General features: G+C 63.5%; 50 protein-coding genes, 3 tRNA genes and 2 pseudogenes (1 of these 55 only partly in view). 28 read left to right on the forward strand and 27 right to left on the reverse strand.

Going from position 1 to position 57,468, the window contains the following annotated elements:
- Positions 1-189 (reverse strand): transposase (locus CKO35_RS12070; RefSeq protein ID WP_200173378.1); only part of this gene is annotated, 189 nt, incomplete at its 3' end.
- A gap of 63 nt (positions 190-252) precedes the next feature.
- Between CKO35_RS12070 and CKO35_RS12075 the strand changes: the two genes are divergently transcribed.
- The 4 genes from CKO35_RS12075 to CKO35_RS12090 are packed head-to-tail and all read left to right on the forward strand — an operon-like array spanning position 253 to position 2,506.
- Positions 253-456 carry a hypothetical protein gene (locus tag CKO35_RS12075; RefSeq protein WP_200176405.1) on the forward strand — a complete coding sequence of 68 codons (204 nt, stop codon included), beginning with the start codon at positions 253-255 and terminating at the stop codon, positions 454-456.
- A gap of 26 nt (positions 457-482) precedes the next feature.
- Complete coding sequence (locus tag CKO35_RS12080) at positions 483-2,024, forward strand: PepSY-associated TM helix domain-containing protein (RefSeq protein WP_200176406.1); 1,542 nt, start codon at positions 483-485, stop codon at positions 2,022-2,024.
- The gene (locus CKO35_RS12085) at positions 1,969-2,199 is read left to right on the forward strand and encodes a hypothetical protein (protein ID WP_200176407.1); all 231 of its coding nucleotides are present in this window, start codon (positions 1,969-1,971) and stop codon (positions 2,197-2,199) included. The genes CKO35_RS12080 and CKO35_RS12085 overlap by 56 nt, the downstream gene beginning before the upstream one ends.
- Entirely contained in the window at positions 2,192-2,506 is a 315-nt protein-coding gene (locus CKO35_RS12090) for a DUF3325 domain-containing protein (RefSeq protein ID WP_200176408.1), read from the forward strand. Before CKO35_RS12085 ends, CKO35_RS12090 begins: the two co-directional genes overlap by 8 nt.
- Here the strand turns inward: CKO35_RS12090 and CKO35_RS12095 are convergent.
- From CKO35_RS12095 to CKO35_RS12175, 16 genes and pseudogenes are all read right to left on the reverse strand, one after another.
- Complete coding sequence (locus CKO35_RS12095; protein ID WP_200176409.1) at positions 2,492-4,309, reverse strand: sensor domain-containing diguanylate cyclase; 1,818 nt, start codon at positions 4,307-4,309, stop codon at positions 2,492-2,494. The genes CKO35_RS12090 and CKO35_RS12095 overlap by 15 nt on opposite strands.
- Positions 4,310-4,377: 68 nt before the next feature.
- A complete protein-coding gene (locus tag CKO35_RS12100; protein WP_200176410.1) occupies positions 4,378-5,007 on the reverse strand; it encodes an anaerobic ribonucleoside-triphosphate reductase activating protein in 630 nt (209 codons plus the stop codon).
- A pseudogene (locus tag CKO35_RS12110) lies at positions 4,994-7,423 on the reverse strand (ribonucleoside triphosphate reductase). The gene CKO35_RS12100 and the pseudogene CKO35_RS12110 overlap by 14 nt, the downstream one beginning before the upstream one ends.
- Positions 7,424-7,595: 172 nt before the next feature.
- The gene (locus CKO35_RS12115; RefSeq protein ID WP_200176413.1) at positions 7,596-8,444 is read right to left on the reverse strand and encodes an HDOD domain-containing protein; all 849 of its coding nucleotides are present in this window, start codon (positions 8,442-8,444) and stop codon (positions 7,596-7,598) included.
- A 149-nt stretch (positions 8,445-8,593) separates the two neighbouring features.
- Positions 8,594-9,907: a radical SAM protein gene (locus tag CKO35_RS12120; RefSeq protein WP_200176414.1), complete on the reverse strand. Its 1,314-nt coding sequence runs from the start codon at positions 9,905-9,907 to the stop codon at positions 8,594-8,596.
- On the reverse strand, positions 9,904-10,731 hold the full coding sequence (locus CKO35_RS12125; protein ID WP_200176415.1) for a heme ABC transporter ATP-binding protein: 828 nt from the start codon (positions 10,729-10,731) through the stop codon (positions 9,904-9,906). The genes CKO35_RS12120 and CKO35_RS12125 overlap by 4 nt, the downstream gene beginning before the upstream one ends.
- Complete coding sequence (locus CKO35_RS12130) at positions 10,728-11,807, reverse strand: FecCD family ABC transporter permease (protein ID WP_200176416.1); 1,080 nt, start codon at positions 11,805-11,807, stop codon at positions 10,728-10,730. The genes CKO35_RS12125 and CKO35_RS12130 overlap by 4 nt, the downstream gene beginning before the upstream one ends.
- Positions 11,804-12,685, reverse strand: coding sequence for a heme/hemin ABC transporter substrate-binding protein (locus CKO35_RS12135; protein ID WP_200176417.1), 882 nt, complete (start codon positions 12,683-12,685; stop codon positions 11,804-11,806). Before CKO35_RS12135 ends, CKO35_RS12130 begins: the two co-directional genes overlap by 4 nt.
- Positions 12,686-12,740: 55 nt before the next feature.
- Positions 12,741-14,774: a TonB-dependent hemoglobin/transferrin/lactoferrin family receptor gene (locus CKO35_RS12140; protein ID WP_200176418.1), complete on the reverse strand. Its 2,034-nt coding sequence runs from the start codon at positions 14,772-14,774 to the stop codon at positions 12,741-12,743.
- A 182-nt stretch (positions 14,775-14,956) separates the two neighbouring features.
- Positions 14,957-15,622, reverse strand: coding sequence for an SDR family oxidoreductase (locus CKO35_RS12145; RefSeq protein ID WP_200176419.1), 666 nt, complete (start codon positions 15,620-15,622; stop codon positions 14,957-14,959).
- Positions 15,619-16,173 (reverse strand): heme utilization cystosolic carrier protein HutX, encoded by a 555-nt coding sequence (gene hutX / locus CKO35_RS12150; protein WP_200176420.1) that lies wholly within the window; start codon positions 16,171-16,173, stop codon positions 15,619-15,621. The genes CKO35_RS12145 and hutX overlap by 4 nt, the downstream gene beginning before the upstream one ends.
- A 59-nt stretch (positions 16,174-16,232) precedes the next feature.
- A complete protein-coding gene (locus CKO35_RS12155; RefSeq protein WP_242467172.1) occupies positions 16,233-16,553 on the reverse strand; it encodes a c-type cytochrome in 321 nt (106 codons plus the stop codon).
- 33 nt (positions 16,554-16,586) lie between these two features.
- A complete protein-coding gene (locus CKO35_RS12160) occupies positions 16,587-19,349 on the reverse strand; it encodes a prolyl oligopeptidase family serine peptidase (protein ID WP_200176421.1) in 2,763 nt (920 codons plus the stop codon).
- A 171-nt stretch (positions 19,350-19,520) separates the two neighbouring features.
- On the reverse strand, positions 19,521-20,702 hold the full coding sequence (prpF, locus tag CKO35_RS12165) for a 2-methylaconitate cis-trans isomerase PrpF (protein WP_200176422.1): 1,182 nt from the start codon (positions 20,700-20,702) through the stop codon (positions 19,521-19,523).
- 90 nt (positions 20,703-20,792) lie between these two features.
- Positions 20,793-23,390 carry a Fe/S-dependent 2-methylisocitrate dehydratase AcnD gene (acnD, locus tag CKO35_RS12170; RefSeq protein WP_200176423.1) on the reverse strand — a complete coding sequence of 866 codons (2,598 nt, stop codon included), beginning with the start codon at positions 23,388-23,390 and terminating at the stop codon, positions 20,793-20,795.
- A 306-nt stretch (positions 23,391-23,696) separates the two neighbouring features.
- Positions 23,697-24,131, reverse strand: coding sequence for a DsrE family protein (locus tag CKO35_RS12175; RefSeq protein WP_200176424.1), 435 nt, complete (start codon positions 24,129-24,131; stop codon positions 23,697-23,699).
- A 77-nt stretch (positions 24,132-24,208) separates the two neighbouring features.
- Here CKO35_RS12175 and CKO35_RS12180 point away from each other — a divergent pair, with 77 nt between their 5' ends.
- The 18 genes from CKO35_RS12180 (at position 24,209) to CKO35_RS12265 (ending at position 44,459) form a co-directional block, all read left to right on the forward strand.
- The gene (locus tag CKO35_RS12180; protein ID WP_200176425.1) at positions 24,209-24,409 is read left to right on the forward strand and encodes a hypothetical protein; all 201 of its coding nucleotides are present in this window, start codon (positions 24,209-24,211) and stop codon (positions 24,407-24,409) included.
- A gap of 171 nt (positions 24,410-24,580) precedes the next feature.
- Complete coding sequence (locus CKO35_RS12185; protein ID WP_200176426.1) at positions 24,581-27,433, forward strand: monovalent cation/H+ antiporter subunit A; 2,853 nt, start codon at positions 24,581-24,583, stop codon at positions 27,431-27,433.
- Positions 27,434-27,451: 18 nt separating this feature from the next.
- Entirely contained in the window at positions 27,452-27,805 is a 354-nt protein-coding gene (locus CKO35_RS12190) for a Na+/H+ antiporter subunit C (protein ID WP_200176427.1), read from the forward strand.
- Positions 27,802-29,310 carry a monovalent cation/H+ antiporter subunit D gene (locus tag CKO35_RS12195; RefSeq protein ID WP_200176428.1) on the forward strand — a complete coding sequence of 503 codons (1,509 nt, stop codon included), beginning with the start codon at positions 27,802-27,804 and terminating at the stop codon, positions 29,308-29,310. Before CKO35_RS12190 ends, CKO35_RS12195 begins: the two co-directional genes overlap by 4 nt.
- 53 nt (positions 29,311-29,363) lie before the next feature.
- On the forward strand, positions 29,364-29,882 hold the full coding sequence (locus CKO35_RS12200; RefSeq protein ID WP_200176429.1) for a Na+/H+ antiporter subunit E: 519 nt from the start codon (positions 29,364-29,366) through the stop codon (positions 29,880-29,882).
- Complete coding sequence (locus tag CKO35_RS12205) at positions 29,879-30,148, forward strand: K+/H+ antiporter subunit F (protein ID WP_008932162.1); 270 nt, start codon at positions 29,879-29,881, stop codon at positions 30,146-30,148. Before CKO35_RS12200 ends, CKO35_RS12205 begins: the two co-directional genes overlap by 4 nt.
- Positions 30,149-30,163: 15 nt before the next feature.
- A complete protein-coding gene (locus CKO35_RS12210) occupies positions 30,164-30,574 on the forward strand; it encodes a Na+/H+ antiporter subunit G (protein WP_242467173.1) in 411 nt (136 codons plus the stop codon).
- A 507-nt stretch (positions 30,575-31,081) separates the two neighbouring features.
- Positions 31,082-32,707, forward strand: coding sequence for a methyl-accepting chemotaxis protein (locus tag CKO35_RS12215; protein WP_200176431.1), 1,626 nt, complete (start codon positions 31,082-31,084; stop codon positions 32,705-32,707).
- A gap of 188 nt (positions 32,708-32,895) precedes the next feature.
- Positions 32,896-35,865 (forward strand): DUF4132 domain-containing protein, encoded by a 2,970-nt coding sequence (locus CKO35_RS12220; protein WP_200176432.1) that lies wholly within the window; start codon positions 32,896-32,898, stop codon positions 35,863-35,865.
- 11 nt (positions 35,866-35,876) lie between these two features.
- Complete coding sequence (locus tag CKO35_RS12225; protein ID WP_200176433.1) at positions 35,877-37,034, forward strand: ATP-binding protein; 1,158 nt, start codon at positions 35,877-35,879, stop codon at positions 37,032-37,034.
- A complete protein-coding gene (locus CKO35_RS12230; protein WP_200176434.1) occupies positions 37,015-39,447 on the forward strand; it encodes a DUF5682 family protein in 2,433 nt (810 codons plus the stop codon). The genes CKO35_RS12225 and CKO35_RS12230 overlap by 20 nt, the downstream gene beginning before the upstream one ends.
- On the forward strand, positions 39,444-40,646 hold the full coding sequence (locus CKO35_RS12235) for a VWA domain-containing protein (RefSeq protein ID WP_200176435.1): 1,203 nt from the start codon (positions 39,444-39,446) through the stop codon (positions 40,644-40,646). Before CKO35_RS12230 ends, CKO35_RS12235 begins: the two co-directional genes overlap by 4 nt.
- Positions 40,643-42,283 carry a hypothetical protein gene (locus CKO35_RS12240; protein ID WP_200176436.1) on the forward strand — a complete coding sequence of 547 codons (1,641 nt, stop codon included), beginning with the start codon at positions 40,643-40,645 and terminating at the stop codon, positions 42,281-42,283. Before CKO35_RS12235 ends, CKO35_RS12240 begins: the two co-directional genes overlap by 4 nt.
- Positions 42,280-42,642 carry a hypothetical protein gene (locus CKO35_RS12245; protein WP_200176437.1) on the forward strand — a complete coding sequence of 121 codons (363 nt, stop codon included), beginning with the start codon at positions 42,280-42,282 and terminating at the stop codon, positions 42,640-42,642. The genes CKO35_RS12240 and CKO35_RS12245 overlap by 4 nt, the downstream gene beginning before the upstream one ends.
- Positions 42,643-42,678: 36 nt before the next feature.
- A tRNA-Asp gene (locus CKO35_RS12250) sits at positions 42,679-42,755 on the forward strand.
- A 56-nt stretch (positions 42,756-42,811) separates the two neighbouring features.
- A tRNA-Thr gene (locus tag CKO35_RS12255) sits at positions 42,812-42,886 on the forward strand.
- A 166-nt stretch (positions 42,887-43,052) separates the two neighbouring features.
- On the forward strand, positions 43,053-43,847 hold the full coding sequence (locus CKO35_RS12260; RefSeq protein WP_200176438.1) for a response regulator: 795 nt from the start codon (positions 43,053-43,055) through the stop codon (positions 43,845-43,847).
- 63 nt (positions 43,848-43,910) lie between these two features.
- A complete protein-coding gene (locus tag CKO35_RS12265) occupies positions 43,911-44,459 on the forward strand; it encodes a hypothetical protein (protein WP_200176439.1) in 549 nt (182 codons plus the stop codon).
- A gap of 74 nt (positions 44,460-44,533) precedes the next feature.
- Here the strand turns inward: CKO35_RS12265 and CKO35_RS12270 are convergent.
- The 5 genes from CKO35_RS12270 to CKO35_RS12290 form a co-directional block, all read right to left on the reverse strand.
- Positions 44,534-44,610, reverse strand: a tRNA-Val gene (locus CKO35_RS12270).
- A gap of 233 nt (positions 44,611-44,843) precedes the next feature.
- On the reverse strand, positions 44,844-45,920 hold the full coding sequence (locus tag CKO35_RS12275) for a sulfate/molybdate ABC transporter ATP-binding protein (protein ID WP_200176440.1): 1,077 nt from the start codon (positions 45,918-45,920) through the stop codon (positions 44,844-44,846).
- A 47-nt stretch (positions 45,921-45,967) separates the two neighbouring features.
- Positions 45,968-46,855: a sulfate ABC transporter permease subunit CysW gene (gene cysW, locus CKO35_RS12280; protein WP_200176441.1), complete on the reverse strand. Its 888-nt coding sequence runs from the start codon at positions 46,853-46,855 to the stop codon at positions 45,968-45,970.
- A gap of 18 nt (positions 46,856-46,873) precedes the next feature.
- A complete protein-coding gene (gene cysT, locus CKO35_RS12285; protein WP_200176442.1) occupies positions 46,874-47,707 on the reverse strand; it encodes a sulfate ABC transporter permease subunit CysT in 834 nt (277 codons plus the stop codon).
- 93 nt (positions 47,708-47,800) lie between these two features.
- Positions 47,801-48,823: a sulfate ABC transporter substrate-binding protein gene (locus tag CKO35_RS12290; protein ID WP_200176443.1), complete on the reverse strand. Its 1,023-nt coding sequence runs from the start codon at positions 48,821-48,823 to the stop codon at positions 47,801-47,803.
- Positions 48,824-49,230: 407 nt separating this feature from the next.
- Here CKO35_RS12290 and CKO35_RS12295 point away from each other — a divergent pair, with 407 nt between their 5' ends.
- Complete coding sequence (locus CKO35_RS12295) at positions 49,231-50,781, forward strand: sigma-54 interaction domain-containing protein (protein ID WP_242467174.1); 1,551 nt, start codon at positions 49,231-49,233, stop codon at positions 50,779-50,781.
- Positions 50,782-50,862: 81 nt separating this feature from the next.
- On the opposite strand, the gene CKO35_RS12300 is transcribed toward CKO35_RS12295, so the two are convergent.
- On the reverse strand, positions 50,863-51,639 hold the full coding sequence (locus tag CKO35_RS12300) for a TVP38/TMEM64 family protein (protein WP_338031794.1): 777 nt from the start codon (positions 51,637-51,639) through the stop codon (positions 50,863-50,865).
- 188 nt (positions 51,640-51,827) lie between these two features.
- On the opposite strand from CKO35_RS12300, the gene CKO35_RS12305 reads away from it, so the two are divergent.
- Genes CKO35_RS12305 through CKO35_RS12320 form a run of 4 tightly spaced genes read left to right on the forward strand, consistent with a single transcriptional unit; the run spans position 51,828 to position 54,762 of the window.
- On the forward strand, positions 51,828-52,544 hold the full coding sequence (locus tag CKO35_RS12305) for a TIGR04283 family arsenosugar biosynthesis glycosyltransferase (RefSeq protein WP_338031795.1): 717 nt from the start codon (positions 51,828-51,830) through the stop codon (positions 52,542-52,544).
- On the forward strand, positions 52,534-53,154 hold the full coding sequence (locus tag CKO35_RS12310) for a TIGR04282 family arsenosugar biosynthesis glycosyltransferase (RefSeq protein ID WP_200176444.1): 621 nt from the start codon (positions 52,534-52,536) through the stop codon (positions 53,152-53,154). Before CKO35_RS12305 ends, CKO35_RS12310 begins: the two co-directional genes overlap by 11 nt.
- 31 nt (positions 53,155-53,185) lie before the next feature.
- Positions 53,186-54,145: an arsenosugar biosynthesis radical SAM (seleno)protein ArsS gene (gene arsS, locus CKO35_RS12315; RefSeq protein WP_200176445.1), complete on the forward strand. Its 960-nt coding sequence runs from the start codon at positions 53,186-53,188 to the stop codon at positions 54,143-54,145.
- A 47-nt stretch (positions 54,146-54,192) separates the two neighbouring features.
- Positions 54,193-54,762: a carboxymuconolactone decarboxylase family protein gene (locus CKO35_RS12320; protein WP_200176446.1), complete on the forward strand. Its 570-nt coding sequence runs from the start codon at positions 54,193-54,195 to the stop codon at positions 54,760-54,762.
- A 42-nt stretch (positions 54,763-54,804) separates the two neighbouring features.
- Here the strand turns inward: CKO35_RS12320 and CKO35_RS12325 are convergent, their stop codons facing one another.
- The 4 genes and pseudogenes from CKO35_RS12325 to CKO35_RS18250 form a co-directional block, all read right to left on the reverse strand.
- A complete protein-coding gene (locus CKO35_RS12325) occupies positions 54,805-56,034 on the reverse strand; it encodes an NnrS family protein (RefSeq protein ID WP_200176447.1) in 1,230 nt (409 codons plus the stop codon).
- Between the two features lie 31 nt (positions 56,035-56,065).
- Positions 56,066-56,440, reverse strand: a complete 375-nt coding sequence (locus CKO35_RS12330) for a SirB2 family protein (RefSeq protein WP_200176448.1) — start codon at positions 56,438-56,440, stop codon at positions 56,066-56,068.
- A gap of 166 nt (positions 56,441-56,606) precedes the next feature.
- Positions 56,607-56,702: pseudogene (locus CKO35_RS18365) on the reverse strand (hypothetical protein); the annotation flags it as partial.
- Positions 56,703-56,774: 72 nt separating this feature from the next.
- Positions 56,775-56,900: a hypothetical protein gene (locus CKO35_RS18250; RefSeq protein WP_274600843.1), complete on the reverse strand. Its 126-nt coding sequence runs from the start codon at positions 56,898-56,900 to the stop codon at positions 56,775-56,777.
- Positions 56,901-57,159: 259 nt separating this feature from the next.
- Here CKO35_RS18250 and CKO35_RS12340 point away from each other — a divergent pair, with 259 nt between their 5' ends.
- Positions 57,160-57,468: the 5' portion of an Rpn family recombination-promoting nuclease/putative transposase gene (locus tag CKO35_RS12340; RefSeq protein ID WP_200176449.1), read on the forward strand. The gene runs 693 nt beyond the window's last position; the window shows 309 of its 1,002 coding nt (coding positions 1-309); its start codon is at positions 57,160-57,162; its stop codon lies off the right edge, out of view.

The raw sequence follows: 57,468 nt of genomic DNA on the forward strand, positions 1-57,468 counted from the left end.
CTGGTCCTCCTGTTGGTCATGCTGGGGAGATTGCCGCTCACGTTCCTTGCGCAACCACCGATCCAACAGGCTGCGATTGATTCCCAGAGACCGGGCAGCTTCGGCCACCCCATACCCCTGGCGCTCAACCAACGCCACTGCCTCAGCCTTGAATTCCGCCGTGTATCGACGTCGTGCCTTCTTGCTCATGAACACCTCCGATGCATAGCCTACGAGGCTTAACGGGGTGTCCGCTACAATTGAACCACTTCATTGGGCATTACCGTCCTGGTAGCCCTGGGAGTGGATTTCCATGAAGCAGAGATGGGGATGCTGATGCTGGCCTTCATCCTGTTCCTGGGCCTGTTCCTGTGGGCCTTTTCGGCCGGCAGTCTGAAATGGGTGTGGGTCATGCTGGTGGGTGGGGCCGGACTCATGACCGGCATGGCCTGGCTGCTGCAGGGCGTCTTGATATGAGTGCCGGACGGTCGGAGGTTCCTTTGATGTTCAGCAGTTTCCGCCAAACCATGGCCTGGCTGCACACCTGGTTCGGTCTGATACTGGGGTTTGTGCTGATGGTTGCGTTCTTTTTCGGCACGTTGTCGGTGTTTGACCGGGAGATCGACCGCTGGGCGATTCCGGAAACCCGATTCGAGCCTCAGACCATGCCCTCCTTCGATCATATCCTGTTGCCTGTCCTGCGGCAGGTGGAGCCGGACCAGAAGGAGTACGAGAGACAAATGCCTTGGCTGCATGATTTCGGCCAGGGCCCGATGACCCCGCGCCTGGAACTTCCCGTGGACGAGTATTGGGCCTACACCACCCATCGGGATCCGGTGCTTGTCATGGGGGTGGGGTTTGGCGTGCCCCATCCCAGGGATCCGGCGGCCCACAATCATATTCACGGGGACGTAACCATTGATCCCCGCAGCGGCGTCCTGGTACCGGATGACGCACTCAAGATCGGCAGTCGCTGGTTTTACCCCATGCACTACAGCCTGAACTGGACATGGAAGTACCTGGGTTACTGGATCGTGGGTCTGGCCGGATTCTTCATGCTGGTGGCGCTGGTGACCGGTGTGATTATCCACCGCAAGCTCTTCCGGGAATTCTTCACCTTCCGTCCTGGCCACCAGATCCTGCGCAGTACCCTGGATCTTCACAATCTTACCGGCGTGGTGGCGCTGCCTTTTCACTTCTTCTTTGCCTTTACAGGACTGCTGATATTTGCCGGCTGGCTTTACTTTCCGGTCGGCAATACGCTGCTCAAGCCGCTGCATGATCTGGAGCATCAGCGGGAGGCGCTGGAAATCGGTTTGCCTTATGAACGGTCCGGGCATCCAGCGCCACTGGCCTCGGTGGATGCCATGATGGCCGAGGCCCAGCGGCGCTGGGATGCCCGTGGTATGCCAGGGGATGTGGGGTTTCTGGTGGTTCGCCATGTAGGGGATGTCAATGGCTATGTGAGCCTGTATCGTGCCGGCAGCGACCGCGTGGCCTTGGTGGGGGAGGGCATCCATTTCAAGGCCAGTACTGGGGAAGTGCTGCGGGAAGATCCACCACGGACCGTGGTTTCGGAGATCCACGATTTTCTTGTTGGCCTGCACCTGCAGCACTTTGAACACTGGTTCCTGCGCTGGTTATATGTGCTGGGAGGCTTGCTGGGGTGTACCTGTATTGCCACCGGCTTTGTCTTCTTCGTGGAAAAGCGCAAAAGGAAACACGCAGAAGCGGGAGGTCAGGGAAGTCGCCTGGTGGATGCCCTGGCAGTGACCACGGTGACGGGCATGGTGATTGCCGCCATCGGCATGCTGGTGGTGAATCGGATACTGCCTTCCGACCTGATTGGTAAGGGGGATTGGGAGAAGGGTCGCCTGGGTACTTACCCTGCTGCATGCCCTGTGGCGCAGTGCCCCGGTAACGGCGGCACGGATCAATCCTGCCTGGAGGGAACAGTGTCGGGTGATCGCGGTACTGGCGGTGGCTGCAGTGCTGCTGAACTGGGCTACCACCGGCGACCATCTGCTCAAGACCGCGCTCACTGACCGCTACTGGGCGGTGGCGGGGGTCGATGTGAGTCTGTTGGGGGTGGCATTGCTGGCCACGGGCGCGGCCCGATTGCTGTGGAAGCGGGAGTCCGCCCATAGCTTCCACGAGGCCAGTGCGGCAGCACCTGTTGGCAGGACCTTGAAGCGGGCGACGGGCAAACAACATGGTTGATGCGGCAGCGATTTATCTCATGGGGGCGACCCTGGCCGCGTTGCTGGGATTCGCCTGGCTGGCCCTGGCAATGGAGGTTCATTGGCGGCAGGTATTCGGGCGGGTCGGCCCCTCGCCGGGCACCCGCAGTGCCCTGAGACTGCTGGGAGGGGCATCATTGCTGGGTTCCCTGGGGTTGTGTCTGCTGGCCGATCATGCCTCCATGGCGGCACTGGTCTGGTTCATGCTGCTGGCCCTGGCCGGGGTATGTGTTGCGTTGCTGCTTGCCTGGCGGTCTGCCTGGCTTCGCCGGTTATGGCCCGGATGAGACCACCCGGTTGCGGCCGGAGGCCTTGGCGCGATAGAGGGCAAGATCTGCCGCCCTGATCAGTGCCTCGGGTGAGCATGCTTCCTGCCTCCCCAGCGTCGCTACCCCGATGCTCACGGTGATCACCTGCAAGGGGGAGTTTTCGTGGGGCAGTGCCTTGTGTTCCAGCATGTCGCGGATGTCTTCCGCCAGTCCCAGGGCTTCCGCATGGTCAAGGCCGCCGCAGATGATCGCGAATTCCTCGCCGCCGTAGCGGGCCGCCAGGTCGCTGGCCCGCTGGGTATGCTGCCGCAGCACATCGGCCAGCAGCTGCATGCAGCGGTCCCCGGCCACATGTCCATAATGATCGTTGTAGGCCTTGAACCAGTCGATATCCAGCATCAACAGGCTCAGTGGCTGGGCGAAACGACGGGTTCTGGCCCATTCCCTTGCCAGCACTTCGTCAAAGCAGCGTCGGTTGGCCAGACCCGTGAGGGCGTCGGTGCGGGACAGGCGGGACAATTCCCGGTTGGCCTGCTCCAGCTCCCGGGTGCGTGCGGCCACCTGCTGTTCCAGATCCTGGGTCTGCCGTGCCATGCGATAGGCCATCTGTCCCAATGCCTGTGACAACTGGCTGACTTCCATCACCGGGGTGCGGATGTCAGGCCGGTAAGTCCAGTCTCCCCGCCCGAGCCGGGTTGCCCAGCGGCTCAAGGCCACCAGGGGGCGTGTGACCCAGATGCTCACCAGGGTGATCAGCAGCATCCCCAGCAACAGTATCCCGGCGGCAACCAGCAACAGTTTCCGTATCAGGTCCAGCATCGGTGCCATGAACTGGGTCTGTGGGATCGCCTGTACGATTTGAAGGGTCGGGCCGTCCTGCAGCGAGTAGCTTACCCAGTCCACCAGGTAGCGTTCATCTCCGATCTGATGCAGTATCCGCCCCTGTTCGGATTCCGTCTGTCGCTCCAGCAGTTCACCCAGTTCCCTGAGCAGGGGCGAGTCACTTTCCCGTATGCTGATCCTGCGGGTTTCGTCACGGCTCAGGAAATAGACCGGGTCCGGGGTGGAGTTTGCCAGAAGTTTTCCGTCCGATTCGGTGATGAAGGCCACGCCACCGGAGCGTTCCATCACTTCGCTCAGCCAGCGGCTGAGTTGCACAATCGAAAGATCGGCGCTAATCACCCCCACGAACTGGTCGTCTGCGCCGTACAGAGGGGCCGATATGCCCAGGCCCATGGTGCCGTAGTCACCGGCGGGGTCATTGATGGCATAGCGGTAGACCGGGTACCAGCTCATGCGGCCCATCGCCAGGGCAGCCACGAACCAGGGGCGGAGACGGGCATCGTAGTGGTCGTTGCCGGCATCGATCAGTTCCCCCGGGCGATTACGTTCGTCCGCGCGGTAGAGGGACATGACGCGGTGGTTGTCGACGCTGGCCTGCAATATGCGCAGACCGCGATCCTCGCCCAGCGGGGGACGGCTGGCGGCAAAATATTCTCCTTCGGGTGTGCCCGTGGAGAGAAAGGTGAGCAGAGGCTGCTGCTCCAGTTGCAGCAGGAAGTTGCGAGTCATGGTCTCTGGTTCGCGGGGATCGATCACTCCCTGACGGACCTGGGCGACATTGAGACTTACCACCTGCCGGGGGACTTCAAAGAACTGGCGTACCTTGTCGTTCACCTGGCTGCTCACCTCCTCCGCCAGCCGGGTCTGCAGGCGCAGGGACATCGATTCCGCAGCCTGATAGGTGAGCCACCACTGAATGGCCACCAGCAGCACCAGGCCCGTGCCCAGCAGCAGGATGATGTAGCGTTTGAGTGACATGCCTTGAGGTCCGTACCGGGGACATAACTGGTGAAGATTACCATGTCACCCGGTTGCAGGAGGGGACCTCAGGGGATTGAAGGGGACCTGACCGGCTGAAGCCGGTGCCGCTGGACCCCGGCCCGGGCCAGGCGGGATTGCAGTGCGGACAGCTGTGCTTCCATTTCAGGTACCACGGTGGTGCGCACCTCCAGGGCCACATCGGTGGCCAGCACCCGGTACAGGCTTTCCCAGGCGGCCTCGCCGGAACCCGGCATACCCGTGATCGCCGGATAGTCTTCGGGCAGGGCCTTGATGTCCAGGCCCACCCAGTCGGTGAAGGGCAGAACTCTGGCCAGGCGCTCGGGGTAGATGCCGGCGGTGTGCAGCCCCACCTTGAAGCCCATCTTTCGCACCTGGACCATGGCCTGTGCCAGCCCGCTCTGCAGGGTGGGTTCGCCGCCGCTGAACACCACGGCATCCAGCAGCCCGCGGCGCTGGGCCAGAAATGCCGTCACCTGGTCCCAACCTATCGGCGCCTCCGTCCGTGGAGGCTGCAGCCGGGTGTTATGGCAATACCCGCAGCGCCAGGGGCAGCCCTGACAGAAGATCACGGCTGCCAGCTCACCGGGATAGTCGATGGTGGTGAGGGGGATCATTCCCCCCACCCGCAGCGACCCGGCCGCCGTGGCCGTCACTGCATATTCAGCGGTTTGCATGGTCCGACGCGACACCAGGCTCCTCGAAGTAGCGGCGCTGCGCGTGTTCCGACTGCTTGCCCCTGTTGAAGGCGGACACGGGGCGGTGATAGCCCATGACCCGGGTCCAGACCTCGCAGGGGGTGCGTTCCTCGTCACTCAGGGTGATGCCGGCAGTGTGGTTGTGGTTCGTGTTCATGGTCGGTCTCCTTAAAAGATGGTTGGGTGCGGCTCAGGCCACAGCAGCGGCCTGGGCCTGCTTGCGGGCGATGATCTCCTGGTCGCAGTGGGGGCAGAAGGCATGCTCGCCGGCGATGTAGCCGTGCTTTGGGCAGATGGAGAAGATCGGGGTGACCGTGATGTAGGGCTGACGGAAGTTTTCCAGGGCCCGGCGTACCAGGCGCTTGCAGGCCTCCGGGGAGGATATCTGCTCGCCCATGTACAGATGCAGCACGGTGCCGCCGGTGTAGCGGGTTTGCAGCGCTTCCTGGCGGGACAGGGCCTCGAAGGGATCGGCGGTGAAACCCACCGGCAGCTGGGAGCTGTTGGTGTAATAGGGGGCATCAGCGGTGCCGGACTGGATGATGCCCGGATAGCGCTTTTGATCCTCCCGCGCAAGGCGGTAGGTGGTGCCCTCGGCGGGTGTCGCTTCCAGGTTGTACATGTTGCCGGTCTCTTCCTGGAATTCCAGCATCCGGGCGCGGACGTGGTCCAGCAGACGCAGGGCCATGGCATGGCCGGCGTCGGAGGTGATGTCCTCGGCATCGGCGGTGAAGTTGCGGATCATCTCGTTGATGCCGTTCACGCCGATGGTGGAGAAGTGGTTGCGCAATGTCCCCAGGTAGCGCCGGGTGTAGGGGAACAGCCCGTCCTCCATGTGTCGGGCGATGACCTTGCGCTTGATCTCCAGGCTGTTGCGGGCCAGTTCCAGCAGCCGGTCCAGTTGGGAAAGCAGACCGGCTTCGTCCCCCCGATGGGTGAAGCCCAGGCGGGCGCAGTTGATGGTGACCACACCCAGGGAGCCGGTCTGCTCCGCCGAGCCGAACAGGCCGTTGCCCCGCTTGAGCAGTTCCCGCAGGTCCAGCTGCAGCCGGCAGCACATGGAGCGCACCATGTTGGGCGACAGCTCCGAGTTGAGGAAATTCTGGAAATAGGGCAGGCCGTACTTGGCGGTCATGGCGAACAGCCGTTCCGTGTTGTCGCTTTCCCAGGGAAAATCCGAGGTGATGTTGTAGGTGGGGATGGGGAAGGTGAAGATCCGGCCCCGGGCGTCACCTTCGGTCATCACCTCGATGTAGGCCCGGTTGATCATGTCCATCTCCGCCTGCAGGTCGCCATAGCAGAAATCCTGCTCCCGGCCACCGATGACGGGCACCTGCTCCCGCAGGTCTTCCGGGCAGACCCAGTCGAAGGTCAGGTTGGTGAAGGGGGTCTGGCAGCCCCAGCGGGACGGGACGTTGAGGTTGTAGATCAGTTCCTGCATGTACTGCTTGACCTGGGCGTAGTCGAGCCGGTCCACCCGGACAAACGGGGCCATGTAGGTGTCGAAGCTGGAAAAGGCCTGGGCGCCGGCCCATTCGTTCTGCAGGGTACCCAGGAAATTGACGATCTGGCCCACGGCGGAGGAGAAGTGGCGGGGCGGGGCGGCTTCCACCTTGCCCGGCACGCCGTTGAAGCCTTCCACCAGCAGGGTGCGCAGGGACCAGCCGGCGCAGTAGCCGGCCAGCATGTCCAGGTCATGGATGTGGTAGTCACCGTCCCGATGGGCCTGGCCGATCTCCGGTGGATAGACGTGGTTGAGCCAGTAATTGGCGATCATCTTGCCGGAGGTGTTGAGGATCAGGCCGCCCAGGGAGTAGCCCTGGTTGGCGTTGGCGGCCACCCGCCAGTCGGAACGGTCCAGGTATTCGCTGATGGAGGCATCCACGTCCACCAGGGTCCGGCGGTCGGCCCGCAGGGCCTTGTGCTGTTCCCGGTAGACGATGTAGGCCCGGGCAGTGCGCAGATGGTTGGCACTGATCAGGGTCTGTTCCACCACATCCTGGATGTTTTCGATGTCCGGGCACTGACCCTGGGCAAAACGATGGGCCAGCACCTTCACCACCTGGGCGGTGAGCAGGGTGGCTTCATGGTCTCCGAATTCTCCGGTGGCCTGACCGGCCCGGCGGATGGCGGACTCGATGCGATCGGCATCAAACGGCAGGCGACGGCCGTCGCGCTTGATGACCTGGGTGGGCAGGGCGGGCATTCGGGAAGGCAGGGGTTCCATGAATATGGGATCCTTTGTGTGACTAGATATGGTGGCGTGGATTATAGCAGGCACAATATTTTGTGAAAGGGCCTGGGTGGGGTTGTGCTGCAAAGTCCGCTGAAGTTCATGGTTGCCATGGTGAAGGTGACCCGTAATCCCTGCGGATGGCACACGCCCGACATCCATTGGGCATCAAGCCCAATGGGACCGGGGATGGGGAGCGTTGTCGATGGCGCGGCTTGGTGCGCGGTGATACGGGGGGATCGGCCCTATCTGCGAGATTTCGCAGATGACGCTTGCACATGCCTGGGCGGATGGGAATACATGGGCTGAAAAAACGGGGAGTATCGTCGAGGAATCAGCAAATATCGTGCTGCAGGATCAGTTCATCGGACAGGTCTGCCTGCAGGACTTCATGGTCGTATTCGGTCAGGCCGAGGTGATCCAGCGTCTGTGCGCTGGTGGCCGACCACTCGCTGTCGTCACGATCGTACTTCACTCGACTCAGGATATTGACGGCGAGTTTGCTGATTGCATACAGATCCTTGAGTGGCCGGTTGATATGTCTGTCTTCCAGAAACGAGGGATCGTGGTGCCGCAGGATCAGTTGGGCGAGTGGCGGGGGGAGATTCCAGGAGCTGGCCACGTAGTAGCCGATCACTGCGTGGTTGGTCGGATAGTGATCTTCTTCGACATCTGTAAAGATCCGGTTTGATGTCTGGTTCGCTTCCATGAGTACGGCACGGTAGTCGGGATACTTGATGGCCATGATGGGGATGCCGCAATCACGGAACAGGCCGAAACTGTAGGTGTCATCCGCCGGGCATGTCTTGTACAACTCCAGATGCTCCCTGAGCAGCAGCATGGTTTTGGCAGTCTGAGTGGCGGTATCCCAGAACTTTTCAAGGGAGATGGAAGAGTTTCCGGTGATGGACTGTCGCAGTTTCTGGGCCGCCACAAGCTGACTGATGGCGCTGGTGCCCATAAGGGAGACCGCGTTTTGAATGTCCGTGATCTGCCGGCCCAGGCCGAACAGGGGAGAGTTGACCGTCTTGAGTACGCTGGCCGACAGGCCCACATCCCGGGCGATGACGTCGGCAAACTGGTTCAAGGTGACGCCTGGAAGAGTCCGCAGTCGTTGAATTTCCGCCAGTACATCAGGCCGTGCCGGTATTTCAAATTCTCTCACGGCTTTCCCATCATCCATAACGCAATCTCAGCCCCGGGTTTGTGATCAACCTTGCAATGATGGCTCCAGAGGACAGATGAAATCAAATGGCATTTTCCCTGAAACCTTCCCGCGCATGATGGCTGGACGTGGTGTCCGGTTGCGGTTAGCCATGGCCAGAATACCTTTCAAAGATGCTCCATGACGCAGCCTGCCAGTTCCGCCGCCAGGTTATTGCCCCAGAAAATACCCTTCGGCGTCAGGGGGTAACAACCGTCCTTGAGAGGGGTCAGGAGTGCCTGATCCACCAGTTGCTCGCACCGTTTCAGCAAGGCCCCATGAGCCGCTTCCGGCACGGGCTCCAGCGTCACCCGACCGAACTGAATGGCACCGATGAAGCGATACAGGGCATCATATGGCGGACGGGTGGTCATGCCCTCACGACCGGTCACGCTCTCCAGGCCCTGGGTATAGGCGTCCAGAGCCAGTGGGTTCATGAGCATCATGCCGGCCAGTCGTCCGCCGGCACCGGCACCCAGGGGGAGGGTGTCTCCGCCCTGGTAGCGCAATGCCACATACCGGTAACGGTCCCTGCCGGGTTTCACCATCTTGGTCAGTTCCAGAACTTCGAACCCCTGTCGCTGACCGGCTTCCAGAATCCGTGAGAACAGCTGCCATTCCCGGGCCAGGGTCTGCGGAGTCTGGGCGGCGTGGGCCATGTGTTCATGGGCCAGACGGCTCTTTTCCCGGATCATCAGGGAATACAGGGAAAAACCCGCCAGATCCAGCTCGGCGATGGCGGCAAGGTCGTGGGCCAGTTCCCCGTCGCTCTGCATGGGGTAGTGGTAGATCAGATCCATGCCCAGGTTGTCCAGCCCCAGGTCGCGGAAGCGCCGGACGCGCGCCTTGACCCAGTCCCCGTCACCCAACCGGCCCAGCAGTCGCCGGCCACGGTCATGGAAGGTTTGCACGCCCAGACTGAGCCGGTTGACGCCTTCTGCCATGACCGCCTTCAGCTTGTCTTCATCCAGATCGGACAGGCTGCTCTCCAGGGTGATTTCCACATCATCCGTCAGATTGAAATGTGTCCTGAGTGCCTGCAGGACCCGTTGCAGGTCGGGCGTGGACAGGGTGCTGGGGGTGCCGCCACCGAAATACACGGCGCCGTACATGCCGTCCCGGACATAGGGGATCCTGGTGACGGCTTCCATTTCCCGGATCAGCAGATCGGCATAGTGAGACTCGGGGCTGCCCTTCATCCGGCGCATGTTGCAGAAATGACAGATCCTGCGGCAGAACGGGATGTGCAGGTAAATGGCCCTGGGCTGCGGGTCCGCTATCCGGTCCTTGAGATGCTCGCCCAGGGTTCCGGTGCCATCGCACAGGGGCTGCAGTGGCATGATGGCATCATGGTGACTGCGCTTTCGCCGGGGGTAGGGCAGTTCCTCGCTGAAGGCCGGCATGGGCACGCTTGAAATGCCGCTGTGGAGGACGGTGGTCATGCGGCGTGCTCCCGGTGAGCGGTGGCGCGCCCCAGACCATAGCGCATGCGGACCCAGGGGCATCCCGTGAGACTGTCCCTTTCCACCAGGCATTCCACCCCCCAGGCGTGGGTGATGGTTTCGGCGCGCATGACCTGCGCCGGGGTGCCGCTGGCTACCACCTTGCCGTCCTTGAGCACGGTGATGTGGTCCGCATAGGCGGCGGCCAGATTCAGGTCGTGCAGCACCACCAGGATGGTCCGGCCCCGGGCGGCGTCCACCCGCAGCAGTTCCATGAGACGCAACTGGTGCCTGACGTCCAGGGCCGAAGTGGGTTCGTCCAGCAGCAGCAGGCCCGGCTGGTCCGGTCCGGTGTCGTGGACCTGGGCCAGTACCCGGGCCATTTGTACCCTCTGACGCTCCCCACCGGAAAGACTGCGGTAATCCCGGCCCGACAGGTGTAATACGCCGGCCCGGTCCAGGGCCTCGCGGACGATTCTGGCGTCCCGGTCCGGGGTGCGATGGGGAAGACGGCCCATTTCCGCCACTTCCCAGGCGGTGAGCGGGAACGTGACCACGTTTTCCTGGGGCAGTACCGCCCTGCAGCGGGCCAGGGCATGGGGACACCACTGGTCCAGTGCCTGTCCGCACCAGGTGACCTCACCGCTGCTGGGCCGCAGATCGCCGGCCATCACCGACAGCAATGTGCTCTTGCCGGCACCGTTGGGGCCCACCAGCACATGCACGTTACCTGGGTGGGCCTCAAGGTAGGCCTGATCCAGCAGGTACCGTCCACCCCGTTCCACCACCAGATGGGAAACCTTTGCCAGGGCCTGTGTGTTCATCCGAGCCTCCCTTTTTGCCGCAGCAGCAGCCAGAGGAAAAATGGTCCCCCCAGCAGGGATGTGAGCAGACCGATGGGCAGCTCCGCAGGGGCGACGATGATGCGGGCGAGGGCGTCGGCCAGCAGGAGCAGCAGGGCGCCCCCCAGGGCCGAGGCCGGCAGCAGATAACGGTGATCCGGGCCGATGGTCAGGCGCAGCAGATGGGGCACCACCAGACCGACAAAGCCGATGATGCCGGCAATGGCCACGGAGGCGCCCACCGCCAGGGCAGCCGTGACCACCACCAGGGTCTTGATCCGGTGCACGGGGAAGCCCAGGTGGGAGGCCACGGACTCTCCCAGCATGAGGCCGTTGAGGGCTCGGGCCACCAGGGGCATGCAGGCCAGGGCCAGCATCACCAGTCCCGCGCTCACGGCCCACAGGGTCCAGCCGGCGTGGGCCAGCGAACCCATGTTCCAGAAGGTGAGGGTGCGCAGTTGCTGGTCATCGGCCATGTAAATCAGCATCCCGGTGGCGGCGCCGGCAATGGCATTGATGGCGATACCGCCCAGCAGCAGGGTGGCCACCGAGGTATGTCCGCCGTGACTGGCCAGCCGGTAGACCAGCCAGGTGGTACCCAGGCCACCGGCAAACGCCGCAAGGGGTAGTGTAAACACGCCCAGCGCCATGACCAGGGGGGCCAGCACGGTGGTGCCCAGCACGATCACGCTGACTGCTCCCAGGGCCGCGCCGGCGGACACACCGATCAGTCCCGGATCGGCCAGGGGGTTTCTGAACAGGCCCTGCAGGGCCACCCCGCTCACGGCCAGGGCGGCACCCACGGTGATGGCCACCAGGACCCGGGGCAGGCGCAGGTTGAGAATGACCTCCCGCAGAAACGGGTCATCGAGATGTCCGGTCAGTACCCACAGGACTTCAGCCGGACTCACCTCCACCGCACCGGTGGTCAGTCCCAGCAGGGCGGCGGCGAGAACCGCCGGCACCAGGGCGATTACCACCCAGCGGGCGCGGGCCGATCGGGAACCGGGTGTTGGTATGGCCACGGCGGCGGGGATTTCGGAAGCCGCTGCACTCATGCCCGGGCCATGTCGGTGATGGCCGCTTCCCGGGGGGCCGGTGGCTTGCCACCCAGAAAGCGGGTAACCGCAAGTACCGCTTCGCCCAGCCTGGGGCCGAACCCCAGCAGGAACAGGGTGTCTTCCACATACTGGGGCACCTGTCCCAGCATGCCGCCGAAGTCCGCCGCCGCCGCCCCGGTGATCACCAGGGCATCGGGGCGTTTGGCCATGACGCCTTCCCGGGACACGGGCCGATAGCCGGCAAAGTCGGTGAAGACGTTGCGTCCACCGGCCAGGCGGATCAGGGCATCCGCCTTGGTGTCCCTGCCTGCGGCCACCGCATTGCCCTGGCCGTGGGCCATCAGGGCCACCACGGCGGGGGGGCGGGGAAATTCCGCCTGCAGATCCCTGGACCGCTCCAGATCCTCGTCCACATCGTCGATGATCCGCCGGGCGGTTTCTGTCGCATCCAGCCATTGTCCCAGGGTATGCACCCTGCTCCTGAACCCTTCCATGCTCGGTTCCCCGGAGACGGTCAGTATCCGTACGCCGGCTTCCCGGGCCCGGGTCAGCGTGCCTTCGGGGCCGGCGCTGCCGTCATGGATCAGGGCGTGGGGTCGCAGGGCCAGCAGGCTCTCGATGGTGAGGGTGTGCTGGTAGCCCACCCTGGGCAGGGCTTCGGCGGCTGCCGGGAAGGTGCTGGTGCTGTCGGTGCCCACGATCCGGTCGCCGGCACCCAGGGCGAAGACGGTCTCTGTCAATCCGCCGCCGATGGTGATGAGGCGGTGCTGGTCCGACAGCCCGCCATCGGCGGGAGGCTGCATGGCCCACAGTCCGGGGGGCAGGGCGGTCAGGGCCATACCGCCCAGGAGGCGCAGCAGTTCACGACGGTGCATGTCGGCCTCGGTCGCTGCGGATGTTCAGCGGGTTCATGGCAGGGTCTCCTTGATGTCAGAAGCGATAGCTGGCCTGGATCTTCACGTTGCGCCCCGGATCATTCATGGACGACAGGTGAGGGCGGTAGGTCTTGTCGGTGAGGTTGTCGATGCCGAAATCCACCCGCACGCGGTCCCGGTCAGCGGCGGGCCGCAGGGTCAGAAAGACATCGGTGAGGGTGTAGCTGTCGGCGGTATCCGCATCGTCCGGTACCCGGTCCTGGGACCAGGCATGGGTCACGCGGCCACCCAGGGTTAGCCGACCATTCATGACATGTACGCCCCCTTCAATTGCCAGGTTATCGGCGGGAATGCCTGACAAGGGGCCGCCATCGGTGCGGTTGTCTCCCCGTTGACGGGCGGCGCTCAGGGTGATGAAGTGATCCGGATGGGTGTAATGAATCTCCAGTTCCTGACCGCGCAGGCGGGCGTCGTTGACGTTCTCGAAGTAGGTGCGCCCACCGGGGATGGGGGGGCCGAAGGCCGGCATCTCCAGCTCCACGATCTGGTCGATGAAATCCTCCACGTCGTTCTGGTACACCGAGAGTCTTGCCCGCAACCGGTCTTCGGGATGGAACAGGCCCCGTGCATGGTGGGTCAGGCCCAGTTCCTTGTTGCGTGCCTTTTCCGGTCGCAGGTCCGGGTTAGGCTCGAACCGGTTGTTGCCGAAGTGGATGCCGCCCACGTACAGGTTGGTAAGCGAGGGCGCGCGGAAGGCCTCGGAATAGCCGGCAAACAGTTCCCAGCCGGGTGTCAGGGTATAGGTGGCGCTGATCTGTCCTGACCATTCGGATTCGGTCAGCCGGTCGTGGTCATCGGCATCCTTGCTGAAGTGGTCATATCGCAGGCCTGGTGCGATCTCCAGACGATCCGTGATGAGCAGGCGATCCACCAGGAAGATCCCGGTGACTGCCTGGCGGGCATCGGGATACATGGGACGGCTCTCGCCGTCCCGTTCCCCTTTCTGGCGATCCCGGTAATGCTCCAGCCCGATGACCACCATGTGATCCACGGGGCCGGTATCAAGGCGCAGGGTGTTGGTCACGTCCAGACCCAGGGTGTTGAGCTTGGTGACGTCGTTGCGGTCGGTGTCGGTGCGGGTTTCGTCCAGTTCCACCTGATTGCCGTAGAGGGTGGCGTCCAGATCCAGCCAGCGGCTGTCATCGGGATTCAGTTGATAACGCAGGGTCTGTGTCCGGTTGTCCGTGCGGCGATCGACGATGATGGCGGTGCTGCCGCTGTCGGTACCGGTACTGTTGGCATTGGAAGGGATCTCGTGATCGTCCCGGAAGGCCTGAAGGCTGAGGGTCAGACGATGCCCCGGTGCCGGGGTCAGTGTGCCCTTGAGCAGGCCGGAGGTGATCTCGTCACCGGTGTACAGGACTGTGTCACCGCGCCCGTCCTCAATGTCGGATTGCTCCCGCCTGAGTACATTGGCCAGCAGGGAGAGGCGTTCTCCCCGTGCCGCGGCGGTGGCCGAGAACAGGGATTGATCCCCCTGGCTCTGGTAGCCGGCGCTCACCCGGCCACCGGCATTGGCGTCCGGGCCCAGGAAACCATCGGCATCCTGGGTGCGGAAGTTCACCACGCCGCCCAGAGCACCCGAGCCATAGAGTGTGGAGGCAGGTCCCCTGAGCACTTCCACCTGTTCAAGCAGCAGGGGGTCCAGGAAGATTCTGCCCTTGTGTCCCGCGCCGAAATTCTGGCGGGCATTGTCCACCCGGATCACCACCCGTTCTCCACTCAGACCCCGGATCACCGGTTCCATGGCGATGGAACGGGTGCCGCCGCCGATGCCGATGCCGGGCAGCATGCGCATGATGTCCGCCAGGTTGGCGGCCTGATCCCGGTCCATGGCTTCTCTGTCGCGCACGGCCACCGGGGCATTGATCTGCTCCACCGGTGCCGGCATGCGGGTGGCTTCGATAAGCAGGGCAGGCAGCGTTAGCGAGGCATGAAGATGGTCTCCGCTCGGATCGCCCCCATGGGCAGTACCGGAAAGGGCTGCGGCGATGGCCGCGGTGAGCATGCACAGGCGCGGGCGCGTCATGAAACCTCCAGAACCTGACGGAGAGTGGAAGCACACTCCGTCCCAAGCTTGAAAAGGCGGCCTGGCTGGCTTGCCGACAGGGTCGGTGGCGGGCTGAGCTGCAGGTGGACTCAGGTGTTTCCGTGGCTATGAGAAACACGAATCATGAAATGATATTGATTGTTATTTGCAAGTCAAGGGCCTCATCCCGTTCCGGCTTCGGGTATCGGATCGATCCGGGCGCGATCCCTGTCCACGGCGGCATAGGCCTTGCCGATGGCGCCGGGGTCGGACATCACCTGTCGGATCAGCAGTGCCACGTCTTCCCGCTGAATGAAACCGTGAATGGCGGGGTTTTCCGACAGCATGCCCCGGCCCGTGGCCGGCTCATTGCCAAGACCGCCGGGACGAATAAGGGTAAAGGGCAGGCCCGACGTCTTGAGATGGGTTTCCGCCCGGGTCTTTGCATCCACCACATCCCCGAAGGCAGCAATGGCACGCTCCGAGCGGAAAGGCATCATCTCGCCACAGCCGATGGAGGTCACCAGAATGAAGTGCCGGACCCCCCGGATCGCGGCGGTATCGACAATGACCCGGTTGCCCGCGTCGTCCACGTAACGACCGTCTTCGGTCCGGCCCGATATTGTGGAGACGACGATGCCCTGGGCACCCAGCGCATCCAGGGCCTGCTTGACGGCAACGGGGTCGAGGGCATCGCCGGGCATGATGTCGGCACCGATTTCCAGCAGGGGCAGGGCATCCGTGCGAGGGCGAACCATGGCCAATACCGGGGTTCCGTCACGGCGAAGCAGCCGGGCCAGTTCCAGACCCACACCGCGGGTGGCGCCGAAGATGAGTACCGGGGTCATGCGCAGGCCTCCTGGTCGGCCTCATCCAGGTGCAGCAGGGCCTTTTGCAGACGCTCGAACAGGTCCAGCTGGTCATGGCGCAACTGCCGCTGTTCGTCACGCCCGAGGAAGACCTTGAACATGCAGTCGCCTGTTTCGTTGAAGAACTGGATCGAGGCGGTCTCCATCCCCATGAAGGGGCGTCTGACGAAGACGATATGGGCGCAGCGTTCCGGGCGCAGATGACCGGACAGGCCGATGCTGCCATGCAGGTTGAAAAAACCATGACCGGTCTTGCCCCGGGGGATCGGTCCCTTGAATTCCAGAATCACGTCCTGGTTATGGACCACGGTGACCAGATCGCCCCAGTCGGAGAGGGCATGCATGACGTTGATGAAGTGTCTGCCACGCACCTCGGTCCACAGGGATTGGGGCAGGCAGTGGATGATGTCCAGCATGGAGCAGCGGGCCTGCCGGGCCATGTCTTCAAGGATGCCGTCCGCCGATTGGGCCAGCTGCTTGCGCACCTCATCCAGGCCGGTGACGGTATCGTGGTGAGCGGCTGATGCCATGGGAGTGGTCCTCCTGTATCGGGATCAAAGGGTGAAGAACCCGGGTGGTCCCGGGCGAATCAGTGGCTAAGTACCCACTTCACCAGCATGCGGATATTGTCTTCGCCAACCCAGGCATTGGGGGGCATGGGCATGTCCCCCCAGTTGCCGACCCCGCCATCACGCACTTTGGCGGTGAGCTTGTCGACGGCACCGGCATCTCCCCGGTAGCGTGCGGCCACGTCCTTGTAGCTGGGGCCGATGGCCTGGCCGTCAATCTGATGACAGGCCATGCATCCACTCTGGTTGGCTATCTCCATGTCCGCCAGTACGGGGGGGGTGGTGATGGCCAGCATGCAGATGGAAGCGGCTGCCAGGGAAGATTTTTTCAACAGGGACATCTGATGACCTCTTTTTATTTAGTGAAGGTGATGTCAATTATCATTTATATCTTCACGAAATGCACGGACTGCGACATTGCCGATGGTGGCATGCTGTATCAGGGGCAGACCATGGACAATCCAGCGGGCCGGTTCATCGCCCTTGAGCAGGTGCTCGTGCCACTGGGAGACACGGATGGAATAATCCAGCTGATTTTCCCGGCGCCGCAGATTGTGCCCTTCACCTCCGTAGGCCAGCATGACGATGGGTTTTCCCATGCGGCGCAGGGTGTTGTAGATCTCTACCCCCTGGTTGAAGGCCACAGAATCGTCTTCGGTACCGAACATCACCAGCAAGGGGGTGTCGATGCCCTGGGCATTGAATACCGGGGAGTTGGCCACATAGCTGTTCAGATCTTCCCAGAAGGGTTTTGGTAGCCGGGCCTGGCCGGTCTCGAAGATGAGATGCTCCGGGATGCCGGTGCGCCAGTAGATGGAGTTGTATTTGCTGATCAGGTTGGTGATGGGAGCGCCGGCAACGGCGGCCGCAAACAGGTCGGTCTGGGTGATGATGTAGCTGACCTGATAGCCGCCCCAGGAGTGTCCCACAAGGCCGATGCGTGCCGGATCCACCCGGCCGCTTTCCAGGACTGCCTTGACTGCCGGCACCACGCTCTCCAGTGCAGACTCACCGGGTCGGCCCAGTTCGTATTGGATGTCGGGCTCCAGGACGAAATAACCCTCCGATGACAGACGACGGGCATTGAAGGCGTGATTGTGACGGGGCAGGGTGTATTCATGCAGGGTATCCGAGCGTTGCTCATAGATGTGCACGATCATGGGGTACTGCCGGCCCGGTTCGTAACCCGCCGGGTAGAGCAGGCGGGCCTCCAGCGGTTCCCCCTTTGCGGTCCTGAAGCGGATCAGTTCATCACCGGCCCAGTGAAACCTCGCCTGCTGAGGATTGGTATGGGTGAGGCGATGATGCCTGACAAAGTCACTGTCGGTGAGAAAATAATCCGGCGAGTCGATCGCGGTCTGTAACCGGTACACATATTGACCGGTGGCGGCCGCATACTGAAGCTGATCCACCTGCATGGGGCCATGAATCAGGGTTTCCAGGGTGCCGCGATGCCAGCGTGCATAGCCGGTGTCCTTGGTGCGCAGGCCGAAGGTTTCCAGGTGGATGGGATCTTCCGGGTCCAGGCTGGGCTTCAGGCGGTCCAGGATGGCCTGGCGGTAGCGGATGCCATGCTCGGTCCCGTGGGTGAGACGCTGGATGTGTCCGCCATCCGGATGGGCCAGATAGACGTCATGCTGGTCATACAGCAGCACCCAGGCATCCTCGTCGGCCCACTGGCCATGACCGAAGGGACGGCCGATGGTACGTCCGTTGACCTGGGTGAAGTCATTGAAGCGGCTCGCCACCGTTGCCGTCAGATTGGCGTACCGGCCGGTTTGGATGTCGTAGGTCCACCAGTCCTCACCGGAGAAATACAGCAGGTAGCGGCCCTGTGGGGAACTGCTCACGGACTCGTAGCGCTCAAGCACCAGGTTCCTTTCACCACTGTGAACATCCATCAGATGGATGTCGTTCCACTGATCCCGCAATTGGGGCTGATAGGGCCGGGGATCGTGGAGTACCGCGTGATGTTGTCCCCGCACCAGCTCCAGGCTCAGGCCCGGTTCATCGGTCAGGGCAAAAAAACGCCCATCCTGAAGATGCCAGACCGCCCAGAGATAGGGGAGGGCACGGTCATCTCCCTTCTTCTGCCGATAGGGCTGGATGGGGTCATCGCGCCAGTGCCAGATCTGTACGCTGCTGGGAGGAAGGACGGCTTCCTCCTCTGGTTCCGTACCCTCAACGGCCTGGACCGGTGTCATGGGAAAGAACAGGCGCAGGCCATCATCCGACCATCGTGGCCAGCGTCCCTGGGCAAAGGCCAGCGTGGCGGTATCTTCTTTTTCGCTCCGGGGTGGTGTCAGGGTGTGGCGTACCGGACGGGCATCCAGCTGTTCAAACACCAGGGCGGTCAGCGGCTCCCGAGGCTTGCCGTCAGCGGCGCGGAACACGGAAAGACGCTGACCGTCGGGACTCCAGCTCAGATGGAAATGACCTCCGGAATGCTGGTCCAGGGTGCGACGGTTGCCCGTGGCCGGATTCAGGACCACCACTTCATGGGAGTCGGGCGCCCTGATCGTCATTGCCAGGTAATCGGACCCGGTACTGAACCGGTGTTCCTGAACCCCTGGTATATGGATCGACTGTGATCTTGACAGGTCGTGGAGCAGTAATTCGCCGTCGTGGGCTGTTTCATTCTCCGGCATGGTCCGTCGGACAGCCAGGAATCGCCCATCGGGCGAGACTTCATGGCTGATCACGCCGGAAAAGAAGGTGACGGCTCCCGTATCCAGCCGCAGCGCGCCCAGACGGGTTTCATGGGGCGGCGTGTCCTGAATACCCTTGCCGGCCACGGTCTGGGTGCGGAAGAAAAACCATCGTCCATCCGGCGAAAACCCATGACCAAAGGCGTTTTCGAACTGGAACTGTCGATCCGGCTCGACCGTGCTCCTGACCTGGGTTTGGGATTCGCCTCGAACCGTGCCCACCTGGTTATGGAAGAACCACAGGCCGTCGGCCGACAGGCCGGCGTTGGCGATGGTATGCCAAAGATGGTAGTCATCGGGTGTCAGGGTCTGCCGGGCCTCCGTGCCTGCAAGAAGCGGGGGCGGCATCAGGCAGAGCAGGACAAGCATGGCGGTCCGGGCAGCGGACACGATCTTTGCGGCAGCAGGCGAGGGTGTCTGTCTGTCCATGGTTTGTGAATCCTGTCAGCGTGTTGAAGACATGAAAACACAAACGATAATTATTCGCAATAATGGCTCTAGTCCGGTTTCCTTATGGACTGACTGTGTATTGATCGGTAAAAGCCCCGGACGAGGCCGGGGCTTTTACATCATCGGGAGGCCGGTCCGGCCGCCGGGAGATCAGACACTGTCCGCGGGAATCCTGACCCAGCCTTCCATCAGTACCCGGGCGCTACGGCTCATGATGGCCTTGGTCACCGTCCATTCGCCGTTCTCGCAACGGGCTTGCGCACCCACCCGCAGGGTGCCGGAGGGATGGCCGAAACGCACCGCGGTACGCTCACCGCCGCCGGCCGCCAGGTTCACCAGGGTACCGGGGATGGCCGCCGCGGTACCGATGGCCACGGCGGCCGTACCCATCATGGCATGGTGCAGCTTGCCCATGGAAAGGGCGCGCACCAGCAGGTCCACATCCTCCGCCCGGACGGGCTTGCCGCTGGAAGACACATAATCCTTCGGCCCGGCGACGAAGGCCACCTTCGGGGTGTGCTGGCGCTGGGCGGCCTCTTTCAGGTCACTGATCAGGCCCATGCGCAGGGCGCCGTGGGCGCGCAGGGTCTCGAATCGCTCCAGCGCCTCGGTGTCCCCGTTGATGGCCTCCTGCAGTTCGGTGCCGGTATAGCCCATATCCTCGGCGTTGACGAAGATGGTGGGGATGCCGGCATTGATCATGGTGGCCTTCAGGGTGCCAAGGCCAGGGACGTCCAGATCATCCACCAGATTGCCGGTGGGGAACATGGAGCCGCCGGTGTCATCCGCCGGTTCCATGAACTCGATCTGCACCTCGGCGGCGGGGAAGGTGACCCCATCCAGTTCGAAGTCGCCGGTTTCCTGTACCGCGCCGTCGGTGATGGGTACGTGGGCGATGATGGTCTTGCCGATGTTGGCCTGCCAGATGCGCACCGTGGCGATGCCGTTGTCGGGGATGCGGTCGGGGTCCACCAGACCGGTGCTGATGCCGAAGGCCCCCACGGCGGCGGTGAGGTTGCCGCAGTTGCCGCTCCAGTCCACGAAGGCCTTGTCGATGGAGACCTGGCCGAACAGGTAGTCCACGTCGTGATCCGGGCGGGTGCTTTTAGACAGGATCACGGTCTTGCTGGTGCTGGAGGTGGCGCCGCCCATGCCGTCGATCTGTTTGCCGTAGGGGTCGGGGCTGCCGATCACCCGCAGCAGCAGGGCGTCCCGTGCCGGCCCGGGGACCTGGGCGGCCTCGGGCAGGTCGGTCAGGTTGAAGAACACGCCCTTGCTGGTGCCGCCGCGCATGTAGGTGGCGGGGATCCTGATCTGGGGTTTGTGGCTCACGAAGATGTCTCCTGGAAATCCTGGCAACAACTCAGGGCTTTGGATGGGTGAACACCCCTCTCCCGCAAGGGGAGAGGGGTCTGCAGTGGCTCAGGCGGCGTTTTCCGCCTCCAGGAAGTCCTGGGCAAAACGCTGCAGGACACCACCGGCATCGTAGATGGAGACCTCTTCCGCCGTATCCAGCCGGCAGGTCACCGGCACGTCCACCCGCTCACCGTTGCGGCGATGGATCACCAGGGTGAGGGTGGTGCGCGGCTTGCGCTCACCGATCACATCATAGGTTTCGGTGCCGTCGAGGGCCAGGGTGTTGCGGTTGGTGCCCGGCTGGAATTCCAGCGGCAGCACGCCCATGCCGATCAGGTTGGTGCGATGGATGCGCTCAAAGCCCTCGGCAACGATGGCCTCCACCCCCGCCAGACGCACGCCCTTGGCCGCCCAGTCGCGGGAGGAACCCTGACCGTAGTCGGCACCGGCGATGATGATCAGGGGCTGCCGGCGGGCCATGTAGGTCTCGATGGCCTCCCACATGCGTGTCACCTGGCCTTCCGGCTCGATCCGGGCCAGGGAGCCCTGCTTCACCTGGCCGTTTTCATCCCGCACCATCTCGTTGAGCAGCTTGGGGTTGGCAAAGGTGGCCCGCTGGGCGGTCAGGTGGTCGCCGCGATGGGTGGCGTAGGAATTGAAGTCTTCCTCCGGCAGGCCCATTTTCGCCAGGTATTCCCCGGCGGCACTGCTGGCCAGAATGGCGTTGGATGGCGACAGGTGGTCAGTGGTGATGTTGTCACCCAGCACCGCCAGCGGGCGCATGCCCTTGAGGGCGCGCTCACCGGCCAGGGCGCCTTCCCAGTAGGGGGGGCGGCGGATGTAGGTGCTCATGGGGCGCCAGTCGTAGAGGGGGGGGACGGTTTCGGTAGACTGGTCCCGGGCCTCGAACATGGGGATGTAGACCTCCCGGAACTGTTCGGGATTGACGCTGGCACGCACGATGGCGTCGATTTCCTCGTCGCTGGGCCAGATGTCCTTGAGGGTGACGGGATTGCCGTCGGCATCGTGTCCCAGCACATCCTTCTCGATGTCGAAGCGGATGGTCCCGGCAATGGCATAGGCCACCACCAGGGGCGGGGAGGCCAGGAAGGCCTGCTTGGCATAGGGGTGAATGCGGCCGTCGAAATTGCGGTTGCCGGAGAGCACGGCGGTGGCGTAGAGGTCGCGGTCGATGATCTCCTGCTGGATCTTCGGGTCCAGTGCGCCGGACATGCCGTTGCAGGTGGTGCAGGCGAACGCCACCACGCCAAAGCCCAGTTGCTCCAGTTCCGGCAGCAGGCCGGCTGCTTCCAAGTACATCTTCACCGTCTTGGAGCCGGGGGCCAGGGAGGACTTGACCCAGGGCTTGCGGGTCAGGCCCAGCCGGTTGGCATTGCGGGCGATCAGGCCCGCCGCCACCATGTTGCGCGGGTTGGAGGTGTTGGTGCAGCTGGTGATGGCGGCGATGATCACGGCCCCGTCGGGCATCTTGCCCGGCTCCTCGGTCCAGGCCCCGGCAATGCCGCGGCTGGCCAGTTCCCGGGTGGGCAGCTGGGCATGGGGGTTGGAGGGGCCGGCCAGGGTACGTTCCACGGCGGACAGGTCAAAACGCAGCACCCGCTCGTATTCGGCGCCCTTGAGGCTGTCGGCCCACAGGCCAGCCGTCCTGGCGTAGGTCTCCACCAGGGCCACCTGGGCGTCGTCGCGGCCGGTGAGCTTGAGGTAATCAATGGTCTGGCCGTCGATGTAGAACATGGCGGCGGTGGCGCCGTATTCCGGCGTCATGTTGGCGATGGTGGCCCGATCGCCCACGGTGAGGGCATCGGCACCCTCGCCGAAGAATTCCAGATAGGCGCCCACCACCCGCTCCCGACGCAGGAAGGCGGTCAGGGCCAGCACCATGTCGGTGCCGGTGATGCCCGGCTTGAGTTTGCCGGTGAGTTCCACGCCGACGATGTCGGGCAGGCGCATCATGGAAGCCCGGCCCAGCATCACGCTTTCGGCCTCCAGGCCGCCCACGCCCACGGAGATCACGCCCAGGGCATCCACCATGGGGGTGTGGCTGTCGGTACCCACGCAGGTGTCCGGGAAGGCCACGCCGTCGCGGACCTGGATCACCGGCGACATCTTTTCCAGATTGATCTGGTGCATGATGCCGTTGCCGGGGGGGATCACGTCCACATTGCGGAAGGCCTGCTTGGTCCAGTTGATGAAGTGGAAGCGGTCTTCGTTGCGGCGGTCCTCAATGGCCCGGTTCTTCTCGAAGGCGTCGGCTTCAAAGCCGCCGTGTTCCACCGCCAGGGAGTGATCCACGATCAGCTGGGTGGGCACCACCGGGTTGATCTTGGCCGGGTCGCCGCCTTTTTCGGCGATGGCGTCCCGCAGACCGGCCAGGTCCACCAGGGCGGTCTGGCCCAGGATGTCGTGGCAGACCACGCGGGCGGGGAACCAGGGGAAGTCCAGTTCACGCTTGCGCTCGATGATCTGCCTGAGTGCGTCTGTGAGTCCTTCGGGCTCGCAGCGGCGCACCAGGTTTTCCGCCAGGACGCGGGCGGTATAGGGGAGCGTGTCGTAGGCGCCGGGTTGGATGGCCTCGACGGCGGCGCGGGTGTCGAAATAATCCAGCGCTGTTCCTGGCAGGTTTTTGCGGTATTCAGTGTTCATCTTTTGGAAACTCGCTTGAAAATCCTTGAAGCCGAACCTGAGTAGGGGATCAGACACCCCACCATTAAGTGGTGCGATTATACAGATATAAGAAGAAGTCTGGAGCCGGTGTTCCAGTGTTCTGAGCAGGCCAGTCATGCCCGCGCAAGCGCTGAACAGGCCAGTCATTACTGCGCAAGCGGGAATCCGGAAAAGAGAGGGGGGACGGCAAAAGATGCGCAGTGAGAGGTGACGGCAAAAGAGGGGAGAGGCGGCAGTGGCGTTGTCCAGTGTGTTAGTGGACTGTCCACTGCCGCCCCAAGGGCATCAGAAGTTCAGGAAACGGGTGCCCTTGATCATGAACTCACCCATCTGCGGGGGGGTGGCCACATCCACGCCCTCAATGAGATCATCCCGGGTGAAGTCGCTGTTGGGCAGGAACAGGGCGCAGACACTGACCTTGGCGCCGGCCTGCATCACGCCGCGCATGATCTGCTGCGCGGTGGCATCGGGGCCTTTCATCACCGGGCCGTCATAGGCCTTGGTCCCCATCACGCCACCCTGGTCGCACAGCAGAACCTGTACCGTGGCGCCCCGTTCCACCAGCTGGCGGGTCAGGATCATGGCCATGGCCTGGGTCTGGGGCTCGCCGCTGTTGACGGTCACCAGGACGCGGTTGTCTTCGGCGGCGGCCAGTTGGGCCAGGGGCGCCAGGGCCAGCAGCATCACCAGGGCGATCAATCCAGTCTTCAGGTGCTTCATGGTAAGCGGTACTCCTTGTTGGAAATGGCCCCTGAAGTATATCACTCACTACTAATATTGCGAGGGCCACGCGTCGCATGCTCAAGTTTCTGACCCTGCTGATCCTGATTCTGTTTGCCTGGTGGCGCCTGAAACGCTGGCTTCAGCACCGGCGCCTGCAGGCCCAGGGACTACCGGTGCCGGAGCAGAAGGGGATGCGTCCCATCACCATCCTGAGCCTGGTGCTCCTGGGGGTGTATGGCGGGTTCCTGTTGTGGCATCTCTTTGGACAGGTTTGAAAAACCCGAGTTTTCGGGCTGGTTTCCCCGGGCCTGATTGGGTAAAGTTACCGGCCGGGCCGGGGCCGCTGCCCCTTCCAACCTAATTATGATTGCGGACATTTCCGTGCCGGACACCCAGGTGTTCACGGTGACGGTTTGTCGTGCATGTCCCTCAATTCGGGTGACCCAATGAACCTTGCGTTGATCGTCATATTGCCTTTCCTCGGCGCGCTGCTGCCTGCGCTGATGATCCGCGCCGGACGCAATGCCTGCGCCATCGCCACCGGCTCGGTCACCCTGCTGGCCTTCGGCCTGCTCATGTCCCATGCCCCGGCCGTGTTTCGCGGCGAGATCGTGCAGGTGGGTTGGCAATGGCTTCCCCAACTGGGACTGAACGTCAACTTCTTTCTCGACGGTCTGGGCTTCCTGTTCGCCAGCCTGATCCTGGGCATCGGCCTTCTGATCATCATCTATGCCCGGTTCTATCTGTCCGAGAAGGACCCCATGGGCAACTTCTATACCTACCTGCTGCTGTTCCAGGGCGCCATGGTGGGTATCGTGCTGTCGGACAACATCCTGCTGTTGCTGATTTTCTGGGAACTGACCAGCCTGTCGTCCTTCCTGCTCATCGGTTACTGGAAGCATCTGCCGGAGGGGCGCCAGGGGGCGCGCATGGCCCTGGCGGTGACCGGGGGCGGTGGTCTGGCCATGATTGCCGGCATGCTCATCCTGGGCAACATCGTCGGCTCCTATGACCTGACGGTGATCCTGCAGAACGCCGAACTGATCCAGGCCTCCCCCCTGTATCTGCCGGCCCTGATCCTGATCCTGATCGGCTGCTTCACCAAGAGTGCCCAGTTCCCGTTCCATTTCTGGCTGCCCCATGCCATGGCCGCGCCCACGCCGGTGTCCGCCTACCTGCACTCGGCCACCATGGTCAAGGCAGGGATCTTCCTGCTGGCCCGGATGTGGCCGGTGCTGGCGGGCACCGATGCCTGGTTCTATCTGGTGACCACCACCGGGCTCTTCACCATGGTGCTGGCCGCGGGCATCGCCCTGTTCAAGGATGACCTCAAGGGCCTGCTGGCCTATTCCACCGTGAGCCACCTGGGGCTGGTGACCATGCTCTTCGGCCTGGCCACGCCCATGGCGGCCGTGGCCGGGGTGTTCCATATCCTCAATCACGCCACCTTCAAGGCCGCCCTGTTCATGAACGCCGGCATCGTCGATCACGAGGCCGGTACCCGTGACATCAAACGCCTGGGCGGATTGATGACCCTGATGCCCATCACCGCCACCCTGGCCATGGTGGCTGCGGCCTCCATGGCCGGGGTGCCGCTGCTCAACGGGTTCCTCTCCAAGGAAATGATGCTGGAAGAGGCGGTGCATGCCACCTGGGCCGGGCAGGGCTGGATCATCCCCCTGGCCGCCACCCTGGGCGCCCTGTTCTCCGTGGCCTATTCCTTCCGCTATATCGCCCATGTCTTCCTGGGCCCGAAGCGGGACGACTACCCCCATACCCCCCACGATCCGCCGGCGGGATTCTGGCTGCCGCCGGCCTTCCTGGTGTCCCTGGTGATCCTCATCGGGTTGTTCCCGGAGGCCCTGGCCGGTCCGCTGGTGCGCGTCACGGCGACGGCGGTCACCGGCGCACCCCTGCCGGATTTTTACCTGTCCATCTGGCACGGCCTGACCCCGGCCCTGTTCATGTCCATGGCGGCACTGGCGGGTGGCCTGTTCCTGATCTGGCGCTACACGCTGGTGCGCGCCCGCTGGCAGGCCGGGCCTCACCCCGACGCCAAGGGCATGTTCGATACCGGCATGGCCGCCCTGGTCCGTGCCGCCCAGTGGGCCATCCTGAGCCTGCATAACGGCTCCCTGCAGCGCTATCTGGCCTTCATGGTCGGCGGCTTCGTGGTGCTGGGGTTTGCCGCCTTCATGAATGCTTCCCACGGCGTCGGCAGCCGCGAGCTGCTGCCGGCCACGCCGGTGGCCGTGATCGCCTGGATCCTGTTGCTGGGGGTCTGTGCCGTGGCCCTGCTGCTGCACCGCCAGCGCCTGCTGGCCCTGGTGGCGGTGAGCGTGGCCGGTCTGATCGTCTCGGTGGGCTTTTTGTACTTCTCCGCGCCGGACCTGGCCCTGACCCAGATCTCGGTGGAAGTGGTGACCACCATCCTGATCCTGCTGGCCCTGTACTTCCTGCCCAAGCAGACGCCCGCCGAGAGCGACGGGGCGCGCAAGGTCCGCGACGGCATCATCGCCGCCCTGGCGGGTCTGGGCGTGGGTGCCCTGTGCTGGGCGGTGATCACCCGCGACTTCGCCAGTATTTCCACCTTCTTCCTGGACGAATCCGTGCCCGGCGGCGGTGGCACCAACGTGGTGAACGTGATCCTGGTGGACTTCCGCGGCTTTGACACCTTCGGCGAGATCATCGTGCTGGGCATCGCGGCCCTGGCCATCTACGCCCTGCTGGAAGGGGCGGTCCGGGGCCGTGCCGGTGCCCGGCTGGCGGCCTGGATGCCGGATCAGCCCCAGTCGGCGGATCGGCATCCCATGATGATGGTGGTGGCCACCCGGTTGATGTTGCCGCTGGCACTGATGGTGGGCCTGTACATCATGCTGCGGGGGCACAATATGCCGGGCGGCGGCTTCATCGGTGGCCTGGTGGTCTCCATTGCCCTGATCATGCAGTACATGGCCAGCGGCTTCCAGTGGGCCGCCCGTCAGGTGCGGGTGGACTATGACGCCATGATCGGCGTCGGGGTGCTGGTGGCCGGGGCCACCGGTATCGTTGCCATGCTGTGGGATTACCCCTTCCTCACCTCGGCCCATACCCATGTCCACCTGCCCCTGATCGGGGAAGTGGAGGTGGCCAGTGCGTTGCCCTTCGACATCGGTGTCTTCCTCACCGTGGTCGGGGGCGTGATGCTGGCGCTGGCGAACCTGTCCCGCCTGGGCAGCCTGTCCAGTCACCGGCCCGATAATGAAGGCCCCATGGACGTGGACCCGTCTGCCCCGGTGTCCTCGGTGCGGTCCCGCTGATCAAGAGAGAACGAGCGTATGGAATTCATCGTTGCCAGTTCCGTGGGCGTGCTGACCGCCGCCGGGGTCTACCTGTTATTGCGGGCCAGGACCTACCCGGTGATCCTGGGTCTGACCCTGCTCACCTATGCCGTGAACTTCTTCCTGTTTGCCATGGGGCGGCTGTCGGTCAATCTGCCCCCGGTCATCAGTGACGAGGCCCTGGGCTATGCGGATCCCTTGCCCCAGGCCCTGGTGCTGACCGCCATCGTCATTTCCTTCGGCATGACGGCGGTGGCGGTGGCCATGGCCCTGCGGGCCTATCTGGAGAGCGACAGCGATCACGTGGACCTGAGCCGGTCCGAGGGTAGCGAGAAGGCGGATCACTCATGAATCACTGGATCATTCTTCCCATCCTGGTGCCGGCGGTGGTGGCACCCATGATCGTGCTGGCGGTGCGTCACGACATCGTCCTGGCGCGGGTCTTCTCGGTGGCCTCGGCGGTGATCATGCTGCTGCTGGGGGGCATCCTCATGGGCATGGCCGCCGACGGTCAGACCCAGATGTATGCCCTGGGCAACTGGCCCATGCCGTTTGGTATCGTCCTGGTGCTGGACCAGCTCTCGGCGCTGATGCTGGTGCTCACGGCGGTGCTTGGGCTGGTGGTGGTGCTCTATGCCATCGACGGCTGGGACCGGCACGGGCGACACTTTCATGCCCTGTTCCAGCTGCAGCTGATGGGCATCAACGGTGCCTTTCTCACCGGTGACCTGTTCAACCTGTTCGTGTTCTTCGAGATCCTGCTGATCGCCTCCTACGGCCTGATGGTCCACGGCGGCGGCCCGGCCAGGATGCGGGCGGGGGTGCAATATGTAGTGGTCAACCTGGTGGGTTCATCGGTCTTCCTGGTGGCCATCGGCCTGATCTACGGCGTCACCGGCACCCTCAACATGGCGGATCTGGCCCTGCGAGTGCCTGAAGTGGGCGCCTCCGAGCAGGCCCTGCTGCAGACCGGCGCGCTGCTGTTGCTGCTGGTGTTCGGCGTCAAGGCCGCCCTGGTGCCGGTGCAGTTCTGGCTGCCGGGCACTTACGCCCTGGCGCCGGCGCCGGTGGCAGCGCTGTTCGCCATCATGACCAAGGTGGGGGCCTATTCCATCATCCGCATGTATATCCTGGTCTTCGGTGACGGGGCAGGGGAGGCGGCGGGCATCGCCGCCGACTGGCTGTTGCCGGCGGCCCTGGTCACCCTGGTGGTGGGCATGGTGGGTGTGCTGGCCTCCCGCAGTCTGGGCCAGATGGTCAGTTTCGGCGTCATCGGCTCCATGGGCACCCTGCTTACGGCGGTGTCCCTGTTCACCCCCGAGGCCCTGTCGGCGGGCCTGTACTACCTGCTTCATTCCACCCTGGCGGCGGCGACCCTGTTCCTCATCGTCGGGTTGGTGGTGGACCGGCGTCCGGGGTTGGGGGATGATCTGGTGGTGGCGCCCACCTTCGCCCAGGCCGGACTGATTGCCGGCGGGTTTTTCCTTGCGGCCATCGCCATGGTGGGCATGCCGCCCCTGGCGGGTTTTCTGGGCAAGCTGCTGATCCTGGACGCGGCTCGGGACAGCGACGCCGTGATCTGGATCTGGTCCCTGATTCTGGTGACCTCCCTGCTGGCCATCATCGGTTTCGGTCGGGGCGGGAGCACCCTGTTCTGGAAGAGTGCCGCGGTGAAGGGGCGCCTGGAGACCGACGGGGCACCGGAATCGGGCGCGCTGTCGTTCGTGGCCGTCGGCCTGCTGCTGGCGTCACTGGTATTCCTGACGGTCTTTGCCGGGCCGGTGACGGGCTACCTGGACGCGACGGCGGCGCAGCTGTTCGAGACGCGCGCCTATATCAGCGCCGTGCTGGACTAGCGTCGCCGGACCCATCACATCCTTACCGTATCATCTAGACAGGTATCCGCCCGATGGCAGACAAACGGCACAAACGGACATTCTGGGAGCGGTGGCTGCCCCACCCCCTGATGACCCTGACCCTGGTGCTCCTGTGGATGCTGCTGCTCAACAGCTTCACCGTGGGCGGTCTGGTCATGGGCCTCATCCTGGGCGTGGTCATCCCCATCATCACCAGCAGCTTCTGGCCGGAACGCCCCCCCATCCGGGCCTACGGCAAGGCCCTGTCCTTCATGCTCCTGGTGGCCTGGGACGTGGTCGTGGCCAATGTCATCGTGGCCCGCCTGATCCTGTTCCATCCCCCGGAAAGCCTCAAGACCCGCTGGGTGACCGTGCCCCTGGACCTGAAGTCCCCCGAGGCCATCACCGTCCTGGCCGGCACCATCTCCATGACCCCCGGCACCGTCAGCAGCGACCTGTCCGCCGATGGCCGCAGCCTGCTGGTGCACTGCCTGGATGCCCCGGACGCGGAGGAGGCGGTGATGCAGATGAAGACCCGCTACGAAGCCCGGCTCAAGGAGATCTTCCCATGATCGGTTATGCACTGACCTTCGGCTTCTTTGCCGTCTGCCTGGCGCTGATGCTCAACCTCTGGCGCCTGGTGCAGGGGCCGACCCTGATGGACCGGGTACTGGCGGTGGACACCATGATGATCAATGCCATCGCCCTGATCATCCTCTACGGCATCCAGCAGCAGACCACCCTGTATTTCGAGGCGGCCCTGTTGCTGGCCATGTTCGGTTTCATTTCCACCGTCGCCTATTGCCGCTTCGTCCTGCGCGGCGACGTGATCGAGTGATCGGGAGGCATGACCATGGCATTCTGGCTTGAACTGGTGATTTCCCTGCTGATCGTGGTGGGGGGCTGTTTCGTCATCGTGGGCTCCGTGGGGCTGGTGAAGCTGCCGGATCTCATGAGCCGTCTGCACGCCCCCACCAAGGCCACCACCCTGGGCGTGGGCGGCGCGCTGGTGGCCTCCATGCTGTATTTCTGGGGGATTGAGGGCAAGGTATCCATCCATGAGGTACTGATTACGGCCTTTCTGTTCCTCACCGCCCCGGTGACCGCCCACTTCGTGGCCAAGGCCTATCTGCACCAGCACCCGGAGAAAAAGCCGGAACTGCCCCCCACCGGCCGCCCCTACGGTTGGAGCACCTACGACGCACCCCCGGACGGCGCGGCCGGACAGGCGGCGAATGGGGAGGAGGCGGAAAGGAAGGATTGAGACGGCGCTTTTCCGGCACGCCAGCGGAAGGGCTCTTTATCCTCCCGCTGGGATTCCTTTTCATCTCTCAAGAACTCACCTTTCACTCCTTCCATGAGAGGTTGGTTCCTCTTCATTCCTTGGGCAGTTCACCTTTCGCGCCTCTCGGGAAGTTCCCTTCCCCCCCCTCTGCGGTTCTTCTTTGGAACCGGTTAATCAACGGTCTTTGATTTTAAGCTTCAACTCGTTGATTTTATTTGTTAAAAATTAAAAATCATACTTGTTTGATTGTTGCCTTAATGTCTCGGGAGGGGGACACTCTCCGGGAGGCTCTTTCTCTCCTCACGAATGGTCCTCTTTTCGTCACTCCCGCGAAAGCGGGAGTCCAGGTTTTTCAGCCTGCCACTGGGATTCCCTACCCGGCATCAAATCTATCAGACCGATTGATAATAATGTGTTGTCCGACTAAGGGTCTGCTGAAATAATGCCTCCCATTTATTTGATGTTTAACAATAAGGGACTCTGTAGATGAGTATCGTACACCGCTTGTACCTGGGCTTCGCGCTATTGCTCGCATTGATGGTTGCCGTTACCACCATTGGGGTTGTGAAGGTTGGTCAGGTGGATCGAAGCATGGAGCAAATCAATGATGTAGACAGTCGTTTTCAGCGATTTGCAATCAATTTTCGTGGCAGTGTACATGACCGGGCGATTTCCATTCGGGATGCGGTGCTGAGTGAAACCATGACCGAGCGTGCAAGGCACCTCAAGGATATCGAAGAACTGGATCGTTTCTACCAGAACTCCGCGCGCGGCATGAGCACCCTGATTTCCCAGAGTGGCGGAATCAGTGATCGTGAGCAGCAATTGTTGAGCGCAATCCAGCAGATAGAGGAACAGGCCCAGAGCCTGACGCGCCGCACTCTTCAGCTGCTTGATACCGAACAAACTGCATCCGCCCGGAAACTGCTCATGGAGGAGACGGCACCCGCCTATTCGGAATGGTTGGCACGCATCAATGCCTTCATAGATCATCAGGAAACCAAGATCCAGAACGAGGTGGATGGTGTACGCAGTGAAACGGGTGGTTTTCTTCGCCTCATGCTGGCGATTACCCTTGTTTCACTGGTGCTGGGATTGCTGGTTGCCTTCCATATCATAAAACGCCTCAAGGCCATCATTGGTGGAGAGGCAGAATCCGCGGTTGTCCTGCTCAATCGTTTCGCGGATGGGGACCTCAGTGTGCGAGCCAACACCCGGTATCCTGACAGTATCATGGGTGCCGTAAATGTGATGGCAGAAAAACTCGGTCGCGCGATACAGGAAATCACTCAAAATGCACAACGGCTCAATCAGGCCGCAATAGATATGCAGCAGCGTGCGTCCGGCACGGGCCAGTTGATCGAAGTTCAAAAGCAGGAGACCTATGATGGGGCAAATGCCATCGAGCAAATGTCGTCCGCAGTCACTGAGGTTGCCCAGCTGACCCAGCGTGCCTCAGAACTGGCCCACAGCGCCAATGCAGAGACCATGGATGGTAACGGTGAAGTGGTTAGAACTATAAAAACCATTAACGAATTGGCTGAAAGGGTGCAGGAAGCGGCGGGGGTGATTGAAACCCTCTCCAATGACAGCAAGGAGATCGGCAAGGTGGTTGATGTCATTGCGGGTATTGCCGAGCAAACGAATCTGCTCGCACTCAACGCAGCGATCGAGGCGGCTCGTGCAGGCGAGCAGGGTCGCGGATTTGCCGTGGTTGCCGATGAAGTGCGTGCATTGGCCAGCCGTACAAAGGAATCGACGATCAGCATCCAGTCACTCATCAACAAGACCCAGCAGCTGATTGGGCGTGCCGTTGAGGTCATGGATAATGGCTTGCAACAGACGCAGGTTTCTGTCAAACAGGCTGAACATGCCGGGCAGTCACTGACAAAGATCCGCACTGCGGTGGCTGCCATCACCGATATGAATACTCAAATTGCCGGCGCAAGCGAGGAACAATCCTCCGTGGCCGCGGAGGTGAACCAAAACTTCCAGCAGATCATCAAGCATGCTGAGCGTGTTTCAGAGGGCTCATCGCATATCGCGGGCAAAACCGAGGAACTGGTGGATATGGCCAGTTCACTGCGCATGGCCGTAGCCCAGTTCAAATAATGGGCAGGCAGATTGCCTGTGGGTGTCGCGATGGTCCGGGTTTTCCAGTCCGTGACACGGAAATTACTACGCTTTTCGGAAGGGACGGTGATAATGTGGCCGCTCTTCCGCCAGCGCAGTTTGCCGGGATGGAGCCACGCGAGGCTTCGACTCCCCAGGTTCTTTCAATACCAAGGCCGCATTCTTCCATGAACTCACCTGATCGCCGTGATGCTCCCCTGACCGAACTCTACAGCCTCACCGATAGCACCCTGCCGTTGGCGGAATTTGCCGCGGTAATCAATGCACGCCTGCATGATGGACGCGCCCCGGAGGTGCGGGAATTTTTCCATGACTGCGAGGAGCGGTGCTTGAATCGTCTGTCGCATCTTGGGCGCGACGATGCACCCTGGATGAAGGATGCGGACCACTGGCTCGCGTTTGTCCGCCTCACGATACCCCGTGGCCTGATTTTCAATGCCCCGCGGGACATGGCCCGTAGCGCCACCCTTTCCGAGGGTGTGCGCGAACTTGCCGAGCAACGGCTGGCCGCTGCCCGCGCCGCGCAACTGCCTCCCTACATGGGCATCGGCCCGGTGATGGGGCGCTTGATACCCTGGCTCTACTATCCGGGCATGCCCTACCAGCAAGTGGTGGCGGCCATGGACTGGATGCTGGCGCTGCGCGCCGAGGCCGGCGTCGCCCCGGACACCGAGTACTGGAGCGGCTGGCATCCCTTCATCCCGGCACTGAACGATGCCGATCTGCTGCGCTACGCCGCGGTCGGCGGCACCCTGTTCAAGGCCATCATCACGCACTACCAGAATGAGCGTCTGCCCACGTATCCCCGTGGCGAAGGCTGGCGCCAGTGGCAACCCTTCTTTGCCGCTCATCCGGCGCTTTACGACCAGGCCTACATTGAGGACATCGGCCTGCTCGACCAGCGTTGGAACAGCGCAAACGCGGAACGCCGCGCCGACCTTGGCTGCTGCCTGATGTCATGGCTCGGTTACGATGATTGCTTTGATGCCGATCATCTCAAGGCGGTTTTTGACCGGCGGCTACGCGAGAACCCGGCCGCGTTCGTTCCGCGCCTGAAGGAGTCGGGGGGTTACCAGATCAACCCGGGGCTTGCCCGTCACGTGATTGCGGCCGGACATGACGCATTGTTGCCGCTGCTGCTGCCGGCCATCGCTCAGCGGTGTGTGTACGAAGAAGAGGCACACGAATACGCCGAACTCATCCGCTATCTGGTCACCAACCGTCCGGAAGATCTTCGCGGCATCGCGGTCAGGGACCTTGTCAATATCATCCCCACTTTCGATCGCGATACCCTGCGGATTGCGTTGCCACAGCTGACGGCCATTGTTTCTGGCAGCAGTTCCAAGACCCTGCGCGCCAGCCTGGCAGGTGTTGCCGGGCAGATCGAACCGGCCTGGCTGACCGAAGCCGGCTGGCTGAAAAAGCCGCCCAAGAATCTGTTGCTGACCTGTCGGGACGTACTGCTTGCCCATCCTGATCCGGCCGCCGGTCCGCTGCTTGCCGAATTGCTCGCCACCGGCAAGCTGGATGCCGCCTCGGCCAGTATCGTTGCGCAACGCCTGCAGGTGTCCGGTCTTGCCGGGCAAGACGGCGGCAGCCCGATCGCGGCTGGTGCGGATGCTCCGGCCTCCACCATGTCAGCCGCCCCGGCTTCCACACCCGACCTTGCCACGCTTGAAGCACAAACCGCCACGGTCAAACGTCTTGCCGCGGCCATCAAGCCCTTCGACTCGCCCGACATCCTTGCCTGCTGCGCGCCGCTGTCCGAGCATGCCGCCCGCGTGCTGCTGCATCTTGCCGCCACCGCAGAGGATGCGCTGCCGCCGCTGGCCGCCCAATTGCTGGCGCACGTGAATGCCGATGACCGCGCCCGGCTCGCCCTGGCGCTGGTGGAACACTGGATCGGCGCCGAGGGCGATCCCAAGCGGCGATGGGCTCTCAGGCTGATGCCGGGGAACGCCGACGATCGCGTCGTTGACCTGCTGTTTGATGCGGTCAAGCAATGGAACAAGCCACGTCTTCAAAGAGCGGCGGCGGCGGTCGAACAGCTGGGTGAAGTCGACACCCTGTACGCCCTGTTGCGCGTGCAGGAAATCTCCGAATCCCGCAAGTTCAGGGATCTGGTGGTTCGCGCCGCCAGCTCCGCCTTGCGCGCCGCCGCCGCTCGCCGGCAGATGAGCGTGCCGGAACTGTTCGATGAACTCACGCCGGACTTCGGACTTGGTGCGGGCCTGAGTCTGAGTGTCGGTCCCCAGACCTATCGCATCGAACTGCAGGGTGATCTCACCCTGCGGGTGATCAACGAAAAGGGCAGGGCAGGCAAGTCCATTCCCGCGGTCAAGGACGCATCCCTCCAGCCTGAAAGGGAGGCTGCGGCCGCGCGATTGAAGACCCTCGCCACCAGCCTCAAGAACGTGGTCAAGCAACAGGGACCCCGCATGCAGGCGGCGCTCGTCAGCGGCAAGCGCTGGCCGCGAGACCGCTGGCAACGCCTGTTCATCGAGCATCCCCTGCTGCGCATCGTCGGTCGCAGCCTGATCTGGCGGGCCGAGGACGCGCCGGAGCTGGCGCGCACCAGCTTCCGTCTGGCCGAGGACTTCAGCCTGGTGGATGTGGAGGACGATATCGTCACCCTGCCGGATGACTGCGGCATCAGTCTTTGGCACCCGGCCACGGCGCTGCCCGGCGAACGGGAAGCCTGGCAGGCCTATCTTGCCGACTACGAGCTTGAAGCGCTGGTGGACCAGATCGGCGCCTGCGCCGAACTCCCCGCAGAGTCGCAGTTCAAGGACGAAGTCCTGCTCCCGCCCGCCCCGCTGACCCTGGCGCAGGAGCAGCTCTCCGCGCTCCTGAAGAAGTGCGGCTACCGTCCCGGGCCGGTGGGCGATGGTCCCAGCATCACCGAACATGTCTGGCGCCTGCCGGCGCTTGAACTGTGCATCGAACTGAGCCACGGCTACTACCCGCCCTACATGGACCTGGGATTGCCGGTGACGGTGGACCATATCCAGGTGATCGATCTGAGCGAGGATGGCTGGTCCCCGCTCGACCCGGCCACATTGCCCAAGCCGCTGCTCGCCACCCTGCAAGGCCAGTGGCTGGCGATGGCCGCGAAGGCCCTGTCGGCGACGGACTGAGCCGAACCGCCATGGCCACACGACGGACAAGCACCTCAGCCCCGGCCCGAACGGGCGGTACGGCCTCGCTGGCGCCGGCCCATGCAGCAGTCCAGCGCCTGCCGGTCGAACTCGCCCGTGCCGATGAACTGGCCGCACTGGCGACAGCGGATGACGGACCCCGTCCCGGCGGCTGGCGTCTCAGCCCGCAGTCGGTGCGCCGTTTCATCCTGGGTGGCGAGTCCGCGGATGGCCTGTCCATCGATCGCAAGATCCACGGCAACGATGCCCTGGTCGAACGATCCATCGTCACCCTTGCCGGCCAGCGCGGCCTGATGCTGGTGGGCGAGCCGGGTACCGCCAAGTCATTGCTGTCCGAACTGCTGGCGGCGGCGATCAGCGGTGACAGCACGTTGACGGTGCAGGGCGGTGCGGGGGTGGTGGAGGAACAGATCCGCTACGGCTGGAACTACGCCTTGCTGCTCCGTGACGGACCGGGACCAGACGCGCTGGTGCCCGGGCCTCTGCATCGCGCCATGAGCACGGGGCGGTTGCTGCGCTTTGAGGAGATCACCCGCTGTGCCACCGAGGTTCAGGACAGCCTGGTGCCGGTGCTGTCCGAACGCCTGTTGCACATTCCGGAACTCAAGGACGAACGCCCCTGGCTGGCGGCACGGCCTGGCTTCAATGTGATTGCCACCGCCAATCTCAATGACCGCGGCGTCAATGAGATGTCCGCCGCCCTCAAGCGCCGTTTCAACTTTGAAACCATGCGACCACTGGATGGCATTGATGCCCAGGCGGCATTGATCGGCGAGGAAGTCCGGCGCGCGCTGTCACAGCAGCGCATCGGCGCCACCGTGGCGCCGGAAGTGCTCACCCTGCTTGCCACCGCCTTCCAGGAACTGCGTAACGGCCAGGTGGCGGATACCGCGATCGAACGCCCCGGCACGGTGCTTTCCACCGCCGAGGCCATCGACGTGGTTCTCAATGCCGCCTGTCATTGCTGGTATTTCGGCGAGACCCGCGTGCGTCCGCTCCACCTGGCGCGCCATCTGCTGGGCACGGTGATCAAGGACGACGATGAGGATCGCCGCCGCTTTGCCGAATACCTGCGGGTGGTGGCCCGCCAACGCGCCGGGCTGGAAGACTGGCAGGACTTCGTCGCCGGTGGCCGCGAACACCTCTGATCCCCGGGTCGTCCTGCCGGCTCCGGCGGATCTGCTGGCACCGTTGCCGGACCTGCGGTTGGTGCCGATACGTCACCACAGTCCGCGCTGTGCCCGCCATCTGCGTGCCGTGATGCGCACGTTTCGCCCCACCCATGTGCTGATCGAAGGACCGGCGGAACTGAACGCGCTCATGCCGGCCCTGCAGCACGCCCAGGCGCGCCCCCCGCTGGCCGCCTATCTCCACGCGACCGTCACCCCCCATGGCGCCTCGACGTCTGACGAGACATGGCGTTGCCGGTGCTATGTGCCCTTTGCGTCCTTTTCGCCGGAATGGGTGGCCTTGCGCGAAGCCGGCCGGCAAGGTTGCGTGGCGCGCTTCATTGACCAGCCCTACAGTGCGAGACTGACCGAGGCCGGATGGCTGGACCATTTCGCCACCGCCCCTGAACCCACGCTGGCCGAGGAGCCCGCACGGCAGGCTCCGGATGTGCTGGCCGGACTGATTGCCGCCGGCGCCTGCCGCGACTTCGACGAGTGGTGGGATCGCCATTTTGAATCCGGTGCGATGGCGGGGGCGAGCGAGGACTACTTTGCCGCCGTCATGGCCTTCGGCCTGTTGCTGCGTGAGCGTGACGGCGACATGGACGGGGAGGGTGACGCCGGGAACGCAGCCAGGGAGGCACACATGGCGGCCGAGGTGCGCGCCGCGCTGGCGCAGGGCGGGCGCTGCCTGGTTGTGTGCGGCGGTTATCATGTATCCGGCATTCTGGCCGGCCTGGATACCGGTTCGTCCGGTGTCGGACCTCGGGCACCATCGGCCACTTCGCCGCCGTCGCCGTCGCCCGAAATGGTTTCCACCCTTGTCGACGAGGCCGGTGTCCACCTGATCCCCTATACGCTCGATCGTCTGGAACGCGCCAGCGGCTACGCCGCCGGCATGCCCTCTCCCGGCTATTACCAGGCGGTTTGGCGGGCCTGGGAAGCCGGCGCCACACACCCCGACGGCGATGCCTGGCCGCGCCTGGCCGCCAGGATGACGGCCCTGCTGCGTGACCATGGAATGCCCGCCACCTTGCCGGATGCCGCCGAAGCATTGCGTCTTGCCCACGGGCTCGCGGCCCTGCGCGGTTGCCATGGCGGACGGAGCGAACTGAGCGAAGCCCTGGGCAGCGCGCTGCTCAAGGACAAGGGCGCGGAGGGCGTGTTCGACCGTTGCCGACAACAGCTGTTTGCCGGCAATACCCATGGACACCTGCCGCCGAATGCACCGGTATCACCCCTGCTGCTCGACGTGCAGACCTTCTGCGCCCGCCATCGTCTGCCCTTGCAACCCGCGGCGCCACAGACCAGAACACTCGATCGATACCGCCGCGCGCGCCAGCGCCAGTGCTCCCAGGGCCTGCATCGCCTGCGCTTCCTGGGCGTGCCCTATGCCACCCTGGAAGCCGGCCCCGACTTCGTGACGGGGACCGACCTGACACGGGTCCGCGAAATCTGGCGGGTGAAATGGGAAGTGGAAACCGTGGTGGTGCTCACCGAGGCCCTGCGCTACGGCGCCAGCCTGGAGGAGGCGGCGGCCAATCGGCTACTGGAGCAACTGGGACAAGGAGCCGCCTTTCAGCCGGCACAGCGTGTGCTGGATGTGCTGGTGATGGGGCTTGAGCGTGTTGCCGCCCCCGTGCTGGACGCAGTGGATGCATGGCTGGATCGCAGCCACGATCCATTGGCCCTGGCCCAGGCCTGCGGTCATCTGGCCCAGGCCTACGAGGCCCGCCATGCACTGGGCGCGGTCGGCTGGGAACGCCTTTCGCCGATGCTGGCACGCTGTTTCGCCCAGGCCTGCCTGCGTCTGCCCTGGCTGGGCCAGGGTGACGAGGCCCGACAGCATGATGCAGTGGATGCGTTGGCCGATCTGAACGGGATGGTTCGTCGTGCCGCCCCCTGGGCGGATGCCCGTGCTTTCCACGAAGCCTGCGCGGTGCTTCACGAAGCTGATGCGTCGGCACGGGTGCGAGGCGCCACGGCCGGCATACTCGGCATGAGCGGTTGCTGGGATACCCGGGACAATGAGGCCGCGCTGCGCCACATGCTGGCGCTGGCGGAAACCGATCCTGTCCAAATGGGCGAGTACCTGCAGGGCTTTCTGCGCCTGGGTCGAGGCTGGTTGCTCAGCCATCACCCGTCCCTGAAAATGCTCAGCGACGGTGTCGCGTGCTGGTCCGAAGAGGCCTTTCTGAGCGGCCTTCCCGCGCTGCGCCTGGCTTTCGCCCAACTCACCCGGGCAGAGCTGAAACAGCTCGCCACCTGCCTGACCGGTGCCCCTGATGCCGCCGGCACCCGGTTGCCACTGCCATCGGACATCACCCTGGAGCATAGCCGCGCCCTGGCGGGAAAGGTCGCCGCCATCCTGGAACCCTGGGGGCTGGCATGAGTGACTGGAACCCGGACCCCGCGACCCGGCGACGATGGCGACTGATCCTGGGTGCGGATGCCGATGATGCACTGGCCGGTTCCGGTGGCCTTTCCTCCGCCGACCAGCGGCGCGATCGTGCGCTGGATTACCTGTATCGGCGCGAACACCTCTCGCGCGAGTCTTCCGGCGGGATCGGTGGCGATCTCGACATGGGGGATCTCCTCGGTGGCGATATCCCGTCTCTCCGCCAGGGCGGCGTCGGCATGCCGACGCCGGAGGCCGTGCGCTGGCTGGGTGAAGTGCGGGAACTGTTCCCGGGACGCGCCGCCGAAGTGCTCCAGCGCGATGCCTTGTCACGCTACGGTCTCCATGATTTGTTCTCGGATCCCCAGGTGCTTGCCGACCTGCCCCCCAGTCTTGAACTCGTCACCGCCTTGATGGCGATCCGTGCCAGTCTGCCGCCCATGGTTCATGCCGAGGCAAGGCGGCTGGTGGCGCGTGTGGTGGCGCAACTGGAAGCCCGCCTTGCGCCTCGCGTGCGGGCCGCATTCGCCCCGCGTCGCGGACGCCGTGGCGGCCGGGGCCGCCCCCGCCTGGCTGACCTCGACTGGCATCGCACCTTGCGCCACAACCTGCGCCATTACCAGCTGGCCGAGCAAACACTGATGCTGGAGCGCCTGTTCTTCCACGAGCGTCAGGCCCGCCGTCTGCCCTGGGAGCTGTGGCTGGTGATTGACCAGAGTGGGTCAATGTACGAGTCCGTCATCCATAGTGCCGTCATGGGCAGCATCTTCGCCCGGGTGAAGGCGCTGCGCACGCGCCTGCTGCTGTTTTCCGATGGCATCGTCGATGTCACCGAGCAGTTGCATGCCCCTGAAGACCTGCTGATGGGGGCGCAACTGGGGGGCGGTACCAACATCGGTGCGGCACTGGGCCACGTGGGCGGACAGCTCACCAGCCCGCGCCGCGCCGTGGTGATTCTCATCAGTGATCTCTACGAGGGCCACGACGAGGGCAGGGTACTCCAGGAAACGACCCGTCTTGCCGGCAGTGGCGCGCGCCTGCTGGCGCTGGCCGCCCTGGATCGGCGTGCCAACCCTGACTATGACCGGGACCTTGCGGTACGCATGGTGGCGCGCGGCGCGGAGGTGGCCGCGATGACACCCGACGCTCTGGTGGATTGGCTCGCCGGCGTGCTCTGGAGGGTCGGCCGATGATGTGGGCCTGGTTGCGCTTGCTGGACGATGCGGCCATTGCCGACTGGGCCAACAAGGGTTTGCTCAGGCGGGGAGCCAAGACGCTTGCCGCCGACGCGAGCGAGTGGACGCTGGCGCCCGACCATGCCGCCGCCCATCTGGAAGGACACACCCAGACCTTGAGGGGGGCGGGGTTCACCACCCTGCAGTGCGATTGTCCGGCCCACGGCCCTTGTCACCATCTGTGTGCCTTTCTGTTGGGACTGCGGGCACGCGCCCCTTCGGCCACGATATCCGTTGCTGCCACCCCCTGGCTTGACGGCCCGGCCAATGCGGTGGCGAAGACCCTGGGGGAGGGGGCGGTGCGCAAGGCATTGCACTGGCTGGCGCAGGGTTTCGAGGCAGCCCTGAACGAAAGCGATGGTGCCCTGATTGGGGGCCTGAGTGATCCGGATGAAGTCACCGTGCGACTGCCGCGCGCCGGCGGGTTGGCGGCGGCCAGTTGCACCTGCAAGGCGACAACCTGTGCCCATCGTGCCCTGGTTGCCTTGCAGGCACGTCGCGCGGCCGGGATTGCCATACCACCCCTGCCAGAAACCGTGCTGGACGAAACTGCCCGGACCTGTCTGGCGCAAACCCGACACTGGCTGACCGCACTGGCATTGCAGGGTACCGCCGGCATTGGTCCGGCGTTTCTGGATCAGGGTGAGGCCCTGGCCACCGAACTCAGGCAGGCCGATCTCCCGCGCCCCGGTGCTCTGCTTGCCAATCTGGTCAGTGCCCTGCGCGATGACCGTCTTGGCCGGGGCGGAGCGGTTGAGCGCATACCGGAGAGTCTGGCGTCGTTATGGATGTGTGTAAGAGGTCTGGGCCAGCATCCTTTGCCGCGCCCCTTCCATGAACTGGCCGGTGTGCATCGACGGGCCTACCGCCGTGCGGAACGGCTGGTCCTGCACGGCATTACCACGGAGATCTGGTATACACGGACAGGCCAGCGTGGGTTTTCGGTGCACTTTCAGGAATCCGTCAGTGGGCGTTATCTGCGCTGGTCGGAATCCCGTCGCCACGACTTCGATCCGGAGTGGGCGCCGGAGGCCGCGCTGGCCATTGCAACCCTGGGCGAACGCCCGGTCAGACGTCTGCTGGCCGAGCCGCATCTTTTGCACCGTGGCTGGGTCAGCGACGACGGCCGTCTATCCGCCCGGGAGGGCACCCAACTGATCGATGCACAGAACCCCGTACCGCTACCGGCACCGGACGATCCCGCTACCCTGCTGCGCGAGCATGCCGCAAACCTGCATGCCGATCCCTGGCGTCCGTTTCCCCCTCGCCACGCCAGGCTGGCCGTGACCGGGTGTGCCATGCCTGAAACGGATAGCATCAGGCAACGCTGGCGAATGCGTCTGGAGGGTGACGGGCTGGACTTTGAGCTGCATGGGGAACTGCGGGGTGTCCAGGCGGACATCAGGCGGCGTCTGCAAAAACACCTTCAGCGCGGTGAACGTCCGGCGGAAGTATTCGGGCGGATCGAAAGTGTCGGCGGTCAGCTGGGCATGGTTCCGCTTGCCGTGCGCTGGCAGGGTCGCGACTGTTTCCATTCCCTCTGCACAGATTGGGCGCCACCGGACATGGAGGAGGGGAGTGCAGGCATACCATGACGTATCCGACGGAAAGCCCATCGACCGCAGACAATGCGTACGCCCCGCTCGCGCGCTGGCTTGCGCGTGGGCAGGCCTGGCTGGCCGACGTAAGGGTTGCCGGACTGGCGGACCCCAACGCATCCCTCCGTGCCAGGGGGCGTGCCTGGGCAGACGAGGCCGTCCTGCTTGGCTGGACGACCGTCGCCGGGCTGGTGGATCGCAGTATGGACCTTCAGCTTGCGCCCCACGAGCGGGCCCAGGCATGGCTGGATATTACCGTATGGATTGCCACCGCCCATCGCCTCGAATCGGCCGCCATGACATTCGATCCAAATGGCGATGAATTTTTCGTGCATTTTTCAAAAAAGCCGTTATAATGCGCCTCCATCGTACAGCGATACGATGAACAGCTTGGAGTGGTAGTTCAGTTGGTTAGAATACCGGCCTGTCACGCCGGGGGTCGCGGGTTCGAGTCCCGTCCACTCCGCCATTTTTACAGGCTCTGATGCGTTCTGCTTTCAGGGTCTGGATTGTTTTACTTGTCTTGCCCATGTGGCTCAGTGGTAGAGCACTCCCTTGGTAAGGGAGAGGTCGGCAGTTCGATCCTGCCCATGGGCACCACCCCCTCCCGCACTTTTCGTATTTCCCCTGCCCGAAGTTCCAGGTAACTGCATCCATGGTCTTCAGACTCGCGCCGGTTTAGGGCATCATGTCCCGAGGGACATCCGGTGGATTGGGGTATGGTTCAACACCTGATGTCGCTTTCTGATCCGGAAAGGGGCGATCCATGAATCAAAGGGTATTTGTTGAAGATCTGGCCATCCTGCTTGTTGAGCCTTCCCGCACACAGCGCCAGATCATCACTAAGTTGCTTTCCCAGGGCAATATCCAAAAGATCGAAGCCGTCGACAGCGTCACTGCTGCCCTTGAACTCATGGCTTCCTACATTCCCGATCTTTTGATTTCCAATTTCTACATGCCTGAAATGGAGGCCCCCGAATTTTTTGCCCGCCTGTCGGAAGATGACCGTCTGACCGATATTCCGAAAATGGTGATCTCCAGTGAGCAGGACCATGACAAGCTGGATGCGGTGCGTCAGTGCGGTGTGCTGGCCTTGTTGCCCAAACCTTTTGATCGTGCCGATCTGGAGCGCGCCCTGACGGTGACCCTGGACTACCTGGAGGCGGAAGAGCTGACCCTGGATCACAGGGACATCATGGATGTGAGGGTTCTGCTGGTGGATGACTCGCGCATGGCCCGAAATCATTTGCGTCGTGTCCTTGAGCATGTGGGGATTCAGCATATCGACCAGGTGGAAAACGGTGCCCTGGCCCTGGAGCAGCTCGGGAACAGTGAATATGACCTGGTGGTGACGGACTACAACATGCCGGTCATGGACGGTCAGGCGCTGGTCAATGAAATCCGCAACAATCCGGCCTATGTCCACATTCCCGTGATGATGGTGACCTCCGAATCGGATGAGGCGCGTCTATCATCAGTGAAAAAAGCCGGAGTATCGGCCATATGTGACAAGCCGTTTGAAGTCGATCAGGTGCGCAAGCTGCTTTCAAGGATCATCTGATCCTGTTTTACGCGATGGCCTGCTTCAGGGATGGCATGGTTCCATGGTCGGGGGAGGGGAGTGATGTCTGATGCAACGAAGTCGCCATCAAGGGCGGGTAATCCTGATCTGGACTGGAGTCAGGTGCGGGAGACCGTGATGATGCTTCACCTTGCGGTGGCCCAGATTGAGCGAACCATGTGTGATGGTGATGAATCCGTTAACACCCTCGCGCGTTCCTTCAGTTCCATGGTGGGCAAGAGTCAGAGCATTCATGCCGCGGCGGTGAATCTCCCCGAGGGTCGGGAAAGGGAAACCATTTTGAACAATTGCCAGGCCATTGAGGCCAGCATGGACGAAGCTATAGTGGCTTTCCAGTTTTACGATACGCTGACACAGCGTCTGACCCATATCGGTAACAGCCTTGATGATCTGGCCCGCCTGGTGGCCGATCCGGAGCGGCTTTACAACCCTTATGAGTGGCATGGGTTGCAGCGTTCGATTCGCTCAAAATACACCAATGAGGCTGATCGCAGGATGTTCGATGCCATCCTGGGTGGGGCCAGTATCAAGGATGCCATGGAGACGTCTGCGCCCGCGGCGGGGAAAGGCACGGATATCGAGTTTTTCTGATCCTGGAAGCTTTGGCAACGTTCAATGCAAAAAGGCGGTCACGTGGAAACGTGACCGCCTTTTTGCATGAATTCTGGTAGGCGCGATTGGACTCGAACCAACGACCCCCACCATGTCAAGGTGGTGCTCTAACCAGCTGAGCTACGCGCCTGTCGTTGTTGAAGGGCGCATTATACAGTCTGTCCCTGGTGTGTCAAATATTTTTTCAAGTTATTGATATCGCGAAAAACTCCAGTATGAATGATGCACTGTGCCGGGAACTGCGGGTGGATCATCCCGACATAGGGCGGCCGGGTGTGGTGCCAGAGACTGAATTCCCCGCTTGCGCGGGAATGACAGGTGACTCGTGTGGAAATGACATGGGTTTACTTCGGCTTCACCAGTTCAGCTGGCCCGCGCCCCGTTGTCCATAAAGACACGGCTGTTGAGCGGCCTCACCCAGGTGTCCGAGCCCCGGGACAAGCCCAGGGACCTGAGCCGGCTTTTGGGCAGCTCGGCGTGGATCAGGTCCTTGCCGCCCGCCACCTTGAGTTCGAGGCGGGCGGTTGGCCCGACCACCGTGATGCCTTCGATCACGGCCGCCAGTGCGCCTTGTGCGCTGCCGTCCGGCAGGATCTCGATGTCGTGGGGACGGACATAGGCCAGTCCGTGGCCTTGCGGCTGATCTTCCGGTGTTGAAGTGGGCAGGGCCAGATCGCCGATGCGGGCCTGTCCGTCCTGGACCCGGGCGTGGAACAGGTTGACCTGGCCCAGGAAGCTGAACACGAAGGGATTGGCGGGGTGATCGTAGACTTCTTCCGGCGTGCCTTCCTGTTCCACCCGGCCCTGGTTCATCACCACGATCCGGTCCGATACCTCCAGGGCCTCTTCCTGGTCATGGGTGACGAACACACTGGTGAGATGGATCTCGTCGTGGAGGCGGCGAAGCCAGCGCCGCAGTTCGGCGCGCACCTTGGCGTCCAGTGCGCCGAAGGGTTCATCCAGCAGCAGCACCTTGGGTTCCACCGCCAGGGCGCGGGCCAGGGCGATGCGCTGCCGCTGCCCGCCGGAGAGCTGGGAAGGAAGGCGGTTGGCGGTCCAGTCCAGCTGTACCAGTTCCAGCAGGCGCATGACCCGTGTACGGATCTCGGCCTTGCCGGGTCGCAGACGCCGGGGTTTGACGGTGAGGCCGTAGGCCACGTTGTCGAACACGGTCATGTGCTTGAACAGGGCGTAATGCTGGAACACGAAGCCGACGCCCCGCCGACTGACATGGACATCGGTGGCATCCTCGCCATGGAAACGGATGCGTCCCGAGTCGGGAAATTCCAGGCCGGCGATGATGCGCAGCAGGGTGGTCTTGCCGGATCCGGAGGGACCCAGCAGGGCGGTGAGCTGACCCTCGGGAAGGGACAGACTGACGTCGTCCACGGCCGTGAAATGGCCGTAGCGCTTGTTAATGTGCTCGATTTCAATGCTCATGGGCTGTCCGCGGGATGTGGTCTGTCTGAAGGTGAAAAGGGTCGGGGTCACGCTGCTGCCGGGTGGCGTTGGCGTTCATCACGCCACTCCACCAGGCTCTTCACGGCGATGGTGACGATGGCCAGTCCCGCCAGCAGGGAAGACACGGCAAAGGCGGCGGTGAACAGATACTCGTTGTAGAGCACCTCGATGTGCAGCGGCATGGTGTTGGTCTCGCCGCGGATGCGTCCGGAAACGATGGCGACGGCGCCGAATTCCCCCATGGCCCTTGCGTTACACAGGATCACCCCGTAGATCACCCCCCATTTGATGTTGGGCAGGGTGACGCGCCAGAAGGTCTGCCAGCCGTTGGCGCCCAGGGTGAGGGAGGATTCCTCCTCCTCCTTGCCCTGTTGCTGCATGAGGGGGATCAGTTCCCGGGCCACGAAAGGCATTGTGCCGAAGGCGATGACGATGATGATCCCCGGCACGGCGAAGATGATGCGCAGGTCATGTTCCGCCAGCCAGGGGCCCAGCCAGCCCTGACTGCCCAGCAGGATGACGAAGATCAGGCCCACCACCACCGGGGAGATGGCAAAGGGCAGATCGATCAGCGTGATCAGCACGGATTTGCCGCGGAACTCGAACTTGGCAATGGCCCAGGCGGCCATGACGCCGAACACCAGGTTGAGCGGCACCACGATGGCCACCACCAGCAGGGTGAGGCGGATGGCGGCCAGGGCATCCGGTTCGGTGATGGCGGCGTACCAGACCTGCAGACCCTGCTCGAAGGCGCCGTACAGCACCACGGCCAGGGGCAGGACCAGAAACAGGCCCAGAAAGGTCAGGGCGATGCCGATGAGCAGGCGGCGGATCCAGGCCGGCTCTTCCGTGGCCCGTTGCCAGGCGGGGGCCTCGGAAGACAGTGGGGGAATGGGGGAGGCAAGGGTACTCATGGGATCTCTCCGGCGGGGTCAGCGGCGGGTGTAGCGGGCGGTCCACCACTGCAGGGCATTGATCAGAAGCAGCAGTACGAAGGCGGCCAGCAGCATCACGGTGCCGATGGCGGCCGCGCCGGGATAGTCGTACTGCTCGGCCTTGGCCACGATCAGCAGCGGCGTGATCTCGGTGCGAAACGGCAGATTGCCGGCGATGAAGATCACCGAGCCGTACTCTCCCAGGGCCCGGGCGAAGGCCAGGGCAAAGCCGGTGAGCAGGGCGGGCAGCAGGGCCGGCAGGATCACCCGCCGCAGGGTGGTCAGGCGGTTTGCGCCCAGAATGGCGGAGGCCTCTTCCAGTTCCCGGTCCAGGTCTTCCAGTACCGGCTGCACGGTACGCACCACGAAGGGCAGGCCGATGTAGGTGAGGGCCACCACCACGCCCAGCTGGGTATAGGCCACGCGCAGACCCAGGATCTCCAGGTATTGCCCCACCCAGCCGGTGGAGGCGTAGAGGGTGACCAGGGCGATGCCGGCCACGGCGGTGGGCATGGCAAAGGGCAGATCCACCAAGGCGTCGATCACCCGCTTGCCGAAGAACCGGTAGCGCACCAGCACCCAGGCGACGATGGCGCCGAACACCAGGTTCAGCAGGGCGGCGATCAGCGAGGCGCCGAAGGACAGCTTGTAGGAGGCCACCACCTGGCGGTGGCTGACGGCCTGCCAGAAATCCGCCCAGCTCATCTGGGCGGTATACAGCAGGAAGGCGCCGATGGGGATCAGCAGGATCAGTCCCAGGTAAAACAGGGTGAAACCCAGGGTGATCCCGAACCCGGGAATCACGCTGGGTTGTCGCAAGGCCAGTGTCATCACTCACGCTCCATGAGATAAGGTTTGATCGGATCCCATCGCCCATCAGTGGGCCGGCCCCCGCGTGGGAGCCGGCCCGTCGGCGAACCGGTGTCAGTGGATCTCGGCCAGAATGCGGTCGAACACCCCGCCGTCGTTGAAATGGGTTTCCTGGGCATTGCGCCAGCCGCCGAACCAGTCATCCACGGTGTGCAGCTTCACTTCGGGGAAACGGTCGGAGAACTCCGCCAGAATCCCGGGATTGGAGGGGCGGTAATAGTGTTTGCCCGCCAGCCGCTGGGCCGTCTCGCCATACAGGAACTCCAGGTAGGCCTGGGCGGGTTCGCGGGTGCCCTTGCGGTCCACGTTGCGATCCACCACGGTCACCGGCGGTTCGGCCAGGATGCTCACCGATGGCACCACGATTTCGTACTGACCCCGACCCAGCTGTTCCACGGAGAGGAAGGCCTCGTTCTCCCAGGCGATGAAGACGTCGCCGATGCGCCGCTGCACGAAGGTGTTGGTGGCGCCGCGGGCCGCGGGATCCAGCACCGGCACATTGGCGTAGATGTCCCGTACGAATTCGTAGGCCTTCGCCTCATCGCCATACTTTTCCAGGGCATACCCCCAGGCCGCCAGGTAATTCCAGCGGGCGCCGCCGGAGGTTTTGGGGTTGGGGGTGATCACCTGGACGTCCTTGCGCACCAGGTCATCCCAGTCGCGGATGTTCTTGGGGTTGCCGGCCCGCACCAGCAGGACGATGGTGGAGGTATAGGGAGAACTGTTTTGCGGCAGGCGGGTTTGCCAGTCTTCGGGGATGAGTTGGGCCCGGTCGTGCAGGGCATCCACGTCGTAGGCCAGGGCCAGGGTCACCACGTCGGCATCCAGGCCGTCGATCACCGAGCGGGCCTGGGACCCGGAGCCGCCGTGGGACATGCGCACGGTGACCCGCTGACCTGTTTCGGCCTCCCAGTGGGCGGCGAAGGCGTTGTTGTATTCCCGATAGAACTCCCGGGTGGGGTCATACGAGACATTCAGCAAGGTGACGGCCTGCTGGGCCAGGGCACCTCCTGACAGCCCCAGTGCCAGGGCGGTGACGCCGGAGAGGGCGAGGCGGGAAAAACGGGATCTGGGCATGATGAAAGGACTCCGTCAGTGTTGTCATGGGTTGGGAAACATTGAATCCGTCGTCTTCCGTCATCCCTGCATCATGAGGCCGTGACGGAATTTTCAGCCTGTGCAACTGGTGGATTCCCGCTTTCGCGGGAATGACGCACAGCCGGGAACCCGCCGTGGTTGTCCTTGCTGCGGCTTACCGCTTGGGCGGGAATGACGGATTCAGGCCTCCTTGAATATTTCTTTTTTTTCTATCAATGAGAGATTTCTTGCGCTTGATTGAATATCAAAAGGCGTGCCAATTGGATAAATCTATAAATAACAATACGTTATCGCTACCAGTCAGAGGTTCGATGGAAAGAGTTGTTTTATAAAACGATTTTCTGGTGATATAAAACGCAAAAGCTTTTTATTTGGTGATAATCCTGATGGAATCCTTGTTGCTGACTGTTTGGCACGAAGTGGCCTCCCATGAACCCATCGCTCCCAGGCTGGAACGCTTGCGGGATGCCCTGCGGTTGCAAGTGCCGATGCGCCAGCTGCAGTTGTTCCAGCTTCAGGATCGGCATCGTCTTACCCAGGTGGCCTGTGCGGTCGCGGGGTCGACGAACTGCACCCCGCCGACTCTGGAAATCCCGGGGGTCGGGGAGTGGTGCCGCACCGGAGACATGCTGGATCTGAGGGGGGAGGGAAGGTCGTCTCCCATGGAACGCGTCTTCGCGGCCCTGCACGACGGGGTGGCGCTGATCTGCCCCCTGAGAATTCAGAACCAGCCCGTGGGCGTGCTGCTGGTGGTACCGGAGTCCCGGAGCGGTCTCGCCCCGGAACAGCGTGAGTGGCTGGAAGCCCTGGCCCTGCCCATGGCGGTGATCCTGGAGCGGCATCTGGAAGCCCGCGCCCGGGATGCCCTGGAGCGGGCCGTCAGGGCGGATCAGCAGGCCCTGGAACAGCGGCTGGGCGGGCGCACGGACGATGGACGTATCGTCGGGGCCGAGGGTGATTTAAGACCCGTGATGGAGCGGGTCATGCTGGTGGCGGATGCCGATCTGTCGGTTTTGTTGCTGGGCGAGACGGGGTCGGGCAAGGAGGTCATCGCCAGGGCTATTCATGAAGGTTCCCGGCGTTGCGGGGCCCCGTTTGTTCGTGTCAATTGCGGTGCGATCCCGGCGGAGCTGATCGACTCCGAACTGTTCGGCCACGAGCGCGGCAGTTTCACCGGTGCGGTATCCCGGCGGCAGGGGTGGTTCGAGCGGGCGGACGGGGGCACCCTGTTCCTGGACGAGATCGGTGAACTGACCCATGCCGCCCAGGTGAGACTGCTTCGCGTGCTACAGGAGGGGGTGATCCAGCGGGTAGGCGGTCACGACACGGTGCCGGTGGATGTGCGCATCGTGGCGGCCACGCACCGGGATCTGGCCGCCATGGTGGCGGCCGGGAGCTTCCGGGAAGATCTCTGGTATCGGGTGGCGGGTTTCCCCATCCATATTCCTCCTTTGCGCCACCGTACCAATGACCTGCCCGCCCTGGCGGAGCACATGGCCTGGCGTTCTGCCCAGCGTCTGGGGCTGCCGCTGGTACTTCCCACGGCGGAGGATCTGCGCCTGCTGGTGGCTTATGAATGGCCCGGGAACGTGCGGGAACTGGCGGCAGTGTTTGATCGCGCGGTGGTACTCGGGCAGGGCAAGCGGCTGGCCCTCGCTTCGGCTCTGGGGCAGGCCTTGCCGGGGAGGAACATGGTGGCGCCGCGTCCGACAGAATCCGGCCCGGGACCGGGCGGACAGGCATTCCTCACCCTGGAGCAGGTACAGCGAGCCCATATCGAGGCCGCCCTGGCCCGCACGCGGGGACGTATCTCCGGCCCCGCGGGGGCGGCGAACCTGTTGGGCCTCAACCCGAACACGCTACGCTCCAAGATGCGCAAGCTGAAGGTGCGCCGGGCGGAGTTCGATGGATGGGCCGATGACGGGGTATGGCGTTGAGGAAATCTTCGCAGTCCCTGTTCGGATTTGATAGAGGTGACGGCGGTAATGGAGGCAACATCACCATTATTGCCGCAACCATCACCTGCGCCGCACCAGTCGCGGCAGGAAAATCACCACCGCCAGCAGACCGCTGGCGATCAGCACGGTCTGGATAGCGCGCTCGCCGCCGGCGATTGCCTCTGCCCCGGCATGGCCGATCCACACATACGCCAGCGCCCCGGGGATCATGCAGACCAGCGTGGCCGCCACATAGTGCGTCAAAGGGATCCGGGTCAGTCCGAGCGCGTAGTTGAGCAGATTGAACGGGAACAGCGGGACCAGGCGGGTGAAGGCCACGAAGCGCCACCCCTCTTGTTCCACGCCCACCATCACGCGCTTGACCATGCCGCCCGCCTTTCCGGCCACCCAGTCGGCGGCGGCGTGCCGTGCGACCAGGAACGCCAGGGTGGCCCCGAGGGTGGCTCCCCCCAGGGCGTAGATCAGCCCGAGGACAGGACCGAAGAGCACACCGGCAGTCACCGTAAAGATCCAGGCCGGCATGAACGCCACGGCGGCCAGGGCGTAGGCAACCATGAACACCAAGGGTGCCCAGGCACCGAACGAGTCCAGTTGCTGACGTACTGACTCCACGCTGAGGGCATCCCGGTACAGCACGCCCAGGGTCACCACGGCGGCGATGAACGCCAGCAGAACCCCGCGTACCAGCCATTGCCGATTCAGGCCATTCATCATGGGCGCGATGCTCCCGTTCTCGTTCGTTGTGGCCCAGTATCCAACGGGGCCGGCGCATTGCCTGTCCGTAATATCCACATCACTGCGCTGGCAGGCGGCGATGGCCTGTGCCCATGAGGTCACGGATGGAAACTGAGGGACCCATGATGTATCTAACGAAGGCAGACATGCCCCGCGCAGGAACCTCTTCCATCCTGCCACACCGAGGTGACATCGATCATGGGAAACTGGGTGATGGCGCAGGAACCAATCATTCGACTGAGGCTCCGCCGCCGTGCCGAGGATGCACCGGCGCGTCGCGAGGATGCATCGTGACCGGGCGGGCGCTGGCCGTGATCGTGCCGGTCCTGAATGAGGCCGCCAATCTGCCGTCTCTGGCCCGAAACCTGGGTGCCGCTGTGTCACGGGAAACGGAAATCCTCCTGGTGGACGGCGGCAGCCAGGATGACACGGTAGCAGTGGCCGAGGCCCACGGACTGGCGATCATCGTCTCGGCGCCCGGGCGGGCCCGCCAGATGAATGCCGGTGCCGCGGCCACCCGGGCACCTGTCCTGTTGTTCCTGCATGCCGATACCCACCTGCCCATGGGCGCCGATGCTCGAGTACATGATGCCCTGAAGGGCCAGTCCGGCTGGGGGCGTTTCGATGTCCGTATTCGTGGGCGCAGCCGTGTGCTGCTCCCCTTGGTGGCCGCACTCATGAACCAGCGCTCGCGCCTCACCGGGATTGCCACGGGGGATCAGGCCCTGTTCATGCGGCGTGAACTCTTCGATGCGGTGGGGGGCTTTCCGGATCAGCCCTTGATGGAGGACATCGAGATCAGCCGCCGACTCGGGCGGATCACGCCTCCCTGTTGCCTGCGGGCGCTCGTGAGCACCTCGGGACGACGTTGGGAACAGAATGGGGCGTGGCGGACCATCCTCCTCATGTGGCACCTGCGTTGGCTGTACTGGCGCGGCACGCCGGCCCAGACCCTTGCACAACGCTACAACGGACAGGGGGGAGGACGAAATCCCCATGCCCCCTGAAACGCATGTCCTGATCTTTGCCAAGGCGCCCCGTGCCGGCCTGGCCAAGACCCGTCTCATCCCGGCGCTGGGCCCCGGGGGCGCGGCGGCATTGGCCGAGCGTCTCTTGCACCATGCCATCCACGAGGCCCTGGGCGCGGACCTTGGCCGAGTGACTCTCTTGAGAACCCCGGATGATGCCGATGCCTGGGCCGGGATACCGCTGCCCGCGCGCCTGGCCACCGCCCCCCAGGGAGACGGCGATCTGGGCGCGCGTCTCGCCCGGGGTGCCGCGTGGGTGCTGTCCCGCGGACAAAGGGTGATCCTCATGGGCACCGACTGTCCCGGGCTCACCCGGGATCGTCTGCGTGCGCTGGCGCTTGCCCTGATCACCCACGATGCGGTCATCGCTCCGGTGGCCGATGGCGGATATGCGGCGTTGGCCCTGAGTCGTTTTCACTCAACCCTCTTCGAGGGGATCGACTGGAGTACGCCCCGGGTGGCCCAACAGACCCGCGAACGCATTCACGCATTGGGCTGGTCTCTGAGTGAACAACCCCCATTGTGGGATATCGACGAACCCGATGATCTGCGCCATCTCCCGGAGCACTGGGAAGAATGCACGACTTGACGGCCGCATGGCCGGTGCCAAAGGAGGTTCCATGAGTGCCATTCTGCAAAACATGCAATCCACTACCTTTCCGGCCATCCAGCGGGGCCGGCTGGAAATCCTGCAGGTCAACGTGGGTTATGTCTGTAACCTGATCTGCTTTCATTGCCATGTGAATGCAGGGCCCAATCGCCGGGAGAAGATGGACCGCGCCACCGCCGATCTGGTGCTTGATTATCTTAGCGGTGCCGGGATTCGCACCCTCGACCTCACCGGCGGGGCGCCGGAGTTGAACCCCCAGTTTCGCTACCTGGTGGAGCAGGCGCGGGGGATGGGCGTGCATGTGATGGACCGTTGCAACCTTACAGTGCTGGAGCAGCCGGGGCAGGGCGATCTGGCGGCGTTTCTGGCGGCCCACCAGGTGGAGGTGGTGGCCTCCCTGCCTTGCTACACCCAGGATAATGTGGACGCCCAGCGGGGAGACGGTGTCTTCGAACAAAGCCTGGCGGGCCTGCGGCAACTGAACGCGGTGGGCTACGGACAACCCGGCAGCGAGCTGGTGCTCAACCTGGTCTATAACCCGCTGGGTGCTGACCTGCCGCCCCCGCAGGCTCGGTTGGAAGCCGACTACAAGGCCCATCTGGCTCGGGAATACGGCATCGTGTTCAACGGCTTGTTTGCCATCACCAACATGCCCATTCACCGTTTCGCCAAGCAGCTTCGCAAGCGCGGTCAGTACGAGGCGTACATGACGCTGCTCAAGGATGCCTATCGGGCGGAAAACCTGGAAAGTGTCATGTGCCGCACCCTGCTCAGCGTCGACTGGCAGGGCTACGCATACGATTGCGATTTCAATCAGATGCTGCGCCTTCCCCTGGGGGCTGGCACACGGCAGCGTACCCATCTGCGCGACTTGATCCACCGGGATCTGGAGGGCGCGCCCATCACGGTTGCCGACCATTGCTTCGGATGCACGGCCGGCCAGGGCTCCAGTTGCGGCGGGGCGCTCTGAGCCTGTCGTCAAAATGTCGAAATCAAGACTTCCATCCGGTGAGCGACATGTCTCGTATCGACCCCAAGCCGCTTTCGGCTTATCCCTGGTTCATTCGCTGGTTTCTGAGCCGTCAGCGGCGGGTGCACGGCGCTGTGCTGGCCCCATCCTGGCTATGGGGCCGTCTGCCCGGCGCCTTTATCGGCATGCTGGTGTTGCTGGCGGCGTTTCAGCGCCGGTCCTATCCGATAGATACTGCGTTGCGTTCCCTGGTCTCGATTCGCATTGCCCAGCTCAACGGCTGTCGGTTCTGCGTGGATCTCAACGGGCACAACTTCCTGAAGGCGCGCGGGGAGGAATCGAAGGCAAACGCGGTGGCGCAGTGGCGCGACAGCGAATTGTTTTCCGCTCGCGAACGGGCCGCGCTTGGCTGGGCAGAAGCGGTGACCCTGACCTGCGCCGACATCGAAAGCGACGCGGTTGACCGGCTCCGCGACGAATTCAGCGAGGACGAGATCACGGCGCTGACCGCCTGGATCGGTTTTCAGAACATGAGCGCGAAGTTCAATGCTGCGCTGGGCGCCGAGGAGCACGGCTTCTGCGCGCTACCTGGGAAGGACGATCAGCAGGACGCGTGACACGCACCCGACTTGCGTTGTGTCCCACCCGCCCGACACCGCTCAAGGCCCTGTCCTGCCATCAACGCGGGGGCGCCAGAGCATGGGGCCGTAGTAGAGCACCCAGGGGGTGATGAAGGCCAGCCAGATCAGTGCGGTGGCCAGGTTCAATGGTCCCGTGTATCCCCCCGGCAGCCAGGGCACATCGGCCGCCACACGGGTGAGGGTGGCTCCCGAGAGGGACAGGAAGCAGGCCCAGGTGAATCCGTTGACCTGAAGGGCACGTCCCGAGTGCCCCAGCGTGACCCGGGTGGCCATGCCCAGGGTCATGGTGGTGATGAAGCCCAGGGCAAGGACGTGCTGAGGTGCGTGTGCGAACCACCAGTGTCCGGTCGTCATCAGGATCAGGCTCTGCACCCCGTGCAGGAGCATGCCTGCGGCAAACCAGGCCCAGGCGATGTGCAGCACGGCCAGCAGACGGTGGGCGAGGGCGCGGCGAAAACCCCAGTGCCAGGCGTGATGCAGCGCCAGGAAAGCGAGGGCAAAGTCGGCGATGAATCGCCATTGCCAATGCCCCGTCAAGGACAGCACCACATGACCGGTCACGGCGACCGCCATCAGTGGTATCGACCAGCGTGGTTGCACCAGGGTGTAGGGGCGAAGCACGCAACTGGAGAAGAACGGGATCATCCGGTGAGCGACGATCACCAGCACCGGGATCAGGAACAACCAGAATCCGGCCTTCAGGGAGAAGGCATACCAGAAGGTGGGGGCGCCCAGGCGCCACCCCAGCCAGGCAGCCGCCCCCAGCCATCCCATCACCAGGGCTGCGTTGAGCCAGGTTTCGTAGTAACGATCGGCGGCGGGGGCGCCACGATACACCGCCCACAGCGCCGCCAGCGCCCAGGCCCAGCCGGCCAGAAACAGCAAAAGCCCCAGGGTGACCCAGATTGGCTGAGTGAACAGGCCTATGTAGAACAGCCCCATGCCGACGGTGAGGCCGACCCAGGCCGGCACATAGCGGGACCGGGGGATCTCGGTCGTGTTCATCCAGCGGGGATAGGTAGTCATGAGAAATCCGAACATGAAGAACGGAAAGACCCCATAGAGCATCAGGAATGGATGAAGGGCAAAACCCGGTATGTTCAGCGAGAGAGGAGACCATAAGGTGGTGTACCGCCCCGTCAGTTCGATGCCCCAGTAGATCACGACCAGCAGCAACTGGATCATGCCGGGAAGGAACATGAGTCGATGGGGCGTGGCGCTGTACTGATTCCAGGTCTTTGTTGCCAAGTTGAGCATAGGGGCACCGTGGGCGGGGAAATCAGAAGGGGACGGCCTGTTTGGTATGAGCCACCAGTAGCATGTAGCCGAACGCGAGGATGGCCAGCAACCAGGCGGCGGCCCGGCTGGCATCATTTCGGGCGAAGCGGAAGGCGATCATTCCCAGCACGATATACGCCAGCAGGGCGGTGAGCTTGGCCACCAGCCAGGGCTGAAGCACCACGTGCATCTGCCACACCCAGGCCAGCCAAAGCCCGGTGAGCAGAAGACAGGTGTCCACCACATGAGGGGCAACGCGCACGAAACGGTGCCTGACCCTGGGTGAGTGGCACAGGTGCAGCAGGCCGCGGACGATGAACCCGGAGATGGAGATCAGTGCCAGCGTAACGTGAAGGTGTTTGATGGTCAGGTACATGGGGGGATTGTCGCGAGTGTGCGCCCAGTGGCCCCTTGATCTTGATCAAGCGGTACCGGGTGTGGAATTTCGGAGCGTAGCAGCCGTGGAAACAACGGTAAGGATGCTGCACCCGTTCCAGATCCTGGCGCAGCCAGGCGTACTGGAAGCGGATGCGGGCATCGGGGTTGGCGTGGCGCTCGGCCGCATCAATCAGGGGCGCCAGGGCCGCCAATTCCGCGGCCAGTCGGGCCAGATGTGCCCGATACCCTATCCCCTGCACCTGATGGGCTTCGTCACCTTGTGCTGACTTGCCCGGGGACTGCGCCTTCTATGCGATTTACTCCCCCCATCCCTAGGGCTCGCCCCGGGCGATCAACAGCCAGAACAGCACCGAGGCCACCGCCGCGATCAGACGGCTGATCAGGCTTTGCTGGGCCGGATGCCGGGGCGGGGTGGTCTGCTGCCGGGTGGTGCTCATGGCTCGCCGCCTTCAGCCGGGATGGCCCGTCCAGCGATGACGGTCGTGGGGACAGCGCGGGCCCGGAAGGTTGGGGTGGCGACAATGGAAAACGGTTTTTTGGGCGGGGGGTGGTTTTTCAGAGCCCTCTGACCACGGGAGCGTGTCGTGGTCCCCCAGCGCATCCCGGCCAGGTCAGTCGTTTACTCCAGGGTGGAGGACCGGCCAAGCCGGGGGCGGGTATGGCACACTACGGACGGATCTTCACCCAGGACAGCGCATGGTCAACCACCACGACACGGGCTACAAGGAACTGTTCAGCTATCCGGAACTGGTCCGACAGCTGATGGAGGGATTTGCCCCGCCGGAGGTGTCGGCGATGATGGATTTCTCCACCCTGACGGACCACAGCGGGAACTACATCACGCCCCTGTTCAATGAAAAGTTTGAAGACAAGGTCTGGTCAGTGGAGGTGGACTGGGAGGGTGTCAGGCAGCGGGTATTTGTCTACCTGCTGCTGGAATTCCAGTCCACGGTGGATCATCGCCTGCCGATCCGGATGTTGCATTACGTGGCCTGCTTCTACGAC

This window comes from Ectothiorhodospira shaposhnikovii (assembly GCF_016584105.1).
Lineage (GTDB): Bacteria > Pseudomonadota > Gammaproteobacteria > Ectothiorhodospirales > Ectothiorhodospiraceae > Ectothiorhodospira > Ectothiorhodospira shaposhnikovii.

Excerpts from the sequence above, each read along its gene's own strand:
- CKO35_RS12200 (WP_200176429.1), top strand. The coding sequence starts at position 29,364 with ATGGCAGACAAACGGCACAAACGGACATTCTGGGAGCGGTGGCTGCCC.
- CKO35_RS18250 (WP_274600843.1), bottom strand. The coding sequence starts at position 56,900 with ATGAGCACCACCCGGCAGCAGACCACCCCGCCCCGGCATCCGGCCCAG.
- CKO35_RS12330 (WP_200176448.1), bottom strand. The coding sequence starts at position 56,440 with ATGTACCTGACCATCAAACACCTTCACGTTACGCTGGCACTGATCTCC.
- CKO35_RS12180 (WP_200176425.1), top strand. The coding sequence starts at position 24,209 with ATGCTCAAGTTTCTGACCCTGCTGATCCTGATTCTGTTTGCCTGGTGG.
- CKO35_RS12140 (WP_200176418.1), bottom strand. The coding sequence starts at position 14,774 with ATGACGCGCCCGCGCCTGTGCATGCTCACCGCGGCCATCGCCGCAGCC.
- CKO35_RS12220 (WP_200176432.1), top strand. The coding sequence starts at position 32,896 with ATGAACTCACCTGATCGCCGTGATGCTCCCCTGACCGAACTCTACAGC.
- CKO35_RS12160 (WP_200176421.1), bottom strand. The coding sequence starts at position 19,349 with ATGGACAGACAGACACCCTCGCCTGCTGCCGCAAAGATCGTGTCCGCT.
- acnD (WP_200176423.1), bottom strand. The coding sequence starts at position 23,390 with ATGAACACTGAATACCGCAAAAACCTGCCAGGAACAGCGCTGGATTAT.
- cysT (WP_200176442.1), bottom strand. The coding sequence starts at position 47,707 with ATGACACTGGCCTTGCGACAACCCAGCGTGATTCCCGGGTTCGGGATC.
- CKO35_RS12095 (WP_200176409.1), bottom strand. The coding sequence starts at position 4,309 with ATGTCACTCAAACGCTACATCATCCTGCTGCTGGGCACGGGCCTGGTG.
- CKO35_RS12235 (WP_200176435.1), top strand. The coding sequence starts at position 39,444 with ATGAGTGACTGGAACCCGGACCCCGCGACCCGGCGACGATGGCGACTG.
- CKO35_RS12210 (WP_242467173.1), top strand. The coding sequence starts at position 30,164 with ATGGCATTCTGGCTTGAACTGGTGATTTCCCTGCTGATCGTGGTGGGG.
- CKO35_RS12185 (WP_200176426.1), top strand. The coding sequence starts at position 24,581 with ATGAACCTTGCGTTGATCGTCATATTGCCTTTCCTCGGCGCGCTGCTG.
- CKO35_RS12310 (WP_200176444.1), top strand. The coding sequence starts at position 52,534 with ATGCCCCCTGAAACGCATGTCCTGATCTTTGCCAAGGCGCCCCGTGCC.
- CKO35_RS12090 (WP_200176408.1), top strand. The coding sequence starts at position 2,192 with ATGGTTGATGCGGCAGCGATTTATCTCATGGGGGCGACCCTGGCCGCG.
- CKO35_RS12155 (WP_242467172.1), bottom strand. The coding sequence starts at position 16,553 with ATGTCCCTGTTGAAAAAATCTTCCCTGGCAGCCGCTTCCATCTGCATG.
- CKO35_RS12240 (WP_200176436.1), top strand. The coding sequence starts at position 40,643 with ATGATGTGGGCCTGGTTGCGCTTGCTGGACGATGCGGCCATTGCCGAC.
- CKO35_RS12125 (WP_200176415.1), bottom strand. The coding sequence starts at position 10,731 with ATGAACACACAGGCCCTGGCAAAGGTTTCCCATCTGGTGGTGGAACGG.
- CKO35_RS12115 (WP_200176413.1), bottom strand. The coding sequence starts at position 8,444 with ATGGATGATGGGAAAGCCGTGAGAGAATTTGAAATACCGGCACGGCCT.
- CKO35_RS12265 (WP_200176439.1), top strand. The coding sequence starts at position 43,911 with ATGTCTGATGCAACGAAGTCGCCATCAAGGGCGGGTAATCCTGATCTG.
- CKO35_RS12260 (WP_200176438.1), top strand. The coding sequence starts at position 43,053 with ATGAATCAAAGGGTATTTGTTGAAGATCTGGCCATCCTGCTTGTTGAG.
- CKO35_RS12120 (WP_200176414.1), bottom strand. The coding sequence starts at position 9,907 with ATGACCACCGTCCTCCACAGCGGCATTTCAAGCGTGCCCATGCCGGCC.
- hutX (WP_200176420.1), bottom strand. The coding sequence starts at position 16,173 with ATGGCATCAGCCGCTCACCACGATACCGTCACCGGCCTGGATGAGGTG.
- arsS (WP_200176445.1), top strand. The coding sequence starts at position 53,186 with ATGAGTGCCATTCTGCAAAACATGCAATCCACTACCTTTCCGGCCATC.
- CKO35_RS12145 (WP_200176419.1), bottom strand. The coding sequence starts at position 15,622 with ATGACCCCGGTACTCATCTTCGGCGCCACCCGCGGTGTGGGTCTGGAA.
- CKO35_RS12215 (WP_200176431.1), top strand. The coding sequence starts at position 31,082 with ATGAGTATCGTACACCGCTTGTACCTGGGCTTCGCGCTATTGCTCGCA.
- CKO35_RS12080 (WP_200176406.1), top strand. The coding sequence starts at position 483 with ATGTTCAGCAGTTTCCGCCAAACCATGGCCTGGCTGCACACCTGGTTC.
- cysW (WP_200176441.1), bottom strand. The coding sequence starts at position 46,855 with ATGAGTACCCTTGCCTCCCCCATTCCCCCACTGTCTTCCGAGGCCCCC.
- CKO35_RS12130 (WP_200176416.1), bottom strand. The coding sequence starts at position 11,807 with ATGAGTGCAGCGGCTTCCGAAATCCCCGCCGCCGTGGCCATACCAACA.
- CKO35_RS12100 (WP_200176410.1), bottom strand. The coding sequence starts at position 5,007 with ATGCAAACCGCTGAATATGCAGTGACGGCCACGGCGGCCGGGTCGCTG.
- CKO35_RS12175 (WP_200176424.1), bottom strand. The coding sequence starts at position 24,131 with ATGAAGCACCTGAAGACTGGATTGATCGCCCTGGTGATGCTGCTGGCC.
- CKO35_RS12295 (WP_242467174.1), top strand. The coding sequence starts at position 49,231 with ATGGAATCCTTGTTGCTGACTGTTTGGCACGAAGTGGCCTCCCATGAA.
- CKO35_RS12320 (WP_200176446.1), top strand. The coding sequence starts at position 54,193 with ATGTCTCGTATCGACCCCAAGCCGCTTTCGGCTTATCCCTGGTTCATT.
- CKO35_RS12225 (WP_200176433.1), top strand. The coding sequence starts at position 35,877 with ATGGCCACACGACGGACAAGCACCTCAGCCCCGGCCCGAACGGGCGGT.
- CKO35_RS12290 (WP_200176443.1), bottom strand. The coding sequence starts at position 48,823 with ATGCCCAGATCCCGTTTTTCCCGCCTCGCCCTCTCCGGCGTCACCGCC.
- CKO35_RS12275 (WP_200176440.1), bottom strand. The coding sequence starts at position 45,920 with ATGAGCATTGAAATCGAGCACATTAACAAGCGCTACGGCCATTTCACG.
- CKO35_RS12245 (WP_200176437.1), top strand. The coding sequence starts at position 42,280 with ATGACGTATCCGACGGAAAGCCCATCGACCGCAGACAATGCGTACGCC.
- CKO35_RS12135 (WP_200176417.1), bottom strand. The coding sequence starts at position 12,685 with ATGCACCGTCGTGAACTGCTGCGCCTCCTGGGCGGTATGGCCCTGACC.
- CKO35_RS12190 (WP_200176427.1), top strand. The coding sequence starts at position 27,452 with ATGGAATTCATCGTTGCCAGTTCCGTGGGCGTGCTGACCGCCGCCGGG.
- CKO35_RS12195 (WP_200176428.1), top strand. The coding sequence starts at position 27,802 with ATGAATCACTGGATCATTCTTCCCATCCTGGTGCCGGCGGTGGTGGCA.
- CKO35_RS12205 (WP_008932162.1), top strand. The coding sequence starts at position 29,879 with ATGATCGGTTATGCACTGACCTTCGGCTTCTTTGCCGTCTGCCTGGCG.